46 protein-coding genes and 3 pseudogenes (2 of these 49 only partly in view) are annotated in these 57,671 nt (G+C 66.5%); 15 read left to right on the top strand and 34 right to left on the bottom strand.

Annotated features, from left to right (window positions below; translation table 11 throughout):
* A pseudogene (locus AB4Y98_RS11700) lies at positions 1-147 on the top strand (multifunctional CCA addition/repair protein) (its annotated part extends 945 nt beyond the left edge of the window); the annotation flags it as partial.
* A gap of 44 nt (positions 148-191) precedes the next feature.
* On the opposite strand, the gene AB4Y98_RS11705 reads toward AB4Y98_RS11700, so the two are convergent.
* The 5 genes from AB4Y98_RS11705 to AB4Y98_RS11725 all read right to left on the bottom strand — a co-directional run bounded on the left by AB4Y98_RS11705 (position 192) and on the right by AB4Y98_RS11725 (position 2,805).
* Positions 192-626, bottom strand: a complete 435-nt coding sequence (locus AB4Y98_RS11705; protein ID WP_049467432.1) for an SseB family protein — start codon at positions 624-626, stop codon at positions 192-194.
* An 87-nt stretch (positions 627-713) separates the two neighbouring features.
* Positions 714-1,073: a helix-turn-helix domain-containing protein gene (locus AB4Y98_RS11710; RefSeq protein WP_105164648.1), complete on the bottom strand. Its 360-nt coding sequence runs from the start codon at positions 1,071-1,073 to the stop codon at positions 714-716.
* On the bottom strand, positions 1,070-1,372 hold the full coding sequence (locus AB4Y98_RS11715; protein WP_336032178.1) for a type II toxin-antitoxin system HigB family toxin: 303 nt from the start codon (positions 1,370-1,372) through the stop codon (positions 1,070-1,072). The genes AB4Y98_RS11710 and AB4Y98_RS11715 overlap by 4 nt, the downstream gene beginning before the upstream one ends.
* Before the next feature lie 50 nt (positions 1,373-1,422).
* Positions 1,423-1,761 carry a hypothetical protein gene (locus tag AB4Y98_RS11720; protein WP_442244400.1) on the bottom strand — a complete coding sequence of 113 codons (339 nt, stop codon included), beginning with the start codon at positions 1,759-1,761 and terminating at the stop codon, positions 1,423-1,425.
* 3 nt (positions 1,762-1,764) lie between these two features.
* Positions 1,765-2,805, bottom strand: a complete 1,041-nt coding sequence (locus AB4Y98_RS11725; protein WP_442244401.1) for a S41 family peptidase — start codon at positions 2,803-2,805, stop codon at positions 1,765-1,767.
* A gap of 386 nt (positions 2,806-3,191) precedes the next feature.
* Here AB4Y98_RS11725 and AB4Y98_RS11730 point away from each other — a divergent pair, with 386 nt between their 5' ends.
* Positions 3,192-3,614, top strand: a complete 423-nt coding sequence (locus AB4Y98_RS11730) for a hypothetical protein (protein WP_442244402.1) — start codon at positions 3,192-3,194, stop codon at positions 3,612-3,614.
* Between the two features lie 190 nt (positions 3,615-3,804).
* Here the strand turns inward: AB4Y98_RS11730 and AB4Y98_RS11735 are convergent, their stop codons facing one another.
* From AB4Y98_RS11735 to AB4Y98_RS11760, 6 genes are all read right to left on the bottom strand, one after another.
* The gene (locus tag AB4Y98_RS11735; RefSeq protein WP_442244403.1) at positions 3,805-6,849 is read right to left on the bottom strand and encodes an autotransporter family protein; all 3,045 of its coding nucleotides are present in this window, start codon (positions 6,847-6,849) and stop codon (positions 3,805-3,807) included.
* Between the two features lie 327 nt (positions 6,850-7,176).
* A complete protein-coding gene (locus tag AB4Y98_RS11740; protein ID WP_363731608.1) occupies positions 7,177-8,244 on the bottom strand; it encodes an acyltransferase family protein in 1,068 nt (355 codons plus the stop codon).
* A gap of 2 nt (positions 8,245-8,246) precedes the next feature.
* Positions 8,247-9,395 (bottom strand): N-acetylglucosamine-6-phosphate deacetylase, encoded by a 1,149-nt coding sequence (gene nagA / locus AB4Y98_RS11745; protein ID WP_363731606.1) that lies wholly within the window; start codon positions 9,393-9,395, stop codon positions 8,247-8,249.
* Positions 9,395-10,423: an SIS domain-containing protein gene (locus tag AB4Y98_RS11750; protein WP_312109323.1), complete on the bottom strand. Its 1,029-nt coding sequence runs from the start codon at positions 10,421-10,423 to the stop codon at positions 9,395-9,397. The genes nagA and AB4Y98_RS11750 overlap by 1 nt, the downstream gene beginning before the upstream one ends.
* A 7-nt stretch (positions 10,424-10,430) precedes the next feature.
* Complete coding sequence (locus AB4Y98_RS11755; RefSeq protein ID WP_025878684.1) at positions 10,431-11,498, bottom strand: LacI family DNA-binding transcriptional regulator; 1,068 nt, start codon at positions 11,496-11,498, stop codon at positions 10,431-10,433.
* Positions 11,499-11,537: 39 nt separating this feature from the next.
* Complete coding sequence (locus AB4Y98_RS11760) at positions 11,538-12,830, bottom strand: sugar MFS transporter (RefSeq protein WP_025878685.1); 1,293 nt, start codon at positions 12,828-12,830, stop codon at positions 11,538-11,540.
* A 384-nt stretch (positions 12,831-13,214) separates the two neighbouring features.
* On the opposite strand from AB4Y98_RS11760, the gene AB4Y98_RS11765 reads away from it, so the two are divergent.
* The 3 genes from AB4Y98_RS11765 to AB4Y98_RS11775 all read left to right on the top strand — a co-directional run bounded on the left by AB4Y98_RS11765 (position 13,215) and on the right by AB4Y98_RS11775 (position 19,504).
* Positions 13,215-14,231 (top strand): glucokinase family protein, encoded by a 1,017-nt coding sequence (locus AB4Y98_RS11765; protein WP_442244404.1) that lies wholly within the window; start codon positions 13,215-13,217, stop codon positions 14,229-14,231.
* Positions 14,232-14,373: 142 nt separating this feature from the next.
* Complete coding sequence (locus AB4Y98_RS11770; protein WP_363731596.1) at positions 14,374-17,037, top strand: TonB-dependent receptor; 2,664 nt, start codon at positions 14,374-14,376, stop codon at positions 17,035-17,037.
* A gap of 112 nt (positions 17,038-17,149) precedes the next feature.
* Positions 17,150-19,504, top strand: coding sequence for a beta-N-acetylhexosaminidase (locus AB4Y98_RS11775; RefSeq protein ID WP_442244405.1), 2,355 nt, complete (start codon positions 17,150-17,152; stop codon positions 19,502-19,504).
* A gap of 84 nt (positions 19,505-19,588) precedes the next feature.
* Here AB4Y98_RS11775 and AB4Y98_RS11780 read toward each other — a convergent pair whose 3' ends face one another.
* Complete coding sequence (locus AB4Y98_RS11780) at positions 19,589-19,981, bottom strand: VanZ family protein (RefSeq protein WP_230111317.1); 393 nt, start codon at positions 19,979-19,981, stop codon at positions 19,589-19,591.
* The gene (locus AB4Y98_RS11785) at positions 19,978-21,162 is read right to left on the bottom strand and encodes a class I SAM-dependent methyltransferase (protein ID WP_442244406.1); all 1,185 of its coding nucleotides are present in this window, start codon (positions 21,160-21,162) and stop codon (positions 19,978-19,980) included. The genes AB4Y98_RS11780 and AB4Y98_RS11785 overlap by 4 nt, the downstream gene beginning before the upstream one ends.
* Positions 21,163-21,221: 59 nt before the next feature.
* Here AB4Y98_RS11785 and AB4Y98_RS11790 point away from each other — a divergent pair, with 59 nt between their 5' ends.
* Positions 21,222-21,959: a pteridine reductase gene (locus AB4Y98_RS11790; protein ID WP_025878691.1), complete on the top strand. Its 738-nt coding sequence runs from the start codon at positions 21,222-21,224 to the stop codon at positions 21,957-21,959.
* A gap of 26 nt (positions 21,960-21,985) precedes the next feature.
* On the opposite strand, the pseudogene folK reads toward AB4Y98_RS11790, so the two are convergent.
* Positions 21,986-22,282, bottom strand: a pseudogene (gene folK / locus AB4Y98_RS11795) (2-amino-4-hydroxy-6-hydroxymethyldihydropteridine diphosphokinase); the annotation flags it as partial.
* A gap of 93 nt (positions 22,283-22,375) precedes the next feature.
* On the opposite strand from folK, the gene AB4Y98_RS11800 reads away from it, so the two are divergent.
* Positions 22,376-23,119 carry a 20S proteasome subunit A/B gene (locus AB4Y98_RS11800; RefSeq protein ID WP_442244407.1) on the top strand — a complete coding sequence of 248 codons (744 nt, stop codon included), beginning with the start codon at positions 22,376-22,378 and terminating at the stop codon, positions 23,117-23,119.
* A 76-nt stretch (positions 23,120-23,195) separates the two neighbouring features.
* Here AB4Y98_RS11800 and AB4Y98_RS11805 read toward each other — a convergent pair whose 3' ends face one another.
* From AB4Y98_RS11805 to AB4Y98_RS11820, 4 genes and pseudogenes are all read right to left on the bottom strand, one after another.
* Positions 23,196-24,707 carry an ATP-binding response regulator gene (locus tag AB4Y98_RS11805; protein ID WP_312786956.1) on the bottom strand — a complete coding sequence of 504 codons (1,512 nt, stop codon included), beginning with the start codon at positions 24,705-24,707 and terminating at the stop codon, positions 23,196-23,198.
* Positions 24,708-24,711: 4 nt separating this feature from the next.
* Positions 24,712-25,152: a response regulator gene (locus tag AB4Y98_RS11810; protein ID WP_025878695.1), complete on the bottom strand. Its 441-nt coding sequence runs from the start codon at positions 25,150-25,152 to the stop codon at positions 24,712-24,714.
* A complete protein-coding gene (locus tag AB4Y98_RS11815; RefSeq protein WP_312786955.1) occupies positions 25,149-26,966 on the bottom strand; it encodes a sensor histidine kinase in 1,818 nt (605 codons plus the stop codon). The genes AB4Y98_RS11810 and AB4Y98_RS11815 overlap by 4 nt, the downstream gene beginning before the upstream one ends.
* A 200-nt stretch (positions 26,967-27,166) precedes the next feature.
* Positions 27,167-27,403, bottom strand: a pseudogene (locus tag AB4Y98_RS11820) (BON domain-containing protein); the annotation flags it as partial.
* 335 nt (positions 27,404-27,738) lie between these two features.
* Between AB4Y98_RS11820 and AB4Y98_RS11825 the strand changes: the two are divergent.
* Positions 27,739-28,782, top strand: coding sequence for an oxidoreductase (locus tag AB4Y98_RS11825; RefSeq protein ID WP_442244408.1), 1,044 nt, complete (start codon positions 27,739-27,741; stop codon positions 28,780-28,782).
* A gap of 558 nt (positions 28,783-29,340) precedes the next feature.
* On the opposite strand, the gene AB4Y98_RS11830 is transcribed toward AB4Y98_RS11825, so the two are convergent.
* The 8 genes from AB4Y98_RS11830 to aspS form a co-directional block, all read right to left on the bottom strand.
* The gene (locus tag AB4Y98_RS11830; protein ID WP_394198101.1) at positions 29,341-31,260 is read right to left on the bottom strand and encodes a potassium transporter Kup; all 1,920 of its coding nucleotides are present in this window, start codon (positions 31,258-31,260) and stop codon (positions 29,341-29,343) included.
* A 49-nt stretch (positions 31,261-31,309) separates the two neighbouring features.
* The gene (gene ruvA / locus AB4Y98_RS11835) at positions 31,310-31,903 is read right to left on the bottom strand and encodes a Holliday junction branch migration protein RuvA (protein WP_025874676.1); all 594 of its coding nucleotides are present in this window, start codon (positions 31,901-31,903) and stop codon (positions 31,310-31,312) included.
* A gap of 13 nt (positions 31,904-31,916) precedes the next feature.
* A complete protein-coding gene (ruvC, locus tag AB4Y98_RS11840) occupies positions 31,917-32,438 on the bottom strand; it encodes a crossover junction endodeoxyribonuclease RuvC (RefSeq protein ID WP_025874677.1) in 522 nt (173 codons plus the stop codon).
* Positions 32,439-32,567: 129 nt separating this feature from the next.
* Positions 32,568-33,299, bottom strand: coding sequence for a YebC/PmpR family DNA-binding transcriptional regulator (locus AB4Y98_RS11845; protein WP_032975140.1), 732 nt, complete (start codon positions 33,297-33,299; stop codon positions 32,568-32,570).
* A 244-nt stretch (positions 33,300-33,543) separates the two neighbouring features.
* Positions 33,544-34,176 (bottom strand): esterase/lipase family protein, encoded by a 633-nt coding sequence (locus AB4Y98_RS11850; protein WP_025874679.1) that lies wholly within the window; start codon positions 34,174-34,176, stop codon positions 33,544-33,546.
* 77 nt (positions 34,177-34,253) lie between these two features.
* Entirely contained in the window at positions 34,254-34,775 is a 522-nt protein-coding gene (locus tag AB4Y98_RS11855; protein WP_099843426.1) for a GNAT family N-acetyltransferase, read from the bottom strand.
* Between the two features lie 32 nt (positions 34,776-34,807).
* Positions 34,808-35,143: a DNA primase gene (locus tag AB4Y98_RS11860; protein WP_363731999.1), complete on the bottom strand. Its 336-nt coding sequence runs from the start codon at positions 35,141-35,143 to the stop codon at positions 34,808-34,810.
* A 16-nt stretch (positions 35,144-35,159) separates the two neighbouring features.
* Entirely contained in the window at positions 35,160-36,911 is a 1,752-nt protein-coding gene (gene aspS, locus AB4Y98_RS11865; RefSeq protein WP_059064882.1) for an aspartate--tRNA ligase, read from the bottom strand.
* Between the two features lie 160 nt (positions 36,912-37,071).
* Here aspS and AB4Y98_RS11870 point away from each other — a divergent pair, with 160 nt between their 5' ends.
* Positions 37,072-37,821, top strand: coding sequence for a DUF3011 domain-containing protein (locus AB4Y98_RS11870; RefSeq protein ID WP_442244409.1), 750 nt, complete (start codon positions 37,072-37,074; stop codon positions 37,819-37,821).
* A 100-nt stretch (positions 37,822-37,921) separates the two neighbouring features.
* Here the strand turns inward: AB4Y98_RS11870 and AB4Y98_RS11875 are convergent, their stop codons facing one another.
* The 3 genes from AB4Y98_RS11875 to blaL2 form a co-directional block, all read right to left on the bottom strand.
* On the bottom strand, positions 37,922-38,563 hold the full coding sequence (locus AB4Y98_RS11875; RefSeq protein WP_336031573.1) for a hypothetical protein: 642 nt from the start codon (positions 38,561-38,563) through the stop codon (positions 37,922-37,924).
* A gap of 56 nt (positions 38,564-38,619) precedes the next feature.
* Positions 38,620-39,834 carry a cation:proton antiporter gene (locus AB4Y98_RS11880; RefSeq protein ID WP_099843430.1) on the bottom strand — a complete coding sequence of 405 codons (1,215 nt, stop codon included), beginning with the start codon at positions 39,832-39,834 and terminating at the stop codon, positions 38,620-38,622.
* 106 nt (positions 39,835-39,940) lie between these two features.
* Positions 39,941-40,855, bottom strand: coding sequence for a L2 family extended-spectrum class A beta-lactamase (blaL2, locus tag AB4Y98_RS11885; RefSeq protein ID WP_442244410.1), 915 nt, complete (start codon positions 40,853-40,855; stop codon positions 39,941-39,943).
* Positions 40,856-41,029: 174 nt separating this feature from the next.
* Between blaL2 and ampR the strand changes: the two genes are divergently transcribed.
* Entirely contained in the window at positions 41,030-41,896 is an 867-nt protein-coding gene (gene ampR, locus AB4Y98_RS11890) for a LysR family transcriptional regulator AmpR (RefSeq protein WP_313250155.1), read from the top strand.
* A 78-nt stretch (positions 41,897-41,974) separates the two neighbouring features.
* Here the strand turns inward: ampR and AB4Y98_RS11895 are convergent, their stop codons facing one another.
* A complete protein-coding gene (locus tag AB4Y98_RS11895) occupies positions 41,975-43,840 on the bottom strand; it encodes an ABC-F family ATP-binding cassette domain-containing protein (protein ID WP_312110462.1) in 1,866 nt (621 codons plus the stop codon).
* 334 nt (positions 43,841-44,174) lie between these two features.
* Here AB4Y98_RS11895 and AB4Y98_RS11900 point away from each other — a divergent pair, with 334 nt between their 5' ends.
* Together AB4Y98_RS11900 and ybaL are read left to right on the top strand one after the other, a co-directional pair.
* Positions 44,175-46,562 carry a TonB-dependent receptor plug domain-containing protein gene (locus tag AB4Y98_RS11900; protein ID WP_442244411.1) on the top strand — a complete coding sequence of 796 codons (2,388 nt, stop codon included), beginning with the start codon at positions 44,175-44,177 and terminating at the stop codon, positions 46,560-46,562.
* A gap of 159 nt (positions 46,563-46,721) precedes the next feature.
* On the top strand, positions 46,722-48,422 hold the full coding sequence (gene ybaL, locus AB4Y98_RS11905) for a YbaL family putative K(+) efflux transporter (protein WP_025874691.1): 1,701 nt from the start codon (positions 46,722-46,724) through the stop codon (positions 48,420-48,422).
* A gap of 297 nt (positions 48,423-48,719) precedes the next feature.
* Here ybaL and AB4Y98_RS11910 read toward each other — a convergent pair whose 3' ends face one another.
* Positions 48,720-49,607, bottom strand: a complete 888-nt coding sequence (locus AB4Y98_RS11910) for an AraC family transcriptional regulator (RefSeq protein ID WP_363731983.1) — start codon at positions 49,605-49,607, stop codon at positions 48,720-48,722.
* Positions 49,608-49,690: 83 nt separating this feature from the next.
* The gene (locus AB4Y98_RS11915; RefSeq protein ID WP_442244412.1) at positions 49,691-50,977 is read right to left on the bottom strand and encodes an O-acetylhomoserine aminocarboxypropyltransferase/cysteine synthase family protein; all 1,287 of its coding nucleotides are present in this window, start codon (positions 50,975-50,977) and stop codon (positions 49,691-49,693) included.
* A 180-nt stretch (positions 50,978-51,157) separates the two neighbouring features.
* On the opposite strand from AB4Y98_RS11915, the gene AB4Y98_RS11920 reads away from it, so the two are divergent.
* From AB4Y98_RS11920 to AB4Y98_RS11930, 3 genes are all read left to right on the top strand, one after another.
* Positions 51,158-51,892, top strand: a complete 735-nt coding sequence (locus AB4Y98_RS11920; protein ID WP_180165696.1) for a response regulator transcription factor — start codon at positions 51,158-51,160, stop codon at positions 51,890-51,892.
* A complete protein-coding gene (locus AB4Y98_RS11925) occupies positions 51,889-53,178 on the top strand; it encodes an ATP-binding protein (RefSeq protein WP_363731977.1) in 1,290 nt (429 codons plus the stop codon). The genes AB4Y98_RS11920 and AB4Y98_RS11925 overlap by 4 nt, the downstream gene beginning before the upstream one ends.
* A 141-nt stretch (positions 53,179-53,319) precedes the next feature.
* Positions 53,320-54,120 carry a MipA/OmpV family protein gene (locus AB4Y98_RS11930; protein ID WP_025874695.1) on the top strand — a complete coding sequence of 267 codons (801 nt, stop codon included), beginning with the start codon at positions 53,320-53,322 and terminating at the stop codon, positions 54,118-54,120.
* Between the two features lie 85 nt (positions 54,121-54,205).
* Here AB4Y98_RS11930 and clpB read toward each other — a convergent pair whose 3' ends face one another.
* Complete coding sequence (gene clpB, locus AB4Y98_RS11935) at positions 54,206-56,791, bottom strand: ATP-dependent chaperone ClpB (RefSeq protein WP_442244413.1); 2,586 nt, start codon at positions 56,789-56,791, stop codon at positions 54,206-54,208.
* Positions 56,792-56,972: 181 nt separating this feature from the next.
* Positions 56,973-57,671, bottom strand: the 3' portion of a protein-coding gene (locus tag AB4Y98_RS11940) for a DUF3014 domain-containing protein (protein WP_442244414.1). 117 nt of this gene lie beyond the right edge of the window; only the last 699 of its 816 coding nucleotides appear in the window; its start codon lies beyond the right edge, outside the window; its stop codon occupies positions 56,973-56,975.

The following is a 57,671-nucleotide window of genomic DNA, read 5'->3' on the forward strand; positions in this document are numbered from 1 at the left end:
TACCCGCAGGGCGAAACGCTGAAGCGCCTGCACCAGGCGGCGCTGTCAGTGCAGGCACGTGATCTGGATACCACCCATTTGAAGGGTCCAGCCATTGGCGAAGCGCTGGCCAAGGCGCGGGTGAAGGCCATTGCCGCCGCGCGCTGAAGCATCTGGTAGTGCCGGCCGCTGGCCGGCAACCACAGCTTTTATCAGTGCGCCATCCCACGTGTAATCGCCGCAGCACGTTCCTTCAGCTGCGCCACCGCGTCGGGAATCATCTCCATGCCCACGTCCAGGCCCGGGTTCAGCACCAGGCCAACGCCCTCGCCGATGCCCGACAGCAGCGCATGCACCGCGATGGGCATGGCATGGGCGAACTGCGGCAGCTGCTCGTGCCAGATTTCCGCGCGCTCGGGCGCAGTGAACACTGCGAACATCGGCTCCCCGCCTTCGCTGGTCAGCACCAGCGGCGAAATGCTTTCGTCCCAGGCGCCGTCTTCGCCGATGGCCTTGTCCAGCAGCACGAACACCGGAGCGGTCAGCAGGCCGTCGAGGAACTGCGAGGCCGTCAGGGTTCCGTCCTGGGCCTGCAGCAGGCGCACTTCCAGGTCGTTGGCGGGTTCGAACGGCGTTTCGTGGTCCATGGTCGGTTCCGGTACGTGATTGCTGGCTGCAACTTTAGCAGGCCCTGCACGAGGCTACGCACACCCCATCCCGCATCGGGATGGGCCTCAGCGGCCGATCAGGCTTTCCGCCGGAATGCCCAGGTTGCGGTGCAGGTTGCGGATCATCTCCAAGGTCAATCCACGCTTGCGATTCAATACCTCATACACGCGGTTGAGCTGACCAATGGAGGGCACCAGATCCTTCACGGTCAGACCGCCCTGCTCCATGCGGAAGCGGATCGCTTCGATCGGGTCAGGCAGCTCGATCGGGTAGTGCTTCGCCTCGTAGGCCTCCACCAAGGTGGCGAGAATCTCGAAACGATCTCCCTCTTCGCTATCCAACGCAGGTTCGTTCTCGAAATAGGCCTCCAGCTCGCGCAATGCGTTCTGATAGTCGACTTCTGTGCGAATAGGACGAATGTTCATTTTTCCTCCACGGTCGCTACGTCAATCCGGTCGTATTCGGCATGGTTGCCGATGAACTTGATGTAGACCATCTGACGCTGATAAGTAACGTCGACAACCAACCTGTGGCTGTTGCCTTTGATGTTGAAAACCACGCGACTGCTACCGACGAAACTCGCACTCGCATAGCAACTGCGGATGTCATGCGGACTGGCCCAAGCGGCGCGCCTCACTTCGTCATGCCAGGCCTTCAGCGGTTGCTCGCACTCTGGGAACCTTTCCCAGTAACGCCTGAGCGTAGCCAGCGCGAAAACTCTCACCGCCCCATCCTAGTCCCAAATTGGGACTTATGCAAATCATCCATCATTGCTCAGCCTCCACCGTGTCCCATCCGCCACATCCACCCCGCCACCGCCAGCCCGGCCACTACCACCAGCATCACCGGCAGGCCGAAGCGGTGCCGGAACGGGATCGGTACCCCGCCAAGCTGCTGGTCCATGCTTTCGGTATCCAGCACCCAGCCGTGCTCGCAGCCGGTGCAGGCCAGCTCGTAGCGGCGCTGGTAGACGATGCCGAACAGCAGGTCGATGCGCGCCATCCTGTAGCGCAGCTGCGGGGCGAATTCGGTTTCAGCCTGGCAGCGCAGGCAGTGGTGGGATTCGGTGGGGCCGACAATCAGCACCCGTTCGTGTTGGCCGATCAGCAGCATGGTTCAGCCTTTCCTGCAGGCGGGCTGGGCCAGCAGCCAGGCCTCAGCCGCCGCCACCGTTGCGGCATCGCCGACGGTGGCCTGGTCCGGCGCGATCTTCCGCCCGTCGCCATGTCCATTGCGATCGCGCATGACGCTGGTGGTCAGCACCAGCGCGCTGCCGTCCACCAGCCGGCGCACCACGTTGGCAGTCGATACGCCCGCCGTGGGCTGGCCGAAACTGCGGGTCTGCGCGCGGCCGCGGAACGCCAGAACGGTCGCCTCGCCGGAACTGGCGGTGCGCGGGCCGGTCAGCACTGCCACCGGTGCGCCAACAAGGCTGGGTAGATAGCCGGGCTGGCCGAAATCCAGACCCGTCGCATCGCCCATGCGCACGCCGCTGGCGGTGGTCCGCCACCGTACCGGACCGTCGGCGGTCTCGAATGAGCCCACGTCCTCGATACCCATCGCCGAAGTGCGCAGCAGCGGCGCAACGCCCAGCAGCATCGGCCACATGTTGCCGCCGGTGTTGTCGCGCAGGTCGACAATCCAGCCACAGCGAGGCGTGCTGTCCTTTTCACGGATGATGTTCTGCCAACGCACCGCACGCTGGATGTTCTGTTGCTGCAGCTGCTGCGGCGGCGCACCGGGGTCTGCCGCATAGCCCTCGATCAGCACCTGGCCGATACGCGGGTCACGTGCGCGAGTGGCGTCGCTTTCGCTGCGGGCAGCGGCGGTGGCGTTTTCGCGGGCGAAACGCTCCACACGTTGCTGCTGTCGTTGCGGGGTCATCCAGCTGCCGTGACCGCCTGAACTGCGACCGATGGACTCGGCCAGGACGGTCCGGACCTTGGCCGGATCGCCCTGCGCATCCTTCAGCCGCGTGCGCGTGGCAGGCCAATCGACCCTGCCTCGGTACAGCGCCTCGCGTTCAAGCATGTCCAGCAGCTGTGCCTGTGCGGCGGGTGAGGGGATCTCGATGGTGTCGGCCGCAGTGGCAGCGGTCGCTGCCAGCAGCGTGGCGATCAAGGCGGCTCGTGCCGGCAGTCCCTTGCTGTTTCGCATCGACATCTCCCTGTCGTTGGATGAAGGCGAAGCATAACGGTGCCGGAGCGGTGTGTTCCATCGCGCACCCTGTCGTGTTTGGCTTGGCAGGGCGCGTCGTATCGATTTGCAACTTTGCCCATGTCAGCGCGACCGCAAAAGCGCGAAGGTCGCTGTGCCAGCGCCACCTGCGCTGGCCGGGATTGGCGTCCTGAATCAATGAGCAAAGATGACCGATTGCCTCGATGCAGGCACTCGCGACAATGCACCACCTGCCGCTCCATGGCGGGCGGTGCGTGGGGACCCTTGGGTCCGTCGGCTTCTTCTTTGCTCTTGACCGGCACGCCAACCCGCACCGCCCGCCACCTTGCATCCCGCAGGTGGCCTTGCCCTGTGAGGTTGCTGCCATGACTACGCTCTACCCCACCTATCCCCGCCTGCACACACTGCTGGGTGATGCCCTGCCCGACCTGCAGCTGCCCAACGCTACTGCCGAGGCTCTGGAAGACGCGCTGACCGAAGCGGATGAAGCCGCTCCCACGCCCGCCTTTTTCAAGCGGTTGCGCGACATCACGCGCTGCCACGCCGCCGACGGCGAGCCGTGGACGGAGCTGCGCATCACCCCGGCACGGGCGCGCGATCTGGCCGGCGCCACTCGCTGCCTGCTGGCGTTGTCGGCATTGGGTGGCGTGTTGCTGGCGACGCAGGCCGCGCGTGAACTGGACGACGCGGAGGCGCAATGCCCGCCGCTGACAGAGGAAGGGTTGCTGTATGCGGTGCAGCTGCTGGCCGATCACGCAGGTACGTTGCTGGGTCGATCGCCGTTGTGATGCAGGTGTGTGGGAATTGATTGACTGCTGCCAAGGCGTGTCGACCAAGGTCGACACCTACCAGGGCGGGTCATGGTGCCGGTTGGATTCGTGTCGACCGAGGTCGACACCTACCAGAGCGGTTCATGGCGTCGGTTGGATTCGTGCCGACCAGGGTCGGCACCCACCAAAGCGGCCAAAGCGAAGGGCGCTACCAATCCGCGCGCAGGCCGATGTTGCCTTCGATGATGCGGCGCTTGCCGTTGTCGCTGCCACCAACCTCGCGGGTATAGTCGGCCACGGCATACGCACTGATCGCGCGGTTGAAACGTCCGACCACGCCGACACCGGCTTCCAGTGCGCGCGAGCGCTGCGAATTGATGATCGCGTCGCTGTCGAACAGGATGCGGTCCTCTCCCGAACGGCCATGCCAGTAATTCAACTTGAAGTACGGCTGCCAGCCGTTGTCGGCCAACTGGTAATCGCCCGCCAGGCGCAGGCCGACGCGGCCGGTCCAGGCGTTGTCGTTATCGAAGGAAACGGTGGACACCAGATCACGCTGGTCATCCAGTGAACTGCGCTGCCAGATCACCTGCAGCTGCGGCTCCAGCCACCACGATGACTGCCCGAACTGCAGCAGTGGCTTGCCCGCTTCCAGCGAGAGCGTGGTGCCATCGCCCTTGAGGTCGATGCCCAGCCCGCGCGAGGAGCGCGTGCGGCCGTCGTAGCGGCTCTGCATCGCCACTGCGTCGATGTAGCCGCCGCTGCTGTCGGTCAACGTCCAGTACAGGCCCACGTGTTTGTCGTCCAACCGGCTCTGGCCGACCAACACGTTGTCCCAGCCCACGGCCAGGCCGGTGATCCTGCCATCGGCGCGGGTACGGCCGACGAACACGCCGATCTGGTTGCGATGGCTGTCACCGCTGGCAGCCCACACATCCAAGCCTGCCTGCGCGCCCATCACGTCACCATCAAAGCCGGGCCGTGCATCGCCTTTCCAGTGGATCTCGCTGCTCTGCCCCACCAGCCGTCCCCATGCCGTGCGGAAGGCGCCCTGGTTGTACAGCAGGCGCTGTTCGCCCTGGCGCTCATGGAAGGTCCCCAAACTGGCCAGCGAGGTCTCGCGCAGCAGCGGTGGTACCACGGCGTAGGCCGCGGTCTCCAGGCGGTACAGCGGCACCAGGCCGTTCTCGTCCGGTGCGGCAGGTCTTGCCCCCGCAGTGGGCGGCGGCGAACCGGTACCGGGCAGGCTGCCACCGGCCACCGGCACGTCCGGCACGGGTGGATCGCTGGGCGGCGCTACGGGCGCAGGTTCCGGCGGCGGTGGCGGCGGTGCGGCTTCGCCTGCGGTCAGGTCCGGATCGGTGGCACCCTCTGGCGGCGGCGGGGGTGCCGGGGGAATCGGCGGCGGTGGCGCCACCGGTGGCGTCGGCGGTGGCGGTGGCAGTACTTCGCCGCCGCCGTTCGGTGCGGGGGCCGGCCCGGCCGCCAATGTCGAACGCAGATACCAGTTCTCGCCGGTGCCGGCGCTGACGCCGCCCTTGAACAGGAAATACTCGTAGGCACCGGCCGAGACCGGTGCGAACAACGAGAACGCGCCTGGCGCGGTGGTTGCGCCGTTCAGCGCCTGCACCACCAGGATACCGTCGACCAGCGTGGCCGCTCCTCCGCCGCCGGTGTTGATGATGCCCAGGCCGGTGCTGCCGGTGGCGGTGCCGCCATCAAAGACCAGGCGGTCGCTGGCTGAGTCGTCCGCACCCAGCACGGTCTGCAGGTACACGCCACCGCCGTCGCCGCGGTAGTTGCCACGGATGGTGAAGGCATCGCCGGCGCCGCTGTTGTTGGTCAGATCAATGCGTCCGGCGTTGACCATGTTCACCAGCGCAGCTGCCGCGAACGGACGGATCGCATGGTTGCCGCCACCGGCGAACAGCGTGCTGGTCTCGTCCACGTTCAAGCTGCCGGTGCCGGTGGCACTGTCGCCCAGCACCAGGTCGCCATCGAAGGTGAGCTCGGTGCTGCTGGCCAGGCTGATCGCTTCCCAGTTCTGGAAGCGTCCGACGCCAGCGGTCTTGACGTTGTTGAAGCTGAGGCGATCGGTGCCGGTGCCACCATCGAACAGCGGTACAGCGCCCAGGTTGGCCTGGTTGAGATTGCCCAGGGTCGCGACGTCATCGTCGGGGCCCATGTCGATGGTGCCGTAGACAATGCCGCCGCCATTCCAGTTGAAGGTGTCGTTGCCGGTGCTCAGCAGCACCTGGCCACGCACCGTGCCACCGGTGATGGTGACGCTGTCGGCGCCGCCACTGACGCTGATGTTGCCGCCGATGTAGGCGTCGTTGGAGATGATGATGGTGTCGGTGTCGAAGCCGGTGACCACGTTGCCGTCGACGGTGCCGCCGGACATGTCCCACAGGTTCTTGTCCAGCTTCATGTTGACGCGTCCGATGCGGCCGTCGGTCATCCACGCCTGGTCGCCATCTTCGAACGCGCCGACGATGCGGCCACCGCTCATGCGGAAGGTGTCGATGTTGTCGCCCTGCTGCAGGGCGCCGATGGTGCCGCCGGTCATGACGAAATCATCGCGGCCACTGCCCTGCGTCACCAGCCCGGTGATGGTGCCGGCGTTGATGGTCAGCTGGTCATCGCCATTGCCCTGGTCGAGGCTGTCGATGGTGCCGCCGCTGAGCAGCAGCACATCGTTGCCATCGCCCTGCTGCACGCCGCCGCTGATGCTGCCGGCCAGCATCTGCAGACGATCGTTGCCGGCACCGAACTGCACGCCACTGCTGCCACTGATGGTGCCGCGGTTGACCAGCTCGCTGTCGCCGGCACCGCTGAACTGCAGTGCGATACCGCTGCCGGAACTGATGCTGCCGGTGTTGTCGACGCGGCTGCCACCGCCAAGCTGTACCGCAGTACCGCTCGCCGAGCTGATGGCGCCGAGATTGGTGAGCACGTGCCCGCCAGCGCCGAGCAGGGAGATGGCGCTGCCCGCTCCGGCCTGCTGCAGCTGCGCGCCATTGCCAACATTCACGGTGATGCCTGCAGCGCCACTGGCGCTGATGGCTGCTGTCTCGGGATTGGGGGCGGTGCTGCTGCAGGTGACGGTCTGCCCGGCGACGGGAGCCGTCGCATCGCACCCGGCCCAGGCGGCAGGGGCGGACAAGGCGAGCAACGAGGGCATCGCCAGGATCTGCAGAAGGGAAACGGTCAGACGGCGTTGGCGGAACCCGCGCGGGACGACATGGGACATACAGCACTCCTGGGTCGGGGATCAGGAACTGCGGATGGTCTGTACGACACTGCTGATGCAGTCTGCCCTGCCATGAATGGTTTCGATAGGTGAAATTGCAGGCAAGCGGTCACGTTTTCGATGTGAAACCGGGAAGCGCTCACGCGGTCCGCATGTCGATGAACCAGTTCACCTTCGTCAGCCTGCCAAGAGCATCCACGCATGGCGTGGATCTACTGCAATCCTGGCCCAGTAGATCCACGCCATGCGTGGATGACCCCGCAACCCACCAGCACAGTAGATCCACGCCATGCGTGGATGGGCCGTTCTCCACCATCTCTGCCGCGCTCAGATCTTCAGATAAATGCGACGTCGGTCCAGCCACCAGGCTACGCCCCACCACAGCGCAACGAACACCAACGCCTGCAGCATCGAGGCCAGCTCCAGCGCCTGCGGCATCGCCGCAGCCAGTTGCTGCCAGACCCACCCCCAGGCGCCGGTCGCCAGCAGGATCACTGACATCACCGAGGCACCCAGATAGGCGGTGATCGCATTGACGCCAAAGCGCCGGCCCAGTGCCGGCCATCCCTTGCGGTCGATCAGCAGGTGGCCCAGCCACAATGCCAGCGCGGCCAGGCCACCGGTCCACAGCACGTAGCTGGGCGTCCACAGCTGCTTGTTGAGTGGCAGTACGGTTGCCAGCAGCAGGCCGAGCACGGCGGTGACCGCACCCAGCGCGGCCAATGCACCGGCGCGGCCACTGCGCAGCAGACCGCCGGCCAACAGGCCCAGCACGGTGCTGGCCAACGCGCCCAGACTGCTCAGCAATCCTTCCGGGTCATGGCCCAGACCGGTATCCGCCTGCCATTGGTAGATCCATGGCGCGAACAAGGTGGTGTCCAGACGGCTGGCCGGGTTGGTCCAGGGCGCAAGATCTCCGATGCCCAGCAGCAGCGCGGTGTAGCCCACCAGCAGCGCCACCAGCACGGCCACCTGCATGCGCGGACGCGCATACACCGCCAGCACGCCCACCACTGCCGCGCACAGCGCGATGCGCTGCAGCACACCCCATATGCGGAAGTGATGCGTGTGCAGTGCCCACCACACCAGCAGGTGCAGCAGCACGCCGGCAATGGCGATGCGCAGTGCGCGTTCCAGCACGCCACGTGCAAGTGCGGGCCGTGCGGCCGGATCCAGCGCGCGCGGTGCGACGCTGAAGGCCATCGACACGCCAACAAGGAACAGGAAGAACGGGAACACCAGGTCGGTCGGTGTGCAGCCGTGCCATTCGGAATGGCGCAGCGGTGCGAACACCGCACTCCAGTCACCGGGGTTGTTGACCAGCAGCATCGCCGCCACGGTCATGCCGCGCAGGGCGTCGATCGAGCCCAACCGGCGTGGCGGCGTGCTGCTCATCGTCAAGCGGCCTCGTACTGGCCGGCGATCCACGTACCACGCACCTGCAGCGCATCGTCCAGCAGCACCAGGTCGGCCTGGTAACCCTCGGCGATATGACCCAGGCGATCATCGACATTGAGGAACTGCGCCGGATAGGTCGAGGCCATGCGTGCGGCTTCGGCCAGCGGCTGGCGCAGCAGCTGCACGGTGTTGCGCACGGCGGTGGCCATGTCCAGCGCCGAGCCGGCCAGCGAGCCGGCCGCGTTGCGCACTACGCCGTCGATGGCAGTGATGGTTTCGCCATACAGCACGTAGCTGGGATCGTCCGCACCGACCGGCGGCATCGCATCGGTCACCAGCAGCAGGCGGCCGCGCGGCTTGGCCGCCAGCGCCACGCGCAGGCTGGCCGGATGCACGTGCACGCCATCGACGATGATGCCGATCCAGCTGTCGCGATCTTCCAGCGCCGCGCCGACCGCACCGGGCTCGCGCCCCTGCAGCGGTGACATCGCGTTGTACAGATGGGTGAAGCCACGCACGCCGGCATCGAGGCCGGCACGGATCTCTTCATAGGTACCGGCGGTGTGGCCAGCGGCAACGATCACACCGCGTTCGACCAGCGCGCGGATGGTCTCCAGCGGCACGCGCTCCGGCGCCAGGGTCAGCAGGGTCACGCCGTTGTCCAGCGACGACGCCAGTTCGATCTCTTCCGCGTCCGGTACGCGGAACTTGCTGGCATCGTGCGTGCCTTTGCGCGCCGGTGCGATGTATGGCCCTTCCAGGTGGATGCCGATCACGCCTGGCACGCCCTGCGCAATGGCCTCGCGCATCGCAGCGATCGCCTCGCGCATCACACCCAGGTCATCGCTGATCAGGGTCGGCAGCATCGCGGTGGTGCCGAAGCGGCGATGCGCACGCGCAATCGTGCGCAGCGACGCCACGTCGGGCGTGTTGTTGAACAGCGCGCCACCACCGCCATTGACCTGTACATCGATGAAGCCGGGCAGCAGCCAGCCGCCCCCCAGGTCCACCTGCTCGTCGGCCTTGCCCAGCTGCGGCGCAGCGTCGGGCAGCAGCGCGCTGATGTGGCCGTCTTCGATCACCACCGCAAGATCGTCGCGGAACTCATCGCCGGCAAGAATGCGGGCATTGCGCAGCACGGTTGCCATCACACCGTCTCCGTCACCTTGTTCAGATGCGGCGGCAGATCCGGGTTGAAGCCGCGGCGCAGCGCCAGCGCATTGATCGCGCGGTAGAAGCTCTGCACCGTCAGCAGCGGCGCACACAGCGGATGCGGCGCGGCAGCGACCGGCAGGTTGCCGCCGGCACCGGCCAGCCACACCTGGGCGCCACGTGCGGTGAATTCTTCGGCCACGGCACGAGTGCCGGCGCCGGTTTCATCAGGCTGGGCGAAGGCCAGCACCGGGAAGCCGCGATCGACCAGCGCCATCGGCCCATGCTTGACCTCGGCCGAGCTGTAGGCCTCGGCGTGCAGGCTGCAGGTTTCCTTGAACTTCAGCGCGGCCTCCTGCGCCGCGCCGAGGCCCAGGCCACGGCCGAGCACGAACAGGTTGTTGGCCTCCACCAGGCCATCGGTCACTGCGCTCCAGTCGCACTGCCAGGCCTCGCGCATCGCATCGGGCAGCAGGTCCAGTGCATTGCGCAGCGCGCTGTCCTGCTTCCAGTACGCCGCCAGTTGCAGCAGCGCGGACAACGAAGCGAGGTAGCTCTTGGTCGCGGCCACGCTTTTCTCCACGCCGGCATGCAGCGGAATGACCGTGTCGGCCAGTTGTGCCAGCGGAGAATCCTCGACGTTGACCAGCGCCACCACGCGCGCGCCAGCGGCCTTGGCCGCTTCGGCATTGCGCAGCAGGTCCGGGCTCTTGCCGGACTGCGAGATAACAATGAACAACGCACCGCGCAGCTGCAGCGGTGCCGCGTAGACCGAGCCCACCGATGGCGAGGCCGAGGCAACGACCAGGCCCAGCTGGGTTTCCAGCAGGTACTTGCCGTAGGTGGCGGCATGGTCGGAGCTGCCACGTGCGCAGGTCACCACGAACGGCGGCGGCGCAGCGCGCAGGCTGGCTGCCAGCGTCTCCATCACGGCGTGGTTGCGGGCGAACTGGCGGGCAACGACCTCGGCCGCTTCGGCGGCCTCGGCGAACATCAGGGTGGAGGTGGGATCGGACAGCGACATGGCAGGCTCAGGAAGGATCGGAAGGAAGGGGACGCGCGGCAGCAGGACGCATCGGTGCGGTCGAGCCGCGCACCACCAGTTGCGGCACGAAGCCCTGGTTGTGCAGCGGCGCCGGCGCATCGTCGTAGGCATCGCTGCGCAGCTGTGCGATCAGCAGGCGCGCGGCATGGCGGGCGATGTCTTCGGTGGCCTGCTTGGCGGTGGTCAGCGGCGGCCACGACTGGCGCGAGAACGGACTGTCCTCGAAGCCGGCAATGGACAGGTCGTAGGGCACGTTCATGCCGGCCGACTTCGCTGCGGCCAGCACGCCGGCGGCGATTTCATCGTTGGAACCGAAGATGGCGGTGGGCGGTTCGCGCAGTGCCAGCAGGCGCCGCGCACCGCGGAAGCCGTCGTCGAAGGTGTAGTCGCCCTGCACCACCAGATGCTTGTCCACGGTCATGCCGTAGTCTTTCAGCGCGGCCTCGTAACCGGCGTAGCGCTCGCCCGACGATCGGTGCGAGGTGCCACCCCAGAGGAAACCGATGCGCTGGTGGCCCAGCTGGATCAGGTGCTCGGTGATTTCGTAGGCGGCTTCGCGGTCGTCGACGAACACGCAAGCGCCATCGGCCGGATCTTCGGTGGCCGCGATGATCCGCACCAGCTTGATGCCGCGCGCGGTGAGCGCCTGAACCAGGTCGCGACGTTCGGACATCGGTGCGGTCAGCACCAGCCCGGCCAGGCGCGAGCGCTGCACCCAGTCGGCCAGTTCATCGGCCAGCAGCGGCGAACTGGAATCGCACGGATGGATCTGCAGGCCGAAGCCGGTTTCGCGGCAGGCCGCGAGCACACCGTTCTGCACGCCGATGATGTGGTACGGGTTGGGGTTGTCGTACACCAGCCCGATCACGAAGGTGGTGCCGCTGCGCAGGTTGCGCGCCGACGGATCGGGTTCGTAGTCGAGCTCGGCAATGGCACGCAGCACCCGCGCACGGGTGGCCTGCATCACCGAGGGCTCGTTGTTGATCACCCGCGACACCGTCTTCAGCGAGACCTTGGCCTTTTCGGCAACGTCCTTGATGGTCGCTCTGCGCATCGGCTTTTCCTGGGGTTGGCTGCCGTCCATCATCGCCGATCAGACCTTGTCCTGCGGCAGGCCGACGCGATGGCCGACCACCGAGTAGAACAGGATGTACAGATAGCAGGGCACCATCAGCAGCAGGAACACCAGCTGGAAGTCGATGTGCTGCTTGAGCACGGCAAACAGCTGCGGAATGATCGCGCCGCCGGCGATGCCCATGACCAGCAGCGCCGAACCGGTTTCGGTGAAGCGGCCCAGGCCACGGATCGCCAGCGGGAAGATCGCCGGCCACATCATCGCGTTGGCAAAGCCCAGCAGTGCCACGAAGGCGACCGACACATAGCCGTGGGTGAAGAAGGCGCCCAGGCAGAACAGCACGCCCAATACCGCCGAGACGGTCAGGTAGCGCGACTGCGAGACCACTCGCGGGATCAACACCAGGCCGACCACGTAGCCGATGAGCATCGCAAACAGGGTGAACGCGGTGAACATCTTGGTCTGGTCCAGCGGCAGGTCGAAGCCATGACCGTAGGTACCGATGGCATCACCGGCCATCACTTCCACGCCGACGTAGACGAACAGGCAGAGCACGCCCAGCCACAGATGCGGGAACTGGAAGATGCTGCTGCGCTCGGCCTTGCCTGGCACGCCGGCCGGTGTGGCATTGGCCTCGGAGGCCTTGATTTCGGGCAGCGGCGAGAACAATACCGCCACCGCCAGCAGCACCAGCAAACCGGCCATGGCCAGATACGGCGCGTGGATCTTGGCCGCGAACTGGTTGAGCAGCGTGGCCTTGGTGGCCGCATCGGCGGCCTGCACCTGAGCGTCGAGATCACCGATGCCATGCAGCACCAGGGTGCCGATCAATATCGGCGCAAGGATGCCAGCGATCTTGTTGCAGATGCCCATCATCGCGATGCGCCGTGCGGCGGTTTCGATCGGGCCGAGGATGGAGATGTACGGGTTGATCGCGGTCTGCAGCAGCGCAAGGCCGCTACCGATCACGAACAGGCCGCCCAGTGCACCGGGATACCAGCGCTGGGTGGCGAATTCACCGAACAACGCCGCACCACCGGCCATCACCAGCAGGCTCAGGCTCAGGCCTTTTTTCATGCCGGTGCGGCGCAGGATCCACGACGCCGGCAGGGCCAGGAAGAAGTAGGACAGGTAGAACACCATCAGCACCAGGAAGGCGCCGACCTCGCTCAGCTCGAAGGCGAGTTTGACGAAGGTGATCAACGGGCCGTTGAGCCAGGTGAAGAAGCCGATCAGGAAGAACAGCACGCCGACGATGGCGATGGACGAGGCCACGTTCGGGCGTGCGCTTGCAGCGGGGACGGCTGACATCAGGAAGGCTCCTGCGGCGACGGCCGCAGAACACGGCGTCGGAGAGTGGCTGGGAACAACGTTGTCACATTCTTTCGATGGACAGCGACCGTTTGTCAACTTCCCTGCACGGGTCACCACACCTCATGTTGCACTGCGCAAGCGCGCTGCACGGCCATCCGCTGAATGCGCTTGGCCCTTGAAGCCCCTTGCTGCAACGGTTCCGCCCGGGATGCAGTACTCACGCCATGTAAACGTTTACGGCGATCTGCATTCGTTGCGGCGCAGCAACGAAAGTGTCACGAACTCGTTGACATCGTTGTCAACGCGGTTACAGACTCCGCCCAATCGCCGGCTCCATCGTTGCCCTTCCCGGGGCCGGCCCCACCTGCAGCAGGAGCCCGCGTGACCGCCAGCCATCCCGCCCCGGCCCATGTCCTGTCCCGCGTCGCGCCCTCGTTCCTGGCTGCCGACGTTGGCGGCACCCATGTGCGTGTCGCCCGGGTCCAGGCCAGCGGCGACGATGCCCATCCGGTGCAGGTGCTCGATTACCGCAAGTACCGCAACGCCGACCACGCCGGGCTCAGCGCGATCCTCGCCGACTTCCTGGCCGAAGGCCCGCGCCCGTCGCACTGCGTGGTCGCCACCGCTGGCTATGCCCGCGAAGACGGCACAGTGATCACCGCCAATGTGCCGTGGCCGTTGTCGGCGCGGCAGATCGAGGCCGACGTCGGCCTGCAGCGGGTGCACATCGTCAACGACTTCGAAGCCGTGGCCTATGCGGCCGCGCAGGTCGATGCCAGCGGCGTGCTGCACCTGTGCGGACCGGAGACGGCGCCGCGCGGCCCGACCCTGGTGGTCGGCCCTGGCACCGGCCTGGGTGCAGCGCTGTGGATTCCCACGGCCAACGGTCCGGTGGTGCTGGCCACCGAAGCCGGCCAGCCCACCCTGGCCGCCAGCACCGAACTGGAAATGGCGATCGTCCGCCACATGCAACGCGACCGCGCGCACGTGTCGATCGAACATGCCATTTCCGGTCCTGGCCTGATGAACCTGTACCGCGCGATCTGCGCACTGCAGGACCAGGCGCCGGCGCTGGCCAGCCCCGATGCGGTCACCGCCGCAGCAATGGCAGACACCGATCCGCTGGCACGACAGGCGCTGGATGTGTTCTGCGGCCTGCTCGGCAGCACCATCGGCGACATGGCCCTGTTCTATGGCGCCCACGGCGGGGTTTACCTGGCCGGTGGAATCCTGCCGCAGATCCGCGAGTACCTGCGCACCAGCACCTTCGTCGAACGCTACCTGCAGAAGGGGCCGATGGGCGAGGCGCTGGCACGCATCCCGGTGAAGGTGGTCGAACACGGACAGCTGGGCGTGATCGGCGCTGCCAGCTGGTACCTGCTCCACGCCGACGCCTGAACCTGAAACGGCTTCAACGCAATCGCAGCACGCAGTACGTGGCACGCCAATGCCCGGGACATCGCCGCCGCCCCGCGCACGTCATCGCAACCGCAATCCCATATCGCCGCCGGCATCCAATCGAGTGATGAGGAGAGACATCATGAATACCCGCAAGACCTTGCTTTCGGCCGCCATCATCAGCTGCATCGCCTTCAGTGCGCACGCGCAGCAGGCCGCCCAGACCGCCACCGATCTGGACACCGTCACCGTCACCGGTATCCGCGGTTCGATGGAAAAGTCGCTGGACACCAAGCGCGACGCCAATGCGCGCGTGGAAGTGGTCACCGCCGAAGACGTGGGCAAGCTGCCGGCGCACAACGTTGCCGACACCCTGCAGCGCCTGCCGGGCGTCAATATCAGCTCGTCCAGCGCCGATGAAGGCGGCTTCGACGAAGCCGACCGTGTCAGCCTGCGCGGCACCAGCCCCAGCCTCACCCAGACCCTGATCAATGGCCACACCGTCGGTTCGGCCGACTGGTTCGTGCTCAGCCAGGGCAACAACGTCGGCCGCAGCGTCAGCTACTCGCTGCTGCCGTCGGAACTGGTCAGCTCGGTTGAAGTGAACAAGTCCTCGCAGGCCAAGCTGCAGGACGGCGGCACCACCGGTACCGTCAACATCATCACCCGCAAGCCGCTGGAGTTCTCCAAGCAGTTCACCGCTGAAGGCTCGATCGGCATGGTGCGTTCGGACCAGGCCAAGTCGAATGACCCGCAGTACTCGGCATTGTTCAACTACAAGAACGAAGAAAACACCTTCGGCGTGATGGTGCAGGGCTTCAGCCAGAAGCGCGAACTGCGCCGTGAAGCACAGGAAATTCCGGGCGGCTTCTTCAAGATCGGCGCCGGTGATCCGGTTGCCAAGACCAATCCGGACCTGATCGGCGTCAACGTTCCCGGCCTGCTGGGTTCAACCCTGTTCGAACAGACCCGTGAGCGCAAGGGTGGCCTGGTCTCGCTGCAGTTCAAGCCGACCGACACCCTTACCCTGGGCCTGAACGGTTTCAGCTCCGAGCTGAAGGCGAACAACTACAACCGCAACTTCATGATGTTCGGCAACAGCTTCGCCAAAGTGCAGGCGCCGAACCCGGGCTATGTGGTCAAGGATGGCGTGCTGACCAACGCCACCTATGCAGGCGTGCCCGGCACCAACTACGCGGTGTACGACATGATCTACCGCGAGTCGAAGGCCAAGTCGAGCTACGTCACCTTCGATGCCGACTGGCAGATCAGCGACAGCCTGACGGCCAAGTTCCAAGCCGGCAGCACCAAGGGCACTGGTGAGACCCCGCGCCAGTACATCGCCGAGGTCACCGTTGGAAGCGGCGGTGGCGCCAGCTGGGCTACCCATGGCGCCGGCTCGCCGATCGACTGGAACGTCGGCGGCGACCTTTCGCCCAACGGCGTGACCAGCTTCGGCACCTGGGGCAACCAGCAGGTCACCGCCGAAGACAAGGAGAAGTGGGCCACGCTCGACTTCAACCAGTACTTCAACGACGGCGGCGTGCTGAGCTCCATCGACTTCGGTCTGCGCTTTGCCGACCACAAGCGCGAAGCGCTGTCGCCGGAAGGTGCAACGCCGGGTGATATCTGGAGCGCGCTGAAGAACGGTGCCACCTCCAACTATCCGAACGGCTTCGCTGGTGATATCGGCGGCACCTTCCCGCGCAACATCTGGTACTTCACCCCGGGTGCGTTGAAGGACGCGGTAACCAACAACTCCACCTGGCTGGCGGGCAACGACGGCCCGACCGGTCGCCACAACTACGGTGCCGAGTGGCAGGTGAAGGAAAAGAACTTCGCCGGCTACGTGCAGGCCAACTTCCGTGGTGACTGGTGGGCAGGCAACGTGGGCCTGCGTTACGTCAACATCAAGCAGGACATCAACACCTACAACGCGGTCAGCAATGCCGCCGATGCCGACGTCAGCAGCCTGTTCGGCATGTGGGAACGCGTGGCCTTCCAGAACAAGCGCAACCGCGTGCTGCCCAGCGCCAACATCAAGTTCGACCTGGACGACAAGCTGGTGCTGCGCGTAGCGGCCTCGCAGACCCAGACCCTGCCCGATTACTCGGCACTGGGTGCATCGTCCTACGGTTCGGATCTGAACCGGACCGGCGGCGGCGGCAATCCGAACCTGAAGCCGACCCTGTCCACCAACCTGGATGCCAATCTGGAGTGGTACTTCATGCCGCGCGGCCTGCTGTCGATCGGTGCGTACCACATGGACCTGAAGGACTACATCGCCTTCGACGTGGTTTCGCGCCAGCTGTACAGCGAACTGACCAACCAGCTTGAGACCTACCAGATCTCCACCCCGATCAATGCCGACGGCAAGGTCACGGGTGTGGAAGTGGCTTATGAGCAGCCGATCGGCGAGTACTTCGGCGTCAATGCCAACTACACCTACGCCAACGGCAGCACCGCGCACACCTGGTCGGACGGCTCGCACAACCTGCTGGGCACCTCGAAGAACACCTACAACGTAGGTGCCTACTTCGAGAACGAGCGCTTCGGCGCGCGGGTCAGCTACACCCACCGCTCCTCGTTCCTGATCAGCCTGTCGGGCACCAACCCGTACTACCAGGATGACTTCGGCACGCTGTCGGCGTCGCTGAGCTTCAAGGCCACCGACTGGCTGAGCATCAGCCTGGATGGCCTGAACCTCAACAACCCGACCTACAAGTACTACCAGACCGCGGCCATTCCGACCTCGTTCTACAGCAACGGTCGCCAGTACTACCTGAACTTCCGCTTCAAGTACTGATCCAACGGCAGCCTCATCGCCGAGTCGTGCACGCACGCCGGGCCTGGGTCATTCCGGGCCCGGCGTTTTTCATGTATAGCGAACATCGCACCCGATTCAAGGAGTCCTTCCGATGACGAAGCCCACCCGCGCCAGGATGCGCAGCCTTCTGTTGCTGGGCAGCCTGCTGGCCGCCCTGCCCGTGCTGCCGGCACTGGCCGCCGATGCCCCGGCACTCGATACCGGCCCCGGACCGCAGTTGCGCGCCGGCAGCCTGATGTTGATTCCCGCACCGGCCAACGTGCAGCGAGGCAACGGCGCGGGCATCACTGTCGGCGCGGGCACCGTGTTGCATGCCGATGGCGAAGCCGCACAGCGCGTCGCTGCACAGTTCGCCGATCTGCTGGCGCGCAGTGGTGGGCCGCGCCTGGCAGTGGCCAACGGCAAGGCCGTCACCAAGGGCGGCAGCATCCGCTTCCAGATCGTGCCGACCTTCCGCGACAGTGGCGAGGGCTACACGCTGGAAAGCACCGCGCAGGGCGTGGTGGTGCAGGCCGGCAACGAGTCCGGCCTGTTCTACGGCGCCACCACGCTGGCCCAGCTCGCCACCGGCGGCAGCAACGGCGTGCTGCCGGCCGTGCAGATCCAGGATGCGCCGCGTTTCAGCTGGCGCGGCTTCATGCTCGACTCGGCGCGGCACTTCCAGAGCCTGGACGAGATCAAGCGCGTGCTCGATGCGATGGCCGCGCACAAGCTCAACACCTTCCATTGGCACCTGACCGACGACCAGGGCTGGCGCATGGAGATCAAGCGCTACCCGAGGCTGACCGAGGTCGGCAGCTGCCGACTGCCGGCCGGTGACGGCGGCATCGATCCGGTCAGCGGCAAGGAGCATCCGTACTGCGGCTTCTATTCGCAGGACCAGATCCGCGAAGTGATCGCGTACGCGGCCGCGCTGCATATCCAGGTGATTCCGGAGATCGATGTCCCCGGCCACGCCACCGCTGCCATCGCTGCCTATCCGGAACTTGGCACGATCAACACGCCACTGAAGCCGTTGAGCGAATGGGGCGTGTTCCCGAACCTGTTCAACGTCGAGGACGGCACCGTTACCTTCCTGGAAAACGTGCTGGAAGAAGTCATCGCCCTGTTCCCGGCCAGGTATGTGCATGTGGGTGGCGACGAGGCGGTGAAGGACCAGTGGGAGGCATCAAAACAGGTGCAGCAGCGCATGCGCGCGCTCGGCATCAAGGATGAGATGGCCATGCAGAGCCACATCATCAAGCGCCTGGAAACCTTCCTGGAACAACACGACCGCCGCCTGATCGGCTGGGACGAAATCCTTGAGGGCGGCCTGCCGCCGCAGGCCACGGTAATGTCCTGGCGCGGCACCGAAGGCGGCCTTGCTGCGGCCAGCGCCGGCCACGATGTGGTGATGTCGCCGGTCAGTCACCTGTACTTGGATTACCTGCAGACGGCCTCGCCAAACGAACCGCCGGGCCGGCCGACGCAGGTGAACCTGGCCAAGCTCTACAACTACGAACCGGTGCCGGCCGAACTGGCCGCCGACAAGCGCGGGCACATCCTCGGCCTGCAGGCGAACATGTTCACCGAGCACACGCGCACCTACGCGCGTCTGCAGCACAACCTGTTCCCGCGCCTGGCCGCCGTGGCCGAGACCGGCTGGAGCACGCCGGAGCATCGCGATTTCCGCGACTTCCTGGCCCGCCTGCCCTCGCAGCTGCAGCGCTATCGCGCCTGGGGCCTGGCGTATGCGCAGACGCCGTTCGAAGTAGGCGTGGCCTACACCGATGACCGCGCGGCGAACACGGTGACCGTGTCACTGGCCAATCCGCTGGGCTATGAAGTGCGCTACAGCAACAACGGCCAGCCGGTGACCGCGCAGTCGCCGCTGTACCAGCAGCCTTTGACGTCCACGCTGCCAGCGACGGTGCAGGCGGCTGCGTTCTACCAGGGCCAGCCGCTGGCCGCGAAGCCGACGGAGGCGTCGTACACCACGCAGTCGCTGCTGTCGCGGCACAGCGAGGAACTGCGCAGCTGTGTCGGTGAGAAGGGCCTGGTACTGCGCCTGGAAGACGATGGTCCGCGCGAAGGTGCGCGTGCGGTGTTCACCGTCGATATCTTCCAGCCCTGCTGGCGTTGGCCGCAGGCGCAGTTCGATGGCATCGGCAGCGTGGAAGTGCGTGCGGGCCGCATTCCGTACTACTTCCAGCTGGCCCATGACGAGCCGAAGCGCCGCTTCGAGAAGGCCCGGAGCGCGCACGGCGAAATGCTGATCCGTCGCGGTGACTGCACGGGCAAGGTACTGGCGCAGGTGCCGCTGCCGGCGCAGACCAATGCAGACGGCTTCGTGACCCTGCGCGCGGATTTGCCGAAGGGCACCTCGGGTACGGGTGATCTGTGCATCAACTTCACCGGCGACACGCGCCCGGCGATGTGGGTGCTGGATGAGGTGACGCTTCGGTAGATGCCAACCCTGGTTGGCGCTTTACGGCGGGATCCACGCATGGCGTGGATCTACCGGTAGACGCCAACCTTGGTTGGCACGCCTTTACCCCCGCCAGCGCAGCAGGATGTCGCGCAGCGGGGTCAATGCGGTGGCCATCCCCGCCAACACGCCAATGGTGTTGGCCACCGCATCCATCGGATCAGCCATGCGATTGCTGGTCAACGCGCCCTGCGCGAACTCGATGCCGACGCCCATCAGTACCAGGCCAGCCCCCACCCACAGCAGTGGGCGGCCACGCCGGAACAACTGCACCGCGCTGCCGGCCAGGATGAAATAGGCCAGGAAATGCTCGCCCTTGTCGCTGTTTTCCGGCAGCGGGATCGGCGGTGGCGGAATCAGGCAGACCACGATCACCGTCAGCACCGCCAACACCCACAACGCGCTCCACAAGCGTGGCCGCCGCAGCGGTTTGATCACCGGCAACGCTGCACTCACAGGCGCCAGCTCAGGTCACCCAGTTCGAAGGCCGGTTCGAAATCGACGTCGCGCTGCAGGCCAATGGCCTGGAACCGCTCGCCCATCTCCGTTGGCAGGGTCAGCTTCTTCACCTGGTCGCGCAGCTGGATGCGGCCCACTTCATCGGTGCGCTCCTCGGCCAGGGTCAGCACCTGGTCCAGGCCGTTGCCAAGCAGGAAACTGGCCTGGCTGCAGTAACCGGCCAGCTCGAAACCGCCGTGCAGGCCGGCCTCGGCCATGGCAGTGAAATCGACCGACGCGGTGATGTCCTGCAGGCCCGGCCAACGATGGATCTCGTTGTGCACGTGATGGCGGTAGAACGCGCGCACGGTGCCGTCATCGCGCTCTTCCTGGTAGAACTCGCCCCGGTTGTAGCCGTAATCGACGAACAGCATCGCGCCGCGGCGCAGGCCACCGGCCACCGCCTGCAGCCAGTACGGCAGCTGCGGCAGCACCTCGGAACGGTAGCCATCGGCAAAGGGCTTTTCCAGATAACGTTCGAGATGGCGCACCGCGCCGTTGAGCAGCACGTCGGCCGGCTGCGCGCCACGGATGAAATTGCCCTGCCCGTCCAGTTCGACGGTTTCCTCATACACCTCGCCGTCCTTGATGAGGAAGCGCGGTGTCGGCAGCGCATCGATCACCTCGTTGGCGAACACCACGCCGTCCCAGTCGTCCTCGAACGGGCGATCAAGCCACTCCACCCGGCTGGCCAGCTCAGGCGGCAGGTTCTGCTGCAGACGCTCCTGCTGGCGCTGGCGCAGGTCCGCGCTGGGCTCGAGAATCGCGTAACGGGCCGGCAACGCGTCCAGCTCGGCCAGGCGCAGCAGCACCGCCTCGGCGAAGGCGCCGGTGCCGCCGCCCAGTTCCAGCATCCGTGCGTGCGCATCGAGCTGGCCGAACACCGGCGCCAGCGCATTGGCCACGCTGCCGGCGAACAGGCTGCCGAGTTCTGGTGCGGTGGTGAAATCGCCGCTGCCGCCGAATTTGCTGGCACCGGCGCTGTAGTAGCCCCAGCCCGGCGTGTACAGGCACAGCTCCATGAAGCGGGAGAATGGCATCGCCCCACCCTGTGCGAGGATCTCGGCACGCAGGGCGGCGGCCAGTTGATCGCTGTGGGCCTGGGCATCGGCTTCGGGCAGGGGGAAGGTAGGCTGCATGGCGTCTTCGAATGCGGTGACAATGGTGCACAGGATAGCCGAGCCTTGGAGGACCCTCGATGAGTGACACCGCCCCCGTGGCCCTGATCACCGGCAGCGCACGCCGGATCGGCGCAGCCATCGCCCGCCAGTTCCACGCCTGTGGCTGGTCAGTGGTGCTGCACGCGCATACCTCCAGCGCCGAACTGCAGCAGGCCGCCTTCAACCTGGACAACGAGCGCCCCGGCAGCGTGCTGGCGTTGCAGGCCGACCTGCGCGACGCCGATGCCCTGGCCGATCTGGTCGAGCAGGCGGTCACCCACTTCGGCCGCCTGGATGCGCTGGTCAACAACGCCTCCAACTTCTTCCCCACCCCGCTCGGCCAGGTCACCGCCGAGGCGATGGACGAGCTGTACGCGGTCAACGCGCGCGCGCCGCTGCTGCTGGCCCAGGCCGCCGCGCCTTACCTGCGCCGCCAGCACGGCTGCATCGTCAACCTGACCGACCTGCACGGCACCGACCCGATGCGCGACCACATTGCCTACACGATGGCCAAGGCGGCGCTGGAAATGGCGACCCGCTCGCTGGCGCTGGAACTGGCGCCGAAGGTGCGGGTGAACGCGGTGGCACCCGGTGCGATCCTGTGGCCGGAACAGGGCAAGGACGACTTCGCCCGCGAGGCGCTGCTGGCGCGCACGCCGCTGGCGCGGATCGGCACCGTCGAGGAAATCGCTGAAGCGGTGTACTGGCTGGCGGCCGAGGCCAGCTTCGTCACCGGCCACACGTTGCGCGTGGATGGTGGGCGTACGGTCAGCTGAAATGCTGCCGGCCAGCGGCCGGCACTACCGGTATCGGCCACATCGACGTCCAGGGTCCGGTCGGAGAAGCGCGGGCCACTGCGGTCACGACCATGCGCATCTTCCAGCGCATGCAGCCAGTCATCCAGTTCCTGCAGCGGCAGGTCGGTCTCGAGGGCAACGCCGTTGTTGAGGAAGGCCGGGCCGTCGAAACCGACGGCAGCGGTGCGGTAGGCGGCAGACACCTGCAGCGCGCCAAAGCGCTCGCGCAGGGCCGCCACCGCAGCGTGGAGGTAGCGGCGGGGATGGACGTTGCTGCCCAGGCTCAGGAGCACGGTGGTCATGCGGTTCCGGTGACGGCAATCAGGTGGAGCGCGGGCATGCCATCGTCACAACGGCCTGCCTACAATCCGGGACGCATATGATAGGGCACCGACATGACCTATTGCGTTGGAATCGAGGTGGACGAGGGCCTGGTCTTCGCCGCCGACACCCGCACCAATGCCGCGCTGGACGATGTCCGCGTGCACCGCAAACTGCACGTGTTCGAATACCCCGGCCAGGCCGCCTACGTGGTGATGGCCGCCGGCAACCTGGCCACGACCCAGTTGCTGGTGTCGCGGCTGAAGCGCGATGCCGACGAGCGGCGCACACCGAACCTGCGCGACATGGCCCATCTGTTCGAGGCTGCGGCCTACGTCGGCTCCCTGCTGGTGGACAGCCAGGTGCAGAGCCAGCACACCGAACACGGCCATGACGGGGTGAACACCCAGGCCACGCTGATCTTCGGTGGACAGATTGCCGGCGAGCAGCCCGGCCTGTACATGGTCTACCCGCTGGGCAACGCCATCGCCGCCTCGCCGGAAACGCCCTATCTGCAGATCGGTGAATCCAAGTACGGCAAGCCGATCCTGGATCGCATCCTGACCCCATCCACGCATCTGGAAGATGCCGCGCGCACGGCGATCGTTTCGCTCGATTCGACCATCCGTTCCAACCTGTCGGTGGGCCTGCCGGTCGACCTGGCGCTGCTGCGCGCCGGCGAACTGCGGATCAGCCAGCAGCTGCGGCTGGGCGCCGATTCACCGCTGTACGCCGACATCCACCAGAACTGGTCGCGGCGGCTGGAACAGGCGGTGGAAAGCCTGCCGCGGTTCCCGTGGGAACCCCAGGACCGGTAGTGCCGGCCGCTGGCCGGCATCTGCGTGTGGTCGGATCATTGCGGATGCCGGCCAGCGGCCGGCACTACCCCTGATTTCAGCCCAGCGCGTCGGCCACCGCGCGGAAGACCTGCTGCATCTGCAGCGGCTTGCGCAGCAGGTGCACCTCGATGCCAGCGGGGAACACATCAACCGGCATTTCCCCGGCAGCATCTTCCAGCACCAGCGCCGGGCCGCGATAACCGAGCGTGGCCATCTCGCCCAGCAGCTGGCTGGCCGACAACAGCTTGGAGCCGGCATCGGCAATCACCAGCGCCGGCATCGCCTCCTGCTGCATCCAGCGCAGCGCAGCCGGGCCATCGGAGGCCAGCTGCAGCTGATAGCCCTGGCTGGACAGCGCATTGCCCAACAGCGACAGGCGCGTGGCTTCACCATCGACCACCAGGATCGACTGGCCGCTGCCCAGCGCCACGAGCTGTTCGATCGGTTCGCCGCCCTCGGCGCTGGCATGCATCGGCAAGCGCAGCTCGAAGCAGGTGCCCCGCCCCAGCTGGCTGTCGACGTGGATGCTGCCACCGGCACCTTCAACGATGCGCTTGCAGGAAATCAGGCCCAGCCCGGTGCCATCGGCCTTGGTGGTGAAGAACGGGTTGAACAGGTGCGACAACGTGTCCGCATCCATGCCGGTGCCTTCATCGACCACCGCGATGCGCAGCCAGTCCTCGCCATCGCGCTGGCCACCATGGCTGGCGGTCAGGCTCAGGTTGCCACCCTGGGGCATCGCCTGGATCGCGTTGAGCGCCAGGTTCAACAACACCTGCTGCAACTCGGTGTAGTTGGCATCGACCACCAGCCCCTCATCCTCGACCACCAGGTCCAGGCGGACGCCATCGGGCACGTTGCTGCGCAACAGCAGCGCCACGGCCTGGAACAGGTCATCGATGTGGATGCGTTCGCTGGCCTTGCGCGAGCCACGCACGAACGACAGCATCGATTCGGCCATCTCATGGCCACGGCGACCGCACTCGGCGATCACGTCGGCCAGGTGGTGCAGCTGCGGATCTTCGGTACGCGCCTTCAGCAGGTCCGGCATGATCAGCAGCGGCTGCAGGATGTTCCGCAGATCGTGGCTGAGCCCGGCGGCCAGCAACGACAGGCTTTCCAGCCGTTGCGCGCGCATCAGCTCGGTTTCCACCCGCGAGCGCTCGATGGCGCTGCGTGCCTCACGCACCGCGCGCGCCACGGCCGACGGCAGGCGCGCCGGCTGGTGCTTGATGATGTAGTCGTTGGCTCCCTTCTGCAGGGCCGCCACCGCATTCTCCTCGCCCATGGTGCCGGAGACGAAGATGAAAGGTACCTCCGGCAACGCATCGCGCACGATGCGCAGCGCGTCGTCGCCGGAGAAGCCAGGCATGCTCAGGTCGGACAGGACAATGTCCGGCTGGAAGCGCGCCAGCGCATGGCGCAGGTCGTCCGCGCTCTCGACACGCTCGAAGGTGGCCTCAAGGCCTGCATCGAGCATCTGTTCGGACATCAGCTCGGCATCCTCCGGGGAATCTTCCACCAGCAGGATGCGCAATGCGCCGAGCGCGGGACCGGTCAGGGGCATGGGCCTACTCGATCTCCGGAGCCTGGTTGATCAGTGCCCAGAACTTGCCCAGGGTCTGCACTGCGCCGAAGAACTGGTCCACGTCCACCGGCTTGACCACGTACGCGTTCACGCCCATGTCCCAGCTGCGGGCCAGGTCGCTTTCCTCGCGCGAGGAGGACAGGATCACCACCGGCAACCGCTTCAGCTCATCGTGTTCGCGGATCTGCCGCAGCACTTCCAGGCCATCCATGCGCGGCATCTTGATGTCCAGCAGCAGCACCGCCGGCAGGCCCTCTTCGCGGCTGGCGAAGGCGCCACGGCGCAGCAGGTAATCCATCACTTCCACGCCGTCTTCGACGTGCACGATGGGATTGGCCAGGCGCGCTTCCTGCAGCGCATCGATCGCCATTTCGGCGTCGGCCGGGCTGTCTTCGGCCAGGAGGATGGTGCGCAGCGTCGTCATGCGATGGGGCCCTGTTTGTCCGTGTCGAGCACGGGGGGAAGATAGAAGTGGAAGGTGGCGCCAGCATCCGGTGCGGCTTCGGCCCAGATTCGGCCGCCATGGCGGGTCAGCACCCTGCGAACGCTGGCCAGGCCGATACCGGTACCGGGATAGTCGCTGGCCTTGTGCAGGCGCTGGAATACACCGAACAGCTTGCCGGCGTAGGCCATGTCAAAGCCTGCACCATTGTCGCTGACCGTGAACTGATGACCGCCATCGGGCTGCTGCTGGTAGTCAACGCGGACCTTGGCCGGCTCGCGGTTGGCTGAATACTTCACCGCGTTGCCCAGCAGGTTCAGCCAGACCTGGCGCAGCATGTTTTCGTCGCCCACCACGATCGGCAGCGGCGCGATGCTCCACTCCACCTGATGGGCGTGGCCACTGCTCTCGGCTTCGCTCTGCACGTTCGCGTCGAGCATCGCGCGCGTATCGGCCACCAGCGACTGCATGTCCACGGTCTGCTGGCGCATCGCCACGCGGCCCAGGCGCGAATAGACCAGAAGGTCGTCGATCAACGTGGCCATGCGCCGCGCTGAACCGGAGATCACCCCCAGGTAGTGCTGGCTCTTCTCGTCGGCAGCCTCGCCCAGATGGCGCGACAGCTTGTCCGAGAAACCGGCGACATGGCGCAGCGGCGCGCGCAGGTCGTGCGACACCGAGTAGCTGAACGCTTCCAGTTCGCGGTTGACCTCCGAGACCTGGGCAACCTTGCCCTCCAGCTGCCGGTTCAGTTCTTCAACGCGTGTCTGCACCGCACGCTGCACGGTCACATCGCTGACGGTCAGCAGCACCACTTCATCGTCGGTGTCAGGCAGCGGCATGCGCCGTGCGTTGAGCAGCATGTAACGGGACATGCCGTCGACGGTGCGTTGTTCATGTTCGAAATCCCACAGTTCGCGGCCGCGCAGCAACACATCGGCCAGACGCTGGCGCACCACCGGGTCACGCCACGCGCCCTCGCCTACGTCTTCCAGCAGCAGGCCGTCTGCGCGCTCATCCTGCAGCCCGTACAACTCGGAGAACGCGGGATTGTGCAGCTGCACGCGCAGCTCGCGATCCAGCAGCACGATCGGTTCGCGCACGGTCTGCAGCACCGACGCCGCGCGTGCCGCCGCGCGCTGCGACTGCCGCTCTGCCTGCAGGCGGCGGCCGATCTGCCGTTGCAGCAGCCACAGCACCAGGCCGAGCAGTGCCAGCTGCACCAGCAGCGAGCTCCACGACACGAAGTTGGTCTGCCGCTTCTGTCGCTCCGCCTGCGCGGTGCGCTGGGCCAGCAGCGCTTCCTCGCTGGCCTGCAGCTCTTCCACCAGGCCGCGGATCGGGTAGCGCGTGCTCAGGTCCTGCACCAGCTCGCGCTGGTCGCTGTTCGGCTCGGACTTCGCCAGTTCACGCGCAACCCCCAGCCGGCCTTCCAGCATCGACTGGATGCGGCCGATGCGGATCAGCTGGTCGGGATTGTCGCGGGTCATCCGGCCCAGTTCGGCCAGACGCTCGGGGATGTCGTTGGCCTTGCCCATGCGCTCGCGCAGGCCCGGCGCGTCCACGCCCTTGGACAGCGTCAACGCAGCAGATTCGATGTCGCGCACGTCGGTCTGCAGCTGCTGCAGGGCCACGGTCACCTGCTGGGTATGGGTCACCCAGCCCATGGCCAGTTCGTTGTCCTGCTGCAGTTTGCGCAGGGTCAACCACGGGACCACGATGATGGCTACCGCTGCCAGTGCCAAAGCAGGCAGTCGCCAGCGATCCCAGATGTCATCACTGAAAACCAGCGCCATAGTTCCTCGTCAGCTCAGCCGGGGAGTGCGATCCGGGCAGGACCGGCCACGGCGGAACCGGCAATATAGCGCAGCCGGTCACATCTCTGGGGCAATGGGTCATTCGGCGGGGCGCCCACCAGCACGTATCGAGCAGGCGCCACAGCACAAAACAGGGGCGCCCCCGTAGGAGCGCCCCTGCCGATAACCTGCGGCGTCGATCAACGCTTGGCGGCACTGACCTTCAGTGCGGCGGCATCAACGCGGGTCACGCCCTTGATGCCCTTGGCGGTGGCGATGGCCTTGTCATGCTCGGCCTTGGTGGCAACGGTGCCACTCAGGCTGACCACGCCATTGACCGTCTCCACCTTTACTTCGGTACCCGGCACATTGCTGCTGGCGAGCAGATCGGCCTTGACCTTGGTGGTGATCCAGCTGTCGGTGACCGGCTCGTTGGAATCATGGCGGTCTGCATGGGTCATCGCCGAATGATCGGTTTTCGGCGGGCTCTTCGCTGCGGCGTCCTGGGCGAATGCGGCCGAGGAGGACAGCGCCAGGCCCAGGGTGAGGGCGGAAGCCAACAGCGTACGGGTCGTGGTGCTCATCGTTTGGTTCTCCTACTGGTTGGTGCGCCCAGTGTCGCCAAGTGCTTGTAGTGCAGGCGTGGCGCTGCGGTCACGCTCACGTGAATGGGCGCACCCGCAGCGGGAATGGTTCAGCTTCCGGGCGCGTAGTCATCTCGTTTACCCTGAGGTTCCTGTCCTGCACTTCACGATCTGCGCGGAGTCCTCCCATGCGCCCTGAGCTGCAACTGGCCCTGATCGGCTACGGCCTTGCCGGCCGCGTCTTCCACGCCCCGCTGATCCAGCACACGCCGGGGCTGGCTCTGCACAGCGTGGTCAGTTCGCAGCGCGATACGCTGCTGCGCACCTTCAGCGACGTCCACGTACGCGCTACCGCACAGGAGGTCTTCGATGACCCTGCGGTAGATGCGGTGGTCATCGCCACGCCGAACGAACAGCACGCGCCATTGGCCATCGCCGCGCTGGCCGCCGGCAAGCATGTGCTGGTGGACAAGCCGTTCGCCGTGAGCGTGCGCGAAGCCGAACAGGTGCTGGCCGCAGCGCGCGACGCTGGACGCATCGCTACCGTGTTCCAGAACCGGCGGTTCGATGCGGACTTCCTGACCCTGCAGGCGCTGCTTGCCGACGGCACGCTCGGTGACATCGCCGAATGCCACGCACATTTCGACCGCTATCGTCCGCAGGTGCGCGAACGCTGGCGCGAGCAGGACGGGCCGGGCAGCGGCCTGTGGTACGACCTGGGGCCGCACCTGCTGGACCAGATGCTGGTGCTGTTCGGCTGTCCGCAGGCGATCGATGCGGACCTCGCCGTGCAGCGCGAAGGCGGCGCTGGTATCGACTATTTCCATGCGGTGCTTCACTACCCGCGCCATCGCGCGATCGTGCATGCCGGTTCACTGGTCGCTGCGCCTGCACCGCGTTTCGCCGTGCATGGCACGCGGGCCAGCTGGATCAAACATGGCCTGGACGTGCAGGAGGCGCAGCTGCGTCGCGGCATCGCGCCAGGTGCGCCGGGATGGGGCGTCGATCCGCGCCACGGCGAGCTGCTGCACTGCGATGCGGAGGACAACGTCCAGCGCAGCACCGTGGACAACCTGCCGGGCGACTACCGGCGCCTGTATGCCGACTTCGCGGCGGCGATGCAGGGTGAGGGCGAGCCGACGGTCAGCGCGCAGCAGGCGCTGCAGGTGATGCGGTTGCTGCAGGCGGGGATGGACAGCGCGCGCGAAGGGCGGCGGGTGCAGGTGGGGTGATCGGCAGGGCTGCGCCCTGCACCTGCCGAATCAACGTCAACGTCAACGCCAACGTCAACGTCAAAAGCGGGCATTCCGTGGGATGGCGGGGTGGGTCCGGTTGCGGGGGACGCTGCAAGTACGTCCCTGTAAGCTCGGTCGCCGCATCCATGCGGCTCACGCCCCCGCAACCGGACCCACCCCGCCTTCGACAGATCGCCGCGATCTGCCGGAATGCCATGGCCTGCTCCTGGTGGTTGTCGACCTTGGCCGACACGGCATGGCCTGCCTTTGGTGGGTGTCGACCTTGGTCGACACGGTAGATCCACGCCATGCGTGGATGGAACCGAGGAGCAGAGTGCGCTCGGCTTCTGGCGCGCGGCGCCTCCGAAAGTGGAGCCCCCTTGTTGTTCAAGGGGGCGCGCCGACAGGCGGGGGGTTAAGGCGGAATGCGCGGAACGCCGGCGCCAACGGCGCCTGCGTTTCAAGGGGGCGCGCCGACAGGCGGGGGGATAAGGTGGAATGCGGGCGGGGCCCACGATTTGCGCAGCAAATCGTGGGACGTAGCGCAGGTGGAGATTAAATCTCCACCTGCGCGCCCAGCTCTACGAGGCGGTTACCCGGAATCCGGAAGAAGCCCGTCGCCGGGGCGGCGTTCCTGTGCATCAGCGCGAACAGCTTGTCGCGCCAGATCGGCATGCCACGGTTGGCGGTGGCGACGATGGTCTCGCGGCTGGCGAAGAAGGTGGTGTCCATCGGGTCGAAGTAGATGCCGCCGTGGTCGCACGAGCGCATCAGCGCCAGCGGTACGTCGGGGGTCTCCATGAAGCCGAAACGCACGTAGACCCGGTAGAACTCATCGCCCACCGATTCGATCTTGAGGCGTTGCCCTTCCGCCGCGTACGGCACCGGCAAGGTCACCACATGCAGGAACACGTTGCGCTCGTGCAGCACCTTGTTGTGCTTGAGGTTGTGCATCAGCGCATGCGGGGCCACGGTCGGGTCGGCGGTGAGGAACACCGCGGTGCCGGGTACGCGTACCGGCGGCGCCAGCATCAGGCCCGGCAGGAAGGTGTCGATGCGGATGCCGTCCTTGCGGATCTCGTCGCGCAGCAACTCGCGGCCACGGCGCCAGGTGCGCATCATGGTAAACAGGAAGATGCCCAGCACCACCGGGAACCAGGCGCCCTGCAGCAGCTTGGCGCCGTTGGCGATGACAAAGCCCAGATCGATGATGAAGAACACCACGCACAAGGGCAGGATCCAGTTGCGTGCCTTGGGCCACAGCGAACGTGCAACCAGGGCCAGCAGCAGGGTATCGATCAGCATGGTGGCCGACACCGAGATGCCGTAGGCCACGGCCAGGTTGGACGAGCTGCGGAAGGCCAGCACCAGGCCGATCACCATCACCGCGATGCCCCAGTTGATGCCGGGGATGTAGATCTGGCCGATGGTGTCGTGCGAGGTGTGCTTGATGCGCATGCGCGGAATGTAGCCCAGCTGCATGGCCTGGCGCGAGACCGAGAACGCACCGGTGATCACCGACTGCGAGGCGATCACCGCAGCCATCGTGGCCAGGATGATCATCGGGTACAGCGCCCACGACGGCACCGCCTCGAAGAACGGGTTCTTCACCGCCTCGGGATGGTTGAGCACCAGCGCGCCCTGCCCCAGGTAGTTCAGCACCAGGCAGGGCAGCACGAAGAAGTACCAGGCGTGGCGGATCGGCTTGGCACCGAAGTGGCCCATGTCGGCGTACAGCGCCTCGCCACCGGTCACCGCCAGCACCACCGCGCCGAGGATGAAGATGCTGTGCCAGCCGTGCTCCATGAAGAAGCGGATCGCCCACCACGGGTTGAACGCCTTCAGCACTTCCGGCGCGTCGACGATGTTGTAGATGCCGATCGCGGCCAGCGAAATGAACCAGATCGAGGTGATCGGGCCGAACAGCTTGCCGATCTTCGCGGTACCGAAACGCTGCACCGCGAACACGGCCAGCAGCACCACCACGGTGATCGGCACGATGAAGGCGTGCAGCCCGGGCGCAGCGACCTCCAGGCCTTCGACCGCACCCAGCACCGATATCGCCGGGGTGATCACGCCATCGCCGAAGAACAGCGAGGCGCCGAATATGCCGAGGATGCCGACCACGTAGGCCGAACGCGACCCGTTGCGCAGCGTACGCTGGGTCAGCGCCATCAACGCCATGATGCCGCCCTCGCCGTCATTGTCGGCGCGCATGATGATGGTCACGTACTTCAGGGTGACCACGATGTTCAGCGCCCAGAACGCCAGCGACAGCACGCCCAGCACGGTGTCGTGGTCACTGCTGAGCCCGTAGTGGGGCGAGAACGCCTCCTTCAGGGTGTACAGCGGGCTTGTGCCGATATCGCCGAAGACCACGCCGATCGCACCGATGATCAGCGCCAGGCCCCCGGCGGGGGGAGCGTGACCATGGCCACCATGGGCGGCGGTGTGCGGGGTTTGACTGCTGGACATGGGGCTCCTGGCGAAGCTCAGGGTGTAATGGGAAAGAAAGCGGAGCGGCTCAGCGCAGCGCCGACTGCAGGGCCTTGCGGATGACGGTGGCCACTTCGTCGCCCTCGTTGAAGGCCTCGCGCGCCATCCGCGCCGCCTCGGTGGGCTTGTAGCCCAGCTGCTGCAGCGCCACGGTGGCATCGGACAGCGGATCGGCCGGGGCCGGGCCACTGCCGGTCGGCAGTGCGCCACCGGCACCGAACTGCGCCGCGCGGTCGCGCAGCTCCAGCACCATGCGCTCGGCGGTCTTCTTGCCGATGCCGGGGATGCGGGTCAGCGCGGTGATGTCGCCGGCCTGGACCATGCGGGCGAATTCTTCGACGGTGACCCCGGACAGCACGGCCAGCGCGATCTTCGCGCCGATGCCGCTGACCTTCTGCACGTCGCGGAACAGGCGGCGCTCGCCTTCGCGCAGGAAGCCGTACAGCGAGACGCTGTCTTCCTTCTGCGAATAATGAGTGTAGAGCGTGACCTCACGGCCCAGCTCGGGCAGGTCGTAGAAGGTGCTCATCGGCGCCTCCAGCTCGTAGCCCACCCCGTTGACGTCCACCACAAGCCACGGCGGCGCCTTGTAGGCGACGATTCCGCGCAGTCGACCGATCATTGCGTGCAGCTCCTCATTTGCGGCCCCACGCCTGGCGGGCAGTCAGCCCCAGGCGGTTGGCCGTTGCCCTTACGTGGGCATGGGTGATGGCCACGGCCAACGCGTCGGCCGCGTCGGCCTGCAGCTTGGTTTTCAGGTTGAGCATGAGCCCGACCATGTGTTGAACCTGTTGCTTTTCGGCGCCGCCACGACCGACCACCGCCAGCTTGATCTCGCTGGCAGCGTATTCGTGCACCGGCAGGTCGCGCAGCACCACCGCCGAAATCGCCGCGCCACGGGCCTGGCCCAGCTTCAGCGCCGAATCGGGGTTGCGCGCCATGAACACCTTTTCGATGGCCACTTCCTGTGGCTGGAACTCCAGGCACAGCTCGGCCAGGCCCAGCACCAGCAGCTTCATGCGCTGCGGGAAGTCATCGGCGCCGAGCAGCACCAGCGGCTGGTGATGCACGTGGCTGACCCGGCCGCTGGCATCGACATCGATGATGCCGACCCCGGTCCGTTGTGAACCCGGGTCGATGCCGAGAATGCGGGTCATGCGGCACACGCGCGCAGGCCGCTGATCCGGGAAGGACGCATGCGGCGGTGATGGCTGGAAACGTCTGGGGTCATCATGGTCCGCATTGTCCGCTCACCGGCCGCCAAAGGCGACCGGCACAGCGTCCGTTCAGGCGTAGGCGTCCGCGCCGAGATCGGCGTTGGAGTACACGTCCTGCACGTCGTCGAGGTCTTCCAGCATGTCCAGCAGCTTCTTGACCTGCAGGACGGTGTCGCCCTCGACCTTGATGTCGTTGTCGGCACGGAAGGTCAGCTCGGCATGATCCGGCGTGCGGCCAGCCGCCTGCATCGCATCCTTGACTGCGTGGAAGCTGTCCGCGGCGGTGAGCACGTCGATCGCGCCATCCTCCGGGTAGACCACGATGTCATCGGCACCGGCCTCGATGGCCGCTTCGGAGATGGCGTCCTCATCGGCGCCGGCGCCGTAGTGCAGCACGCCCACGCGCTTGAACATGAAGCTGACCGAGCCTTCGGTGCCCATGTTGCCGCCGCACTTGCTGAACGCATGGCGGACATCGGCCACGGTGCGCACGCGGTTGTCGGTCAGGCAATCGACGATGACGGCCACGCCACCGGGCGCGTAGCCCTCGTAGCGGATCTCTTCGTACTCGACGCCTTCCAGTTCACCGGTGGCCTTCTTGATGGCGCGCTCGATCACGTCCTTGGACATGTTCGCGGTCAGCGCCTTGTCCACGGCCACACGCAGACGCGGGTTGTTGTTGGGGTCGCCTCCACCGCCGCGGGCGGCCACGCCGATCTCACGGATGATCTTGGTGAAAATCTTGCCGCGCTTCGCGTCAGACGCGTTCTTGCGGTTTTCGATGGAGGGGCCTCTACCCATGGGTCTTTCCGTACGTGCGTTGATGGATAAGGCCGCGGATTCTACCTGATCGGGCCCGCTGACCGTGTCGAGAGCCGGTAGGATGCCGCCGGGCGTGGCCCGGCGAGAGCGTGCGAACCAACGGTTCGCACCCACCAAGGCAGGACGGTTCGCACCCACCGAAGCAGGACGGTTCGCACCCATCAAGGCAGGCCGGTAGCGCCGGGCCATGCCCGGCGAGCGCAGCGGCGCTGGGTGACGTCGCTCAGGCCGCAGCGGCGTCCCGGCCATGGTCGAACTGGCCATGGCGGAGGAAATGCGCGGTCTGTCGCGCGGCATCGGGTGACACCACCAGGCCGCTGTGGCTGGTGCGCACCACGCAGTGGTCGGCCAGGCCCGGCAGGCGGGTCTCGGCCAGCGCCACGGTACCGTCGGAATCGTCATCCAGCGCCCCGAGCAGGCTGCCCAGCCCATGCGGCACCGAGCCGGCGATCAGGCCGACGGCGGCCTTGCCCTGCCAGTCCGGCAGCCCGTCCAGCAACAGCTCGCTGCTGCGGCCCAGGGCCAGGCCCCAACCATGTTCGGACAACGAGCGCGCAGTGCCACTGCCCCGCAGTGGCGAGCCCAGGCAGACCACGCGCTGCACGGGCAACTGCGGCTGCCGGCGCAGGGCTTCCAGCGCCAGCAGGCCACCCAGGCTGTGCCCGACCAGCGACAGCGGGCCTGCATCTGCCAGCCGCTCCAGCAACTGCGGCACGGCCACATCGGGACCGCCAAATACGGACGAGTAGCCAAAGGTATGGACCTGGAAGCCGCGCGCGCGCAGGCGCCAGGCCAGCGGCCCGACCCAAGCACGGGCATTCCAGATGCCATGCAACAACAGAACGGGGGGAGTCATGTGCAACAGCCTGGCGGTCAGCGGGGCGGAACTACGGTGATTGAACAGAAGCCAGGGGCAAGCGGCAGTGAACGGTTTCAGGCCGGATGCGGCAGACGGCGCAGGATGAACTCAAGATCGTTGGTATCGCCCACCGGGAACAGGTACTCGCCGGCCTTTTCAAAACCGTACCGGGCGTAGAAGCGCTGCGCGCCGAAGTTTTCCGACCACACGCCCAGCCACAGCGTGCGCGGGCCGTCGTGCTCCAGCCAGGCCAGCGCGGTTTCCAGCAGGCGGCTGCCCCAGCCGCAGCTCTGCTGTGTCTTGATCAGGTACAGGCGCTTGAGCTCGCCGTCACCGGGCTTTACCTCCGGATGCGGCAACCCACAGGGGCCGGCGGCGGCATGGCCGACCGCCTCCCCATCCAGCTCCAGCAGCCACACCGCGTAATCGGGGTGGGCCAGGATCGTGCGCTGACGCTCGACCGTGTAGGCCTCGTCGATGAAGTCCTGCAGGTCCTGCGGCGGATACAGATGGCCGAAGGTTTCGGTGAACGTGCGTGCGGCCAGCGCCGACAGGGTCGGCGCGTCGTCCACAGTGGCGCGGCGGATCGAATACATGGGTCGAGTTGACGTCAGGACCACGGTTCGGGTCAAGCCCGCTCCGCCGGTTCCTTGTCGTCTTCTTCCTCTTCCTCTTCTTCGTATTCCTCGTCTTCCTCTTCTTCCTCGCCGTCTTCCTCTTCTTCGCCTTCCTCGTCCTCGTCGTACTCTTCCTCTTCGTCGTCTTCGTAATCCTCGACGCCGAAGTCTTCACCGTCCCAGCGGCCTTCGCCGTCGGCGACGAAGGTCAGGGCCATGGCCGACGGGTTGGTACCGACACGGACCAGCCAACCACCGAAGACACGTGCACGCTCGGTGACCAGGTTGGCCTCGGAGCCTTCATTGCCCAGCTTTTCCCACTCCAGCGAAAACGCAAACTCGGTCATTGCCTGGATCTCCTGATCAGTTTTTCTTGGGGCGAACCTGGATGTGCACTTCGGCCAGCTGCTCGTCGACGATCGGCGACGGCGCGTCGGTCATCAGATCCTGCGCACCGGTGGTCTTCGGGAACGGGATGACGTCGCGGATCGACTCGGTGCCGGCCATCAGCGCGGCGATGCGGTCGATGCCGAAGGCGATGCCACCGTGCGGCGGCGCGCCGTAGTTCAGCGCGTCGAGCAGGAAGCCGAACTTGGCGCGGGCTTCTTCGGCACCGATGCCGAGCAGTTCGAACACCGCGCTCTGCATGTCGGGGCGGTGGATACGGATCGAACCGCCGCCGATTTCATTGCCGTTGAGCACCATGTCGTAGCCGCGCGAAACGGCGGTCTTGGCGTGCGCGCGCAGGTCGGCGATGTCGTCCACGGCCGGCGCGGTGAAGGGGTGATGCAGGGCGACGTAGCGCTGCGCTTCCTCGTCCCATTCGAACATCGGGAAGTCGGTGACCCACAGCGGCGCCCAGCTGTCGGCGACCAGACCGAAGTCCTTGCCGGCCTTCAGGCGCAGCGCGCCCATGAAGTCGGACACCTTGTTGTAGCCGCCGGCACCGAAGAACACGATGTCGCCGTTGCCGGCGCCGACATGGGCGACCAGGGCGGCGAAGCCCTCTTCACTGAAGAACTTCTGGATCGGCGAGCTGATTTCACCGTTCTCGCCCACCTTGATGTAGGCCAGGCCCTTCGCACCGTACTTGGCGGCGTGCGCGGCGTACTCGTCGATCTGCTTGCGCGACAGGCTGGCACCACCGGGGATGCGCAGCGCGGCGACACGGCCATCGGCATCGTTGGCAGCAGCGGTGAACACCGGGAATTCGCTGGTCTTGACCAGTTCGGCCACGTCCACCAGTTCCAGCGCGATGCGCAGGTCCGGCTTGTCCGAACCATAGCGACGCATCGCCTCGGCCCAGGTCATGCGCGGGAAGCTGGCATCCAGTTCGACGTCGACCACTTCCTTGAAGATGGCGCGGATCATGTCTTCGACGAAGTCCTGCACGTCGCGCTCGCGGACGAAGGCGAACTCCATGTCCAGCTGGGTGAATTCCAGCTGGCGGTCGGCACGCAGGGCCTCGTCGCGGAAGCAGCGCGCGATCTGGTAGTAGCGGTCGAAGCCGGCCACCATCAGGATCTGCTTGAACAGCTGCGGGCTCTGCGGCAGGGCATAGAACTCGCCCGGGTGCATGCGCGCCGGCACCAGGAAGTCGCGTGCGCCTTCCGGGGTGGCCTTGGTCAGGATCGGCGTTTCGATGTCCTGAAAGCCCTTTTCGTCCAGGTGGCGGCGCAGGGCCTGCACCAGCTTGATGCGGGTGCGCTGCATGCGCTGCATCTCCGGACGGCGCAGGTCCAGATAGCGGTACTTCAGGCGGGTTTCTTCGCCCGGGTTCTCGTGGGCGTGGAACGGCAGCGGCGCGGCCTTGTTCAGCACGGTGATGGCGGTGGCGATCACTTCCACCTTGCCCGTGCGCAGCTTGTCGTTGACCGCGTGGCGGGCACGTACCACGCCTTCCACCTGCAGCACGTCCTCATAGCCCAGCGAGGCGGCCACGGCGAACACTTCGGCGTTGTCGAGCTCCACCGTCACCTGCACGATGCCTTCATGATCGCGGAGATCGATGAAGCAGACGCCGCCCTGGTTACGGGCCACGTCGGTCCAGCCGGCGAGGGTGACAGTCTGGCCAATCAGGGTCTCATCGACCAGGCCGCAGAAGTGGGTACGCATGGGGGGAAAGCTCCGCTGGAGAACGCCGGCGCCTGATGGGGGCCGGAAAGCCTCTTATTCTGCGGCCGAGGCCCCGGCCGGGGCAAATGCGGACGGTCACGCGGGCTTGATCGCCCCGGTCCTTATAGTCGCGCACCTACTCCCGTATGGGGATGTCGCCATGAAACTGCAGTCTCTGGCCAGCCTGGCCGTGATCCTTGGCACCTTTACCGCGCTCGCCCTGCACTCCGCCCCTGCCGCCGCGCAGGACGGGGTGGTCCGCTGCGAGAGCCAGAACAACCGCGAACGCGTCTGCAACACCGGCTGGCGCGACGCCCGGCTGGTCCGCCAGCTGTCCGGCTCGGCCTGTGTGGAAGGCCGAACCTGGGGCACCCGCAATGGCAGCATCTGGGTCAACAACGGCTGCCGCGCCGAATTCACCCAGGGCCGAGGCGGCTGGGGTGGCGGCAACGGCGGCGGTTGGGGTGGTGGCAACGGCAACGGCAACAGCGGCACCGTGCGCTGCGAAAGCCAGGACAACCGCGAACGCAGCTGCCCGGTCGGCTGGCGCAACGCGCGCGTGGTCCGGCAGATCTCCGGCACCCAATGTGTGGAAGGCCAGAACTGGGGCGTGCGCAACGGCGCGATCTGGGTCAACCGCGGCTGCCGCGCCGAGTTCGCCGAAGCCCGCGGCGGTGGCTGGGGCGGCGGCAATGGCGGCGGCTGGGGGGGCGGCAACAGCAACTACACCGTGACCTGCAGCAGCAACAACAACCGCCAGCAGAGCTGCAACTGGGACGACCGCCAGGGCCGGCCGGTGCTGCAGCAGCAGCTGTCCGGCAGTGCCTGCCAGGAAGGCCGGACCTGGGGCTACTCGCGCGGCAACGTGTGGGTCAGCAACGGCTGCCGGGCGCGCTTCGGCACGCGTTGATGGCAGGGTCGGATCCCTGGCCGACGGCCAGCGCTCTGCCCCTTGGGGGCGTGCAATGCTGGGGTCGGAACCCTCCAAAAGGAGGGATCCGACCCCGCAATCAGGGTGCCGGCGAAGCCTGGTCGCCCCAGGGCGCCGGCGGCAGCGCGACCGGCTTGCTGAGATCGAACTCGACCCGGAAACGGCGCCCTTCCGGGCGCGTCAGCTCATAGACAAAACGCTGGTCCGGCTCGATCTCCATCGCCCACGTGTTGTGGGTTGAAGCCAGCATATCGGCGCGGCGGAACATCGCTACGGACTCGCCATCGGCGGGGAACTGCTGGCGTTCGGCGGTACCCGGCGGCTTGCTGTCGCCGCCGTAGAGGGTGATCGCATCGGGGCTGCCATCGGCGTGGCGATGGTCGTGCTTCAGGCGCAGCCCGTGCTCGGTGCGGGTCAACACCCAGGTGCGCGAATGGTCATCACCGACGTGGAACGGGATGCGCAGCTCATGGCCCGGGTCGGCGCAGCCCCGCACGTGCATCACCAGCTTCTGCCCGGCGAAGGGATCTTTGCCGGTGGGTGCCGGCGTGTCTTCCACCACCCTGCCCTCGTACGCTTGGCCACAATGGGCAGCGACCGCGGCCATGAAGGCGTCGGCCGGCGCGGTCGACAGATCGTGGTTGACCGTATGCGATGGCTGCGAGCAGGCGGCGAGGCCGAGCAGGGCGAAGGCGGAAGCAACAGCGGCGATCGGTTTCATGCCCCAACCCTAACGGCCATGGCCGATGCGCGCAAACCGCACTCCCTGGATCTACCTCAGCGCTCGGCTGCAGGGGCGACGGCAACCACGTCCGTCGCCGCCACGGGTGCATCTTCGCCCTGCCCTGCCGGCTCCTGCTCGACCGGGTCGACATCGAACGGCGTGCGGAACACCAGCGAGGGCAGCAGCGTGGTCAATGCGGCGTACAGCAGCAACGCGCCGAACAGCACCGCGGGAATCTGGAAGCGATCGCGCATGATCGCGGCCAGCACCAGGGTGAAGATCAGCGTCGGTGCCAGTGCCAGCGATACGCGCAGGCTGCTGCGGAAGCTCTCGCCGAACATCACGCGACGCTGCAGCCAGACCACTGCGATGCGCAGCGGCAGCACCACCAGGGTGATGACGATGCCCAGCCCCAGCGCCTCCCAGCTCAGCGCTTCGCTGGGCACCTTGGTGCCGGCGTTGAAGAAATAGAACGGCACGAAGAACGAGGCGAACAGACGCAGCGCATGCAGGTTTTCGTGCGAAGCCAGCAGCGGCATTCGCTGGTGCAGCAGGCGCGCGACCAGGCCGGCAATGAAGGCGCCAACCAGGTAGTACACGCCCAGCAGGTAGGTGATGTACGCCGCCACCATGCCCACCATCACCAGCAGTGAGAATTCCGAGCCCGGTGCATGCGGCGCGACCCAGCGACCGAGCGCGATGAACAGCAGCGGCAGGCCGATCATCATCGCCAGCAGGGCCAGGCTGGACAGCGCCATGTGCCCGGGATCGCCAGCCTGCAGCACGATGAACAACGCCGCCAGGGCCAGCAGTTCACCGGCGATGGCCTTGCTGGTGACCCAGAACCGCTCGTCCTCGCTCAGCCCCAGCCGCGACAGCGAATCCATGATGAAACCGGTGGAGGGGGTCAGCAGCGCAAGCGCCAGCAGCCCTGCCGCCTGCCATGGCAGGCCGGCGTAACGCCAGGCCAGCCAGCCGACGCCGAACAGGGTCGCACTGCGGATCAGCAGATGCGCCAGCAGCGGCCACATGCCGCGCCGCAGGGCCTGCAGGTCAACTTCCAGGCCAGCGAACAGGAACAGTGAGGAGATGCCCAGCGTGGCCAGCAGTGCGATGACAGCGTCGTGCGCCTGGTCACCCAGCCAGAGCATGCCGATGATGCCGAACAGCAGGCAGGTCAGCGGCGCCGGCAGGCTGAACCGCTGCAGCGCGCGCGGGATGACCAGCAGCGCGAAGATCAGCAGCAGGTAGACCAGTTCATGGCTCATCGGGGGGACTTCCGTGTGGATCGAACGCGCGCAGGATGCGGGTTCGATCCGGATCGGGCAAGCCGGACACGGCTGAAAGTGTCCTCTCCTTTCGGCAGAGCGCCCTTCAGCGGATCAGCCCATCTGCAATCCGCCCGACCTGCGCAAGTACCGCCGCGCGCTGTTCGAGGCTGATCGTGCCCGCCTGCAGATAGGCGGTCAGGACCCAGGGCGAACCGCCCTGCACCGGCCACAACACGGCGATGTCGTTGCGGGCGTCTTCGCCATTGCTGCCGGTCTTGTCGCCCACCCGCCAGCGCTTGCCCAGGCCCGCACGAAGGCAGGCATCGCCGGTTTCGTTGTCGATCAGCCAGTCGGCCAACTGCTGGCGTGAGGCAGGCCTGAGTGCATTGCCCAGCACCAGACGCTGCAGCGTCGATGCAATGGCCGCCGGCGTAGTGGTGTCGCGGGGATCATCGATGGCGAAGCTGTTCAGTTCCGGCTCCAGGCGATCGCTGCGGGTGATCGTGTCGCCGGTGGCGCGCAGGAACGCGGTCACCGCCGGCGGCCCGCCGATCGCTGCGAACAACAGGTTGGCGGCGGTGTTGTCGCTGGTGATCAACGTGGCCCGGCACAGGTCACGCACGGTCAGGTCCTTGCCGACGTGGCGGCGGGTGACCGGCGCGTGCTCCAGGAGGTCCTGGGTCCGCACCGGCAGGCGCCGGTCCAGCAGTGCCGCATCGCGCTCGGCCTGCTTGAGCACCGTGGCGGCCAGCACGCTCTTGAAGGTGCTGCACAGCGGGAAGCGTTCGTCCTGGCGATGGCCGAGGCGGCGACCACCAGCGCTGTCGAGCAGGGTTACGCCGAGTCGACCGCTGCACGCCTTTTCCAGTGCGGCGAAGTCGGCGGCGGCGGCGATGGCGGCATCGACCGGTGTGGCGGGCACGGTGGCGGGTGCGGCAGCCCGGGCCAGCAGCGGCAACGCAAGGGTGGACGCGACTGCGGCACTACTGAACTGCAGGAATCGACGACGGGCAAGCATGCGGAATCCTCGTGGAAGTTGTCCCGATTATTGAAAGGGTGGGCAAAGGCGACCAGCGCGTTTTTTCAGCGTCAGTCATGAGATTAATTCATGCATGACGCATTAAACCCTTTATTTATCCAACGCCCATGGCAAGGCGCTACCATCAGCCATCATCCTGCCTCACACGTCCCCATGCTGCACCCCACCCTTTCGCTGAATGCGTTGCGCGCCTTCGAAGCGGCTGCCCGGCACCAGAACTTCACCCGGGCCGCCTTGGAACTCTGCGTCAGCCAGGCGGCGCTGAGCCACCAGATACGCGGGCTGGAGGACCGGCTGGGTATCCGCCTGTTCCATCGGCTGCCCCGCGGCGTGGCGCTGACCGAGGAAGGAGCAGCCCTGTACCCGGTGCTCAATGAATCCTTCGAGCGCATTTCAGCCAGCATCGCCCGCTACACCGGTGGCCCGGCGCGGGAAGTGCTGACGATCGGCGTGGTCGGCACCTTCGCCACCGGCTGGCTGCTGCCGCGGCTGGCCGCGTTCGATGCGGCCCACCCGGATATCGAACTGCGGCTGCAGACCCACAACAACCGCATCGACCTGGCCGGTGAAGGCCTGGACCTGGCAATCCGTTTCGGCGATGGCGACTGGCAGGGACAGGCCTGCACGGCGATCCTGGACGCGCCGTTCGCACCGTTGTGCGCGCCGGCACTGGCGCGACGGCTGAAGCACCCCCGCGATCTGGCGGCCTTGCCGCTGCTGCGTTCGTACCGCAGCGACGAATGGCCACGCTGGCTGCAGATGGCTGGGGCCAACGGCGTGGAAGCGCGCGGACCGGTGTTCGATTCGTCATTGACGCTGGCGGTGGCTGCGGCCGGTGGCGCGGGCGTTGCCCTGCTGCCGTTGCGCATGTTCGAAGCGGACCTGGCCGAGGGCCGGCTGCTGCAGCCGTTTGCCACCACGCTGGAACTGGGCCGCTACTGGCTGACCCGTCTGCGCTCACGTGCTGAACGTGAGCCAGCCAGGCGCTTCCGAGAGTGGTTGCAGGCGCAGGGCGCGTAGGTAGTGCCGGCCGCTGGCCGGCACCCCCTTGATCGTTGTGGGCGCATCGCATTGCCGGCCAGCGGCCGGCACTACCGATCAGGATTCCAGCAGTTCCATCCAGGCCGCTTCGGCCTTTTCCAGCTGCGCCGCGGTAGCTTCGCGGTCGCGACCGAGCACGGCCATGCGCGTGGCATCGGCGTAGTTGCTCGAGTCGGCAAGCTGCCGGTCCAGTTCGGCCAGCACACCTTCCAGCTCGGCGACCTTGGCTTCGGCGCTGGCCAGCTTGTGCGGGTTGACCGGCTTCTTCTGCACCACCTGCGCGACCGGTGCGGTCTTGACCACCACCGGCTCCTCCACCTGCTCCATGCGTGCCTTGGTGCCCTGCGCCTGCGGGCGCGTGCGCAGCCAGGCGGCATAGGCGTCGAGGTCACCGTCGAACGGTTCGACCACGCCATCGGCCACCCGCCAGAAGGTGTCACAGACCAGGCCGATCAGATGACGATCATGCGAGACCATCACGATCGCGCCGTCGAAATCGGCCAGGGCTTCAGCCAGGGCTTCGCGCATTTCCAGATCAAGGTGGTTGGTCGGTTCGTCCAGCAGCAGTACGTTCGGCTGCTGCCAGGCGATCAATGCCAGCGCCAGGCGTGCACGCTCGCCACCGGAGAAACCATCCACCGGTTCAAAGGCACGGTCGCCCGGGAAATTCCACTTGCCGAGGAAATCGCGGAACGACTGGTTCGGTGCATCCGGGGCCAGGTCGCGGAAGTGCTCCATCGGCGACTGGCCTTCATGCAGCGACTCGACCGTGTGCTGGGCGAAGTAGCCGATGCGCAGGTCCGGGTGCGCGGCGCGCTCGCCGGCGATCGGTGCCAGCTCGCCCACCAGGGTCTTCACCAGTGTCGTTTTACCGGCGCCGTTGGGGCCCAGCAGGCCGATGCGCTGGCCCGCTTCCAGGCCAAAGCCCACGTTGTGCAGGATCACCGAGTCGCTGCCGTAGCCGGCCTCGACGTGGTTCAGGCGGATCAGCGAGAACGGCAGTTTGGCCGGCGGTGCGAACTCGATGCGGAATTCGCGCTCGGCGCGGACCGCTTCGGTACCGGCCAGCTTGGCCAGTCGCTTCATCCGGCTCTGTGCCTGCGCAGCCTTGCTGGCCTGGGCCTTGAAGCGGTCGATGAAGCTCTGCAGATGGGCGCGCTCGGCCTGTTCCTTCTCGTGCGCGATCTGCTGCTGACGCAGCTGTTCGGCGCGCTGGCGCTCGAAATCGGTGTAGCCGCCCGGATACAGCTTGGCACCGCCACCGTGCAGGTGCAGGGTGTGGGTGGCGACGTTGTCGAGGAACTCGCGGTCATGCGAGATCAGCAGCAGGGTGCCCGGATACTTCAGCAGCCACTGTTCCAACCAGTACACCGCGTCCAGATCCAGGTGGTTGGTCGGTTCGTCAAGCAGCAGCAGGTCGCTGGGCATCATCAGCGCGCGGGCCAGGTTCAGGCGCACGCGCCAGCCGCCGGAGAACGAGGACACCGCGCGGTGGTGCGTTTCGGCCGGGAAACCCAGCCCATGCAGCAGCTTGCCGGCGCGCGCTTCAGCGTCGTAGGCGTTCAGCTCGGCCATGCGCGTATGCGCCTCGGCCACGGCTTCCCAGTCTTCACGGGCGGTGGCCTCGGCCTCGGCGGCCAGCACGGCGGCAACCTCGACGTCACCGCCCAGCACGAAGCTCAGCGCCGGATCCGGCAGCGACGGGGTTTCCTGGGCGACGCTGGCGATGCGGATCTTGCCGGGCAGGTCGACGTCACCCTTGTCGGCCTCCAGCTCGCCCTTCACCGCCGCGAACAGGCTGGACTTGCCAGCACCGTTGCGGCCGACCACGCCTACCCGGTAACCGGCATGCAGAGTCAGGTCGACATTGGACAACAGCAGCCGCTCGCCGCGGCGCAAGGCGAAATTACGAAGCGAAATCATGGGGGGAGGCGTCCATATAACCGAATGGAATGTGCTGGTAAGCACTGTTCCTGCGACGCAATTCTAACGTTAACGAATACTTGACGCGCCCCGGGATGCGCGGCGGGCGACGTTCCTCTCTCCCACGTCCTGTCCGCGCGCCTCCCGGGCCCCTTCCCCGTCACCGCCTGTCGCAGCTAAATGGTTGCTGCTGCAACGTTTTTTCTGATGACCGGCATTTGACAGGCACTGAATATCCCGTTAATTCCTGTATTGCGCACCGCAACAACCGTCGTCCGCCTCACCCCCGTGATGTCGATTCCGGTGCCATCCCGCCAACCGGAGCCCCCTCCCGATGACCCGCAAGACCAGCCTGATCGCCGCCGCCGTCGCTGTCGCACTCGGTGGTTCTCCGTTCGTTGCCGCCGCCCAGCAGGCCGGCACCGCCGCCAACACTCTGGATACGGTGATCGTCACCGGCACCCGCGTGGCCGACCGCACGGTCGCCGAATCGCAGTCGCCGATCGACATCATCACCCCCGAGATCCTGCAGTCCACCGGTACCGGTGAGCTGGCCACCGCGCTGTCCCGCGCGCTGCCGTCGCTGAACTTCCCGCGCCCCGCGCTGACCGACGGCACCAGCGGTGTGCGCCCGGCACAGCTGCGCGGCCTGTCCCCGGACCAGGTGCTGGTACTGGTCAACGGCAAGCGCCGCCACACCTCGGCGATGATCAACGTCAACGGCAGCATCGGCCGCGGTTCGTCGGCGGTGGACATCAACGCGATTCCGATCGCCGCCATCGAGCGCGTCGAGGTGCTGCGCGACGGCGCCTCGGCACAGTACGGTTCGGATGCCATCGCCGGCGTCATCAACATCGTGCTGAAGGGCAGCGGCAGCGGTGGCAGCCTGGCCGTCGACTACGGCCAGTATTCGGCCGGCGACGGCAACAAGTACCAGCTGTCCGGCGATACCGGCGTGGAATTCGGCAACGGCCGTGGCCGCGTGCACGTGGMCGGCCAGATCAGCCAACAGGACGAGAGCGACCGCGCCGGCCCGTATCGCGGCACCACGCCGAACACCGGCAATTTCCCCAGCGTCGGCCAGACCACGTTCATCGTCGGCGACCCGAAGGTGGACGCCACCGCTGCCTCGGTCAATGCCAGCTACGATTTCAGCGACCACGTGACCGGTTACGCCAGCGCGCTGCTCAGCAACCGCGACATCACCTCGTTCGCGTTCTACCGTTCGCGCAACCACAGCGGGCAGAGCGCGCTGCTGGCGCAGACCTATCCGGACGGCTACGTGCCGCAGATCAACCAGTACTCCAAGGACCGCTCGCTGGTGGCCGGCGTCAAAGGCAACACCGACAACGGCTGGACATGGGACCTGAGCCTGAACCACGGCGAGAACACCCTGGATTTCCACACCCGCAACAGCATCAACTACAGCCTGGGCGCGACCAGCCCGCGTTCGTTCTACGACGGCACGCTGAAGTACCAGCAGGACATCTTCAACGCCGACCTGACCAAGTCGCTGGACTGGGGCCTGGCCTATCCGGTCACGCTGTCCTTCGGCGGTGAGTACCGCCGCGAGAAGTGGGACCAGAACCCGGGCGAGCTGAACTCCTACACCGGCACCGGTGCGCAGGGCTTCGGCGGCTTCACCCCGACCAACGAAGTGCACACCGATCGCCACAACTACGCGGTCTATGCGGGCCTGGAAGCGGACCTGAGCGAGAAGTTCTCCGCCGGCATCACCGGCCGTTACGAGGATTACTCGGACTTCGGCGACCGCTTCTCCGGCAAGCTGTCGGCGCGCTATGCGTTCACCGACAAGGTCGCGCTTCGCGCCACCGCCTCCAGCGGCTTCCGAGCGCCTTCGCTGCCGCAGCAGGGCTACCAGGCGGTGACCAGCCAGTTCACCAACGGCGTGTTCGTCGAACGCGGCACCTTCCCGACCACCAGCCCGGCTGCACAGGCACTGGGCGCGTCGCCGCTGAAGGCCGAGACCTCCACGTCCTACAGCCTGGGTCTGGTACTGCAGCCGATCGACCGCCTGTACGTCACCGTCGATGCCTACCAGATCGACATCGACGACCGCATCGCGTTGTCGTCCAGCATCACCACCAACGCAGCATCCAGTGCGCTGCTGGCCGGGCTGGGCCTGCCGCAGGTGACCGCGTTCTCGTACTTCACCAATGGTCTGGACACCCGCACCCGCGGCGTTGACTTCGTCTCCAGCTACACCGTGCCGTTCAGCGCCAGCAGCCTGGAACTGACTGCGGCGTACAGCTACAACGACACCGAAGTGCAGCGCGTGGGCGGCACGCCGGCGGTGTTCGGCACGCTGGGCCTGACCCAGTCGCTGATCGGCCGCGATGAGATTGGCCGCATCGAAGACAGCTACCCGCACGACAAGACCATCCTCAGCGGCACCTGGCGTTCGGACCACTGGGAGCTGGGCCTGGCGGCAACCCGCTACGGCAAGTTCACGGTGCGCAACTCGGCCACGGCCACGCGTGACCAGACCTACGGCGACAAGTGGGTGCTGGATGCGTCGGCCAGCTACAAGCCGAGTGCGAACTGGACGCTGACGGTAGGTGCCGACAACCTGCTGAACGAGTACCCGGACCGCACCGAAGATCTGCAGAACTCGACCTTTGGCATGCTGCCGTACAGCAACTACTCGCCGTTCGGCTTCAATGGTGCGTATGTGTACGGGCGGATCAAGTACAACTGGTAAGCGGTAACGGGCGCGCCGGGCCCTGCCCGGCGGGTTCATCCGGGGTCAGATCCCCTTTTCCTGCAGGAAAAGGGATCTGACCCTATTTGCTCTAAAGGTTTGCCGCATTTGGCTCATTAGGTGAAAATCGGGGCATCCCCCCGATTTCTGCGAGAGCCGATGCACCATGACACCGACCTGATCAACATCGTTGCCGTTGGTCTCGGGCTCGCCTTCATCTTCGGCGCGCTGGCCAACAAGCTCCGCTTGTCTCCTCTGGTCGGTTACCTGGTTGCTGGCATCTGCGTCGGGCCGTTCACGCCGGGCTTCGTCGCCGACCAGGCACTGGCCAACCAGCTGGCCGAGCTGGGCGTGATGCTGCTGATGTTCGGCGTCGGCCTGCACTTCTCGCTGAAGGACCTGATGGCGGTCAAGGCCATCGCCATTCCCGGTGCCATCGGCCAGATCCTGGTCGCTACCCTGCTCGGTTGGGGCCTGGCGGCATTGATGGGCTGGCCGGTCATCCACGGCGTGGTGTTCGGTTTCGCGCTGGCCACGGCCAGTACCGTAGTGCTGCTGCGCGCGATGGAAGAGCGCCGCCTGCTGGAAACCCAGCGCGGCAAGATCGCGGTCGGTTGGCTGATCGTCGAGGACCTGGCCTGCGTGCTGGCACTGGTGATGATGCCGGTGATGGCCGGTGTGTTCGGGCCCGACGCGGCCAATGAACACCACACCCTCGGCAGCGTGCTGGCCAGCATCGGCTGGACGTTCGTGCAGCTGGGCCTGTTCGTGGCAGTGATGCTGGTGGTCGGCCGCCGGGTCATTCCGTGGATCCTGGAGCGCATCGCCGGTACCGGCTCGCGCGAACTGTTCACCCTGTCGGTGCTGGCGATCGCGCTGGGCGTGGCGTTTGGCTCGGCGATGCTGTTCGGTGTGTCGTTCGCGCTGGGCGCGTTCTTCGCCGGCATGCTGCTCAATGAATCGGAACTCAGCCACAAGGCGGCCAGCGATTCCCTGCCGCTGCGCGATGCCTTCGCGGTGCTGTTCTTCGTCTCGGTGGGCATGCTGTTCAATCCCGGCATCCTGATCGAGCACCCGTGGCAGGTGCTGGCCACCGCCGGCATCATCATGTTCGGCAAATCGGCGGCGGCGTTCTTCATCGTGCGCGCGTTCGGCCACCCCACCGGCACCGCGTTGACGATCTCGGCCAGCCTGGCGCAGATCGGCGAGTTCGCCTTCATCATCGCCGGCCTCGGCGTGACCCTGAAGATCCTGCCACCCACCGGCCAGGCGCTGGTGCTGGCCGGCGCGCTGATCTCGATCATGCTCAACCCGCTGGTGTTCGGCCTGCTCGACCGCTGGCTGCTGAAGCACCAGGAAACCACGCCCACCGCGGTGGAGACCGAGCTGCCACCGGGGCCGTCGCTGGACCTGCACGACCATGCCATCGTCATCGGCTACGGCCGCGTCGGCAGTGCGCTGGCGCAGGTGCTGCGCGACCGTGGCGTGCCGGTGATGATCATCGACGACAACAAGGAACACGTGGCCGAGGCGCATGCCGCTGGTCTGCCCGGCATCCGCGGCAGCGCGGCCTCGGACAAGGTGCTGGCCGAAGCCCATCCCGAGCGCGCGAAGATCGCGGTGCTGGCGATCCCGCAGCCGCTGGAAGCCGGTGAGACCTTGGCCAAGCTGCGTGCGATCAACCCCAACCTGACCCTGCTGGCGCGCGCGCACAGCGATGCCGAAGTGAAGCATCTGCTTGAACACGGTGCCGACGGCACGGTGATGGCCGAGCGCGAGCTGGCCTACTCGCTGGCGGAAATGGTGATGGCGACTCCGCCGTATCGCAGTCTTGGGCAGCACAGCATTCCGGTGGTGTGAGGGGTGTGCAGCAGGGCTGCGCCCTGCACCCGCCGAAACAACGGCAACGGCAAAAGCTGGCATTCCGTGGGATGGCGGGGTGGGTCCGGTTGCGGGGGACGCTGCAAGTACGTCCATGTAAGCTCGGTCGCCGCATCCATGCGGCTCCTACCTGAGTGGGCTGCGCCCAAAAAAATCCCCGGCCGACCCGCATCGGCCGGGGATGATATCGCCACGCCCTTGGAGAGCGTCTCTACCGTAACGCTTTCCTGCAGTGGTGGTGATCGCCCCTGGCGATGACGACCAAGCCAGCAGGTATCAGCCTGCCAGGGGCAGGCAAACGTCGGCGCGCAACTGGTGGGCAGGCACCTGTTCGGGATCATCCAGGAAGTGGAAGTACAGGGGCGCTTCGGCAAGCGCGTGCCCACTGTCCGGCCACCAATCGCGCAGCAGTGCATCCCCCACGGCCTGCAGCTGCTCATAGGGGCCGACATGGCGGACGACCGCATGCGGACCGACGCCGAGGGCCTGCCGCCGCAGCGGCGACGAAAGTTGCGGCAGCGCGGTGGCAAATCCCATCCCGCAGTCGAAGCGGTGCGCCTGCGCGGGTACGTCCCGGTGGTCATCGAGGGCGATGCCCACCAGGTGTAGCAGATCGTCGGCCAGCCCTTGCGCCTGCGCCCATTGGTACAGGCGGCCGAAGCTGGCATCGAGATCACCGAAGGCCCCCTTCGCGCGTAGCAGCACGACCTCGAACGGCTGCAGCGCGCGCACTTCCACCTTCAGCGGGGCGGCGGTCACTGCGTCCACGTCGGCCGGTGGATGCGCCAAGAGATGCTGCCACTGCTGCCGCAGCGCTGCATCGGCGCGCAGCGCGCGCGGGGTGGTATCCAGGCGCTGCCTGCAGCGCCGCGCGAGGGCCTGCGCACTCTCATATCCAGCGGCCAGCGCAGCGTCGGTGACGCTTGCATCGGGCTGCTGCAGCGCCTGCAGGGCGTTGAGCAGGCGCAGCCGGTCCAGCGTCTGTCCGGGGCTTTCCCCGGTAAGTGCCCGGTACAGGCGCTGGAAGTGATAGGGCGACTGATGGGCGACAGTGGCCAGTGACGCCACATCCGGCAGTGCCTGCTGCTCACGCAGGCAGCCCTGCAGATGGTCGATGACCCGTTCGATTCCCTGCGCCTGGCGCAGGCCTGCAAGCCGCTTCATGACCATCTCCGCTGAGGACCTGGCTGCGATCGTGCCTGATCCTTTAGCGGGGTGCGTGACCGATCCTGCGCGATTGCCCGCCCTCAGGCCTGGGCGAGAGCCTGTTCCAGGTCCGCGCGCAGATCGCCGATGTGCTCGATGCCGATCGACAGGCGCACGGTGTCCTCGCTGACCCCGGCCCTGGCCAGTTCGGCCGCATCCAGTTGGCGATGGGTGGTCGACGCAGGATGGGTGGCCAGTGACTTGGCATCGCCCAGGTTCACCAGCCGGGTGAACAGTTTCAGGGCATCGAGGAAGCGGGCGCCGGCCACGCGCCCACCCGGCAGGCCGAAGGTCAGCACACCGGAGCCGTGGCCGCCCAGATAGCGCTGCGCCGCCGCGTGTTCGGGGTCGTCGGCAAGCCCTGCATAACGCACCCAGGCTACCTTCGGATGGGCGTGCAGGTACTGCGCCACRGCCAGCGCATTGGCGTTGATCCGCTCCATGCGCAGGGCCAGGGTCTCGATGCCCTGCAGGATCAGGAAGGCATTGAAAGGTGACAACGCTGCGCCGGTGTTGCGCAACGGCACCACCCGCGCCCGACCGATGTAGGCCGCCGCGCCGAGCGCTTCGGTATAGACCACGCCGTGATAGCTCGGATCGGGCTGGTTCAAGCGGGCGAAGCGTTGCGGCTGTGCCGTCCAGTCGAAGCGGCCCGAATCGACGATCGCCCCGCCCAGGCTGGTGCCGTGACCACCGAGGTACTTGGTGAGCGAGTGCACCACGATGTCGGCGCCATGTTCGAACGGGCGCAGCAGGAACGGCGTGGCCACGGTGTTGTCGACGATCAATGGCACGCCGGCCGCATGTGCGACCTCGGCGATGGCGGCGATGTCGGTGACGTTGCCGCGCGGGTTGCCGATCGATTCGACGAACACCGCCTTGGTGCGTTCATCGATCAAGGCCGCGAACGCCGACGGGTCAGCCGGATCTGCGAAACGCGCCTGGATGCCGTACTGCGGCAGCGTGTGCGCCAGCAGGTTGAGGCTGCCGCCATACAGCGCACTGGCAGCGACGATGTTGTCGCCGGCCTCGGCAATGGTCTGGATCGCATAGGTGATCGCGGCCTGCCCGGAGGCCAGCGCCAACGCGCCGATGCCACCTTCCAGCGCCGCAACGCGCTGCTCCAGCACGTCGGTGGTGGGGTTCATGATGCGCGTATAGATGTTGCCCGGCACCTTCAGGTCAAACAGGTCTGCCCCGTGCTGGGTGTCATCGAATGCATAGGCCACGGTCTGGTAGATCGGCACCGCCACCGCGCGGGTGGTCGTGTCGGGACGGTAGCCGCCGTGCACGGCCAGGGTTTCCAGTTGCCACTGCGGATCGCTCATTGCGCCAGGCTCCATCCGGGGAAACGCCCACCATAGGCCAGCCTTCGACCGCCACTGAGAGCCCCTGGCGATGACGCCAGTACCGGCGGTTATCAGGTTGCCCGGGATTCAGGCAGTCGTCATGGGCCATTGCTAGGCTTCGCCGCCGGGCCTTTCGCCCCGGACAAGGACGCCCTACCGATGCAGCCCTCCCCGTGGACTCCCGCCACCGGCACCCCGACCCAGGTGCTGCTGGTCGAGGACGACCGCCGCCTGGCCGAGCTGGTCAGCGACTACCTGCGCGAACATGGATTTGCCGTGCAGCACGTACCGCGCGGCGACCTGGCCAGCGCGGCCTGTCGCCAGCACGCGCCGGAACTGGTGGTGCTGGACCTGATGCTGCCTGGCCTCGGTGGCATTGATGTGTGCCGGCAGATCCGCAGCTTTTCCGACGTGCCGATCCTGATGCTGACAGCGTGCGAGGACGATATCGAACAGGTGCTGGGCCTGGAGTCCGGCGCCGATGACTACGTGCACAAGCCGATCGAGCCGCGCCTGCTGCTGGCACGCCTGCGCGCACTGCTGCGCCGTCGCCATGGCAGCGGCCCTGCCGGCGTGCCGTGCCGGCTGATGCATGGCGAACTGCTGATCGATCGCGTGCAACGCGAGGTTCACCTGCATGGGCAGCCGGTGGAACTGGGTACCACCGAATTCGAGATCCTCTGGCTGCTGGCCAGCCAGCCCGGGCAGATCCTCTCGCGCGACCAGATCCTGCAGGCGGCGCGCGGCATCGGTTTCGATGGTCTGGACCGCAGCGTGGATGTCTGCATCGGCAAGCTGCGCCGCAAGCTCGGCGACGACGCGCGCGAACCGCGCCGGATCAAGACCGTGTGGGGCCGTGGCTACCAGTTCAATCCGTCGGCCTGGTCGGCGTGAAGCGCCTGTTCCTGTGGCTGTGGTTCGTCACCGGGGCCTGCCTGCTGGTGTCGGTGTTCAGCCTCAACCATCTGCTGGACCGCATCTACACGCCCCTGCAGGAACGTGTCTTCGCCGAACAGGTGCGCGGCCAGGTGTATGCACTGCGCAGCGGACTGGCCGGCCTGGACCGCCCGCAGCAACAGCAGCGCGTGGCGCAATGGCAACCACACTACGGCATTGCACTGTCACTGCTGGATGCGCCGCCGGCACTGGATGACGAAGAGCGCAGCGCCCTGCGCGGGGACGGCTTCATCGTTCGTGAGCGCTACCAGCAGGTCCTGCTGCCCATCGAGGGGGCTGACGGACGCTGGCTGCAACTGCGCTTTCCCGGCGAAGTGCAGATGACCCTGTACATGACCGTCGCCGCGTACCTGTGCATCCTGCTGCTGGTCGGCGCCTGCCTCTATGCCTGGGTACGCCTGTTGTGGCGCGATCTGGAGGCGCTGCGGGGTCATGCCGATCGCATCGGTGCCGGCGATCTGCAGGCGCGTGCGCAGGTATCGCCACGTTCGCAGATCCGGGTCATCGTCGAGCATTCCAACCGCATGGCCGCGCGCGTGGCCGAACTGGTGCAACGGCAGCGCGACCTTACCCACGCCATTTCCCACGAGCTGCGCACGCCGATCGCACGCCTGGCCTTCGGCCTGGACCTGATGCAGGACAGCAACGATCCGGCGCGGCGGGCACACCTCGCTACCGGCCTGCATGGCGATCTGGCCGAGCTCAACCGGTTGGTCAGCGAGCTGCTGGCGTACGAGCGGCTGGAGCATCCCAACGATGCCGAGCCCATGCAGCGGATCGAAGCGAACGATTGGCTGCAGGCCTGCATGGAGGACGCGCGGCGCGATGCCGAGCGCGCGGGACTGGTGCTGCAGGTGTGGCCCAGTGCGCTGCCACGCGTGGATGCCGAGCCGCGCCTGCTGCAGCTGGCCCTGAGCAACCTGGTCGGCAACGCGATGCGCTACGCACGCACCCGTGTGGAGGTGTCACTGGTCAGCGTGGCCGGCAAGGCCTGCCTGCGCGTGGATGACGATGGCCCGGGCATCGCCGAAAGCGATCGCGAGAAGGTGCTGCGCCCGTTCACCCGTCTGGATGACAGCCGCAGCCGCGATACCGGCGGCTTCGGCCTGGGCCTGGCCATCGCCGGGCGCATCGCGGTTCGTCACCACGGCGAGCTGCGCGTGGGACGCGCGACCCTGGGCGGTGCACGCCTGGAAATGCACTGGCCACTGGCTGCCAGCTGAACGCCACGGGCCGCGCTTACAGTTGCTTACAACTCCCGCACAACTGCGGACGGATTGGTCGGTGGCATCCCGCCACGCTGTCGACCCAGCAGCACGCGCCGGATGCGCGCACTGCATTTCCTCCCACTGTAGAGAGTTGCCATGTCCCACCGTCGCCGTTTCCCCACCCTGCTCGGCCTGGCCCTGCTGCCCTTGTTCGCAACGTCCACAGCGCATGCCAAGGAGGATCAATGGACCTTCGAGCTTGCCGCCGGTGGCGGTGTCGCCCCGCGTTACAGCGGCAGCGAGGAATTCCAGGCCGCACCGACGCTGTCCTTCGACGTGACCTCACCGGGCGGCTGGTTTCTGGGTACCAGCGGTGCGGGTTGGGGTACGGCGATCGGCGAACACACCCGCGTGCGTGCCTACGTCGGTGGCAGCGGCAGCCGCCGCGAGAAGAACTCGATCCTCGGCGGCTCGGACTTCCTGCGTGGCATGGGTGATATCGATACCCGGCCCCTGGTCGGCCTGGCGGCTGGCTATACGCTGGGTGAGGCGGTGCTGAGCGGTTCCTGGCAGTACACGCTGAAAGACGACGACAAGGGCGACAACGGCCTTGCCACCCAGCAGATCCACCTGAACCTGGAGATGCCACTGTTCGATCTGGCCGGTGGCGTGGTCAGCGGCAGCGTATCCACCGACTACGGCAACCGCGGCTACATGCAGACCTGGTATGGCGTCAGCCCTGACCAGGCCGCTCGCACCGGTTTCGCCCAGCACAAGCCCAAGGCCGGTCTGGTCAGCGCCGGCCTGGGCATGAAATGGAGCCATCGCGCCGGTCGCAACGGCAACTGGTACATCGCTGTGGAAGGCACCCGACTGCTGGGCGATGCGGCCGACAGCCCGATCGTGCAGAAGGCCAACCAGTTCGGATTGATGACCGGGTATACGCACCGGTTCTGAGCATGGCCGGCAAGCGCCGGATGCGGCCGGTCGCTGCAACCGAAACGGGGCGCTGCACTCATGCAGCGCCCCGTTCGGCTCAGGCTCAGGCCTTGGCGAACACCAGATGGCCGCCGTCGTTGCCCACTTCGATGGTATCGCCGTTGACGAACGCACCGGACAGGATCTTCTGCGCCAGCGGGTTTTCCAGCTGTGCCTGGATCGCACGCTTCAGCGGACGCGCACCGTAGACCGGATCGAAGCCGACGTTGCCGAGCAGATCGAACGCTGCATCGGACACCACCAGCTTCAGGCCACGCTCGGCCAGGCGCTTTTCCAGGCCACGCATCTGGATGCGCGCGATCTGCTTGATCTGCTGCTTGTCCAGCGGATGGAACACCACGATGTCATCCAACCGATTGATGAACTCCGGACGGAAGTGCGCCTGCACCACGCCCATCACCGCCGCCTTCATCTGCGTGTAGGCTTCCGGCGTGTCATCGCCGCTCATGTCCTGGATCTGGTGCGAACCCAGGTTGGAGGTCATCACGATGACGGTATTGCGGAAGTCCACCGTGCGGCCCTGGCCATCGGTCAGGCGACCATCGTCCAACACCTGCAGCAGGATGTTGAACACATCCGGATGCGCCTTTTCCACCTCGTCCAGCAGGATCAGCGAATACGGGCGACGGCGCACGGCCTCGGTGAGGTAACCGCCTTCCTCATAGCCCACGTAGCCGGGGGGCGCACCGATCAGGCGTGCGACGCTGTGCTTCTCCATGAACTCGCTCATGTCGATGCGGATCATCGCGTCGGCGCTGTCGAACAGGAACTCGGCCAGCGACTTGCACAGTTCGGTCTTGCCCACGCCGGTCGGGCCCAGGAACAGGAACGATCCCCCCGGTCGATTCGGATCGGACAAGCCAGCGCGCGAACGACGCACCGCGTCGGACACCACCTTGATCGCCTCTTCCTGGCCGACCACGCGGTTGTGCAGCACCTCTTCCATGCGCAGCAGCTTGTCACGCTCGCCTTCGAGCATCTTGTTGACCGGGATGCCGGTCCAGCGCGAGACGACCTCGGCGATCTCCTCGTCGGTGACACGGTCCTGCACCAGCTTGAAGTCGTGGTTCTCCACTTCCTGGGCGGCAGCCAGCTGCTTTTCCAGCTGCGGCAGCACGCCATACTGGATCTCGCTCATGCGCGCGAAATCCTGCCGGCGCTGGGCCGACTCCAGTTCAACCTTGGCCTGCTCGACCTGTTCCTTGATCTTCGTCGTGCCCTGCAGCGCGGCCTTCTCCGACTTCCAGACTTCGTTGAGATCGGAGAACTCGCGCTCCAGCGCATCGATATCGTTTTCCAGATCGGCCAGGCGCTGCCGCGAAGCGTCGTCCTTTTCCTTCTTCAGCATCTCGCGCTGGATCTTCAGCTGGATCAGGCGACGTTCCAGCCGGTCCAGTTCCTCCGGCTTGGAATCGATCTCCATGCGCAGCCGTGAAGCGGCCTCGTCCATCAGATCGATGGCCTTGTCCGGCAGCTGGCGGTCGGTGATGTAGCGGTTGGACAGGGTGGCCGCAGCGACGATGGCCGGGTCGGTGATCTCCACCCCGTGGTGCACCGCGTACTTTTCCTTCAGGCCACGCAGGATCGCGATGGTGTCCTCCACCGTCGGCTCGCCCACGAACACCTTCTGGAAGCGGCGCTCCAGTGCTGCGTCCTTTTCGATGTACTTGCGGTACTCGTCCAGCGTGGTCGCACCGACGCAGTGCAGTTCACCGCGCGCGAGTGCCGGTTTGAGCATGTTGCCGGCATCCATCGCACCGTCGGCCTTGCCCGCGCCAACCATGGTGTGCAGCTCGTCGATGAACAGGATGATCTGGCCTTCACTCTTGGCCAGGTCGTTGAGCACGCCCTTCAGGCGCTCTTCGAATTCACCGCGGAACTTCGCACCGGCGATCAGCGCGCCCATGTCCAGCGACAGCACGCGCTTGCCGCGCAGGCCTTCAGGCACTTCGTCATTGATGATGCGCTGGGCCAGGCCTTCGACGATCGCGGTCTTGCCCACGCCGGGTTCGCCGATCAGCACCGGGTTGTTCTTGGTACGACGCTGCAGCACCTGGATGGTGCGGCGGATTTCTTCATCGCGACCGATCACCGGATCGAGCTTGCCGCTCTCGGCGCGTTCGGTCAGGTCGATGGTGTACTTCTCCAGCGCCTGCCGCTGCTCTTCGGCGTTCTCCGACTGCACGTTCTCGCCGCCGCGCAGCTTGTCGATAGCGGTCTGCAGGCGCGCCTTGTCGGCACCGGCAGCGCGCAGCGCCATGCCCAGCGTGCCGCCGTCTTCCAGCGCGGCCAGCACGAACCACTCGCTGGCGATGAAGGCATCGCCCTGCTGCTGTGCCAGCTTGTCGGTGTGGTTGAGCAGGCGGTTGAGATCGTTGCCGATCGACAGGTTGCCGGCCTGGCCGGACACCTTCGGCAGCGCTTCAAGCGCCTCGTCCAGGCGCTCGCGCAGCACCGGTACGTTGACGCCGGCCTGGGCCAGCAACGGCCGGGTGCTGCCACCCTGCTGGTCCAGCAGGGCACTGAACACGTGCACCGGTTCAATGATGCTGTTGTCGCGGCCAACTGCCAGCGACTGCGCGTCTGCCAGCGCCTGCTGGAAACGCGAGGTGAGCTTGTCCATTCGCATTGCGAAACCTCATCGGTCATCTTGGCCGGCCCGCGCCGGCGATGCTGGAAAGATGCGGTTGCCCCACCCCGTTTCAAGGGTGGCTGCGACTGCATTCGAAGGCCAGTCAGCCTGCGGCCAGCATGCCGGACGGGGTGTTGTCGGCGCGTTGATCCGGATCAGATCCGCACGATGGGTTGGCTCAACGGGTGATCGCGCCCCGGATCGCCCGCAGCTGCTGCTTGACCGCCCGCGCCTGCGCCACGCCCATGCGCAGCAAGGCCTTCTGCCCGATCGAGCGCGACTGCAGGGTGGCGTCGACGAAGCGGTAGCGGCCGCGCGCATCGCGCTCCACCAGCGGCGCTTGAGCCAGCTCCGGGGTGTCCAGCAGGTGATCAATGACTGACACCAGGCGATCATTGAAGTAGCCATCGGGCTTTCCAAGATCGACGTAGGCCTGCTGGATCAACGGATAGAAGCGCTTGTAGGCAACGCCTGCGGCCGCCGGGTCAATCGCGGTGAAGGCCTGCACATAGGGCGCATAGCGCGCCGCATTGGCCGCGGCGATGCGCTCGCCGCCCTCACCCAGCTCCACCTGCAGGCTGCCCGCTAGCGGCCGTGCAGCCAGCGCGGTAGGCGGCACACTGGCCTTGTCCAGGTTGTCGACCTGGGTGACCAGGCGCTGGATCAGGTGATCGCGCAGCAGCGCAGTCAACGCGCCCTCGCCCTTGAACAGTCCGCTCAATGCGCTCCAGGCGGCGGCATCGCTGTCGGCCAGGTTCGGCAGCGCCGGGTCGGCGGCGGCCTCCGAATCCAGCGGATGCTTGATCGGAGAGGGCGCGGGTTCCTGCGTAGCAGCAGGCTTCGGTACGGCGACTGCCGAGGTCGGCGCGGATTGCTC

The sequence above is a fragment of the Stenotrophomonas sp. 2YAF26 genome, from assembly GCF_052114625.1.
Classification (GTDB): domain Bacteria; phylum Pseudomonadota; class Gammaproteobacteria; order Xanthomonadales; family Xanthomonadaceae; genus Stenotrophomonas; species Stenotrophomonas indicatrix.

Bases quoted from the DNA above. Each gene is read 5' to 3' on its own strand.
- aspS (WP_059064882.1), bottom strand. From the start codon at position 36,911: ATGCGTACCCACTTCTGCGGCCTGGTCGATGAGACCCTGATTGGCCAG.
- AB4Y98_RS11880 (WP_099843430.1), bottom strand. From the start codon at position 39,834: ATGAGCCATGAACTGGTCTACCTGCTGCTGATCTTCGCGCTGCTGGTC.
- AB4Y98_RS11725 (WP_442244401.1), bottom strand. From the start codon at position 2,805: ATGCGAAACAGCAAGGGACTGCCGGCACGAGCCGCCTTGATCGCCACG.
- AB4Y98_RS11860 (WP_363731999.1), bottom strand. From the start codon at position 35,143: ATGACCGAGTTTGCGTTTTCGCTGGAGTGGGAAAAGCTGGGCAATGAA.
- AB4Y98_RS11740 (WP_363731608.1), bottom strand. From the start codon at position 8,244: ATGAGCAGCACGCCGCCACGCCGGTTGGGCTCGATCGACGCCCTGCGC.
- AB4Y98_RS11805 (WP_312786956.1), bottom strand. From the start codon at position 24,707: ATGCCCCTGACCGGTCCCGCGCTCGGCGCATTGCGCATCCTGCTGGTG.
- AB4Y98_RS11845 (WP_032975140.1), bottom strand. From the start codon at position 33,299: ATGGGTAGAGGCCCCTCCATCGAAAACCGCAAGAACGCGTCTGACGCG.
- AB4Y98_RS11730 (WP_442244402.1), top strand. From the start codon at position 3,192: ATGACTACGCTCTACCCCACCTATCCCCGCCTGCACACACTGCTGGGT.
- AB4Y98_RS11910 (WP_363731983.1), bottom strand. From the start codon at position 49,607: ATGAAGCGGCTTGCAGGCCTGCGCCAGGCGCAGGGAATCGAACGGGTC.
- AB4Y98_RS11720 (WP_442244400.1), bottom strand. From the start codon at position 1,761: ATGCTGCTGATCGGCCAACACGAACGGGTGCTGATTGTCGGCCCCACC.
- AB4Y98_RS11770 (WP_363731596.1), top strand. From the start codon at position 14,374: ATGAATACCCGCAAGACCTTGCTTTCGGCCGCCATCATCAGCTGCATC.
- AB4Y98_RS11760 (WP_025878685.1), bottom strand. From the start codon at position 12,830: ATGTCAGCCGTCCCCGCTGCAAGCGCACGCCCGAACGTGGCCTCGTCC.
- AB4Y98_RS11735 (WP_442244403.1), bottom strand. From the start codon at position 6,849: ATGTCCCATGTCGTCCCGCGCGGGTTCCGCCAACGCCGTCTGACCGTT.
- AB4Y98_RS11875 (WP_336031573.1), bottom strand. From the start codon at position 38,563: ATGAAACCGATCGCCGCTGTTGCTTCCGCCTTCGCCCTGCTCGGCCTC.
- nagA (WP_363731606.1), bottom strand. From the start codon at position 9,395: ATGGCAACCGTGCTGCGCAATGCCCGCATTCTTGCCGGCGATGAGTTC.
- AB4Y98_RS11895 (WP_312110462.1), bottom strand. From the start codon at position 43,840: ATGATTTCGCTTCGTAATTTCGCCTTGCGCCGCGGCGAGCGGCTGCTG.
- AB4Y98_RS11800 (WP_442244407.1), top strand. From the start codon at position 22,376: ATGACCTATTGCGTTGGAATCGAGGTGGACGAGGGCCTGGTCTTCGCC.
- AB4Y98_RS11810 (WP_025878695.1), bottom strand. From the start codon at position 25,152: ATGACGACGCTGCGCACCATCCTCCTGGCCGAAGACAGCCCGGCCGAC.
- ybaL (WP_025874691.1), top strand. From the start codon at position 46,722: ATGCACCATGACACCGACCTGATCAACATCGTTGCCGTTGGTCTCGGG.
- AB4Y98_RS11750 (WP_312109323.1), bottom strand. From the start codon at position 10,423: ATGTCGCTGTCCGATCCCACCTCCACCCTGATGTTCGCCGAGGCCGCC.
- AB4Y98_RS11710 (WP_105164648.1), bottom strand. From the start codon at position 1,073: ATGAACATTCGTCCTATTCGCACAGAAGTCGACTATCAGAACGCATTG.
- AB4Y98_RS11775 (WP_442244405.1), top strand. From the start codon at position 17,150: ATGACGAAGCCCACCCGCGCCAGGATGCGCAGCCTTCTGTTGCTGGGC.
- AB4Y98_RS11850 (WP_025874679.1), bottom strand. From the start codon at position 34,176: ATGACTCCCCCCGTTCTGTTGTTGCATGGCATCTGGAATGCCCGTGCT.
- AB4Y98_RS11855 (WP_099843426.1), bottom strand. From the start codon at position 34,775: ATGTATTCGATCCGCCGCGCCACTGTGGACGACGCGCCGACCCTGTCG.
- AB4Y98_RS11785 (WP_442244406.1), bottom strand. From the start codon at position 21,162: ATGCAGCCTACCTTCCCCCTGCCCGAAGCCGATGCCCAGGCCCACAGC.
- ruvC (WP_025874677.1), bottom strand. From the start codon at position 32,438: ATGACCCGCATTCTCGGCATCGACCCGGGTTCACAACGGACCGGGGTC.
- AB4Y98_RS11825 (WP_442244408.1), top strand. From the start codon at position 27,739: ATGCGCCCTGAGCTGCAACTGGCCCTGATCGGCTACGGCCTTGCCGGC.
- AB4Y98_RS11930 (WP_025874695.1), top strand. From the start codon at position 53,320: ATGTCCCACCGTCGCCGTTTCCCCACCCTGCTCGGCCTGGCCCTGCTG.
- AB4Y98_RS11830 (WP_394198101.1), bottom strand. From the start codon at position 31,260: ATGTCCAGCAGTCAAACCCCGCACACCGCCGCCCATGGTGGCCATGGT.
- AB4Y98_RS11920 (WP_180165696.1), top strand. From the start codon at position 51,158: ATGCAGCCCTCCCCGTGGACTCCCGCCACCGGCACCCCGACCCAGGTG.
- AB4Y98_RS11870 (WP_442244409.1), top strand. From the start codon at position 37,072: ATGAAACTGCAGTCTCTGGCCAGCCTGGCCGTGATCCTTGGCACCTTT.
- ampR (WP_313250155.1), top strand. From the start codon at position 41,030: ATGCTGCACCCCACCCTTTCGCTGAATGCGTTGCGCGCCTTCGAAGCG.
- AB4Y98_RS11815 (WP_312786955.1), bottom strand. From the start codon at position 26,966: ATGGCGCTGGTTTTCAGTGATGACATCTGGGATCGCTGGCGACTGCCT.
- blaL2 (WP_442244410.1), bottom strand. From the start codon at position 40,855: ATGCTTGCCCGTCGTCGATTCCTGCAGTTCAGTAGTGCCGCAGTCGCG.
- AB4Y98_RS11790 (WP_025878691.1), top strand. From the start codon at position 21,222: ATGAGTGACACCGCCCCCGTGGCCCTGATCACCGGCAGCGCACGCCGG.
- clpB (WP_442244413.1), bottom strand. From the start codon at position 56,791: ATGCGAATGGACAAGCTCACCTCGCGTTTCCAGCAGGCGCTGGCAGAC.
- ruvA (WP_025874676.1), bottom strand. From the start codon at position 31,903: ATGATCGGTCGACTGCGCGGAATCGTCGCCTACAAGGCGCCGCCGTGG.
- AB4Y98_RS11755 (WP_025878684.1), bottom strand. From the start codon at position 11,498: ATGCGCAGAGCGACCATCAAGGACGTTGCCGAAAAGGCCAAGGTCTCG.
- AB4Y98_RS11705 (WP_049467432.1), bottom strand. From the start codon at position 626: ATGGACCACGAAACGCCGTTCGAACCCGCCAACGACCTGGAAGTGCGC.